The organism is Sphingomonas cavernae (genome assembly GCF_003590775.1).
Taxonomy (GTDB): Bacteria; Pseudomonadota; Alphaproteobacteria; order Sphingomonadales; family Sphingomonadaceae; genus Sphingobium_A; species Sphingobium_A cavernae.
This window is the reverse complement of record NZ_QYUM01000002.1, coordinates 1414001-1468975: the sequence shown is the minus strand read 5'-3', so window position 1 is coordinate 1468975 and position 54975 is coordinate 1414001. Positions and strand designations below refer to the sequence as shown.

The window sequence follows — 54975 nt, the reverse complement described above, 5'->3', positions numbered from 1 at the left end:
CGACAAGCCGATGCTCGCGGTGACGCGTCCCTATGACGGCAAGCCGGCGACGATCGGGAATGGCGGCATGGTCGCGCTGGTGGTCGACGAACGCGCCAAGGTCGATGCGCTCCATGCCAGGGCGCTCGAACTCGGCGGGACGTGCGAGGGCAAGCCGGGCCTGCGCGGCGAGGAAGGCCCGCAGGCGTTTTACGGCGCCTATTTCCGCGATCTCGACGGCAACAAGCTCTGCGCGTTTCGCGTCGGGCCAGCTTGAGGCCTTAACTGCCCTCTTCTCCGCGCCTCCGCGTCTCCGCGCGAACATCGCTTTTCTCGCGCGGAGACGCGAAGGCGCGAAGGAAGAAAGGGGTTTTGACTGCAGGGCTGGACGCGAGGGCGCTTGCGTATAATGTCTCCCAAAATCGTTTCGGGGAGATATGAATGCGCCTTCGTTATCTGCTGCTTGCCGCCGCCTGCCTTGCCGCGCCCGCCCACGCCCAGCCCGATTACGCGCCGGCGGTCGAGGCGGATTACAAGGCGTCACTGGGCGCGCTGTTCGACTATTTCCACCGCAATCCCGAACTTGGCTTCCTTGAGACCAAGACCGCGACACGCATGGCCGCCGAGCTCAGGAAGGCGGGCGTGACCGTCACCGAAGGCGTCGGCAGAACGGGCGTGGTCGGCGTGATGAAGAATGGCGACGGCCCCGTAGTGATGATCCGCGCCGATATGGACGGCCTGCCTGTCGAGGAGAAATCGGGCCTGCCCAACGCGTCGAAGGCGCGGCAGACCAATGCGGACGGGGAAGAGGTGCCCGTGATGCACGCCTGCGGCCATGACGTGCACATCACCTCGCTGGTCGGCACCGCCAAGCGCCTCGCCGCGATGAAGGACCGATGGAAGGGCACCGTGATCTTCGTCGCGCAGCCCGCCGAGGAGCCCGTGTCGGGCGCCAAGGCGATGCTCGCCGACGGCATCTACACGCGCTTTCCCAAGCCCGATTATGCGCTGGCCTTTCATGTCAGCTCGGGCCTTGCCACGGGCAAGGTGAGCGCGGCGGAGGGCCTCCAATATTCGTCCGCGGACGCGCTCGATATCATCGTCCATGGCGTAGGGGCGCACGGCGCCGCGCCACATACGGGCAAGGACCCCGTCTATATTGGATCGCAGATCGTGGTGGCGCTGCAATCGATCACCAGCCGCGAGGTGATGCCGCTTTCGCCCGCGGTCATCACGGTCGGTTCGTTCCATGCGGGCACGCGGCCCAACATCATTTCGGATCGCGCGAAGCTGCAGGTGACCGTCCGCGCCAATGACGAGGCGACGCGGGCGCAGTTGGTCAAGGCGGTCGAGCGCGTGGCCAAGGGCGTCGCGCGCACACATGGCATGCCCGAGGACAAGCTGCCCGAAGTGCGCCATGTCGAGGGCACGCCGACGACGATCAACGACGCCGCGCTCGCGGGCCGGCTCAACGCGGTGATGGTGCAGGCGCTGGGCGAGGACGCGGTCGAACCCTTTGTGCAGGAGTCGATGGGCGCCGAGGACTTCGCCTATTTCGTCGAGAAGCAGTACGGCATCCCCGGCTATTATTTCGCGGTCGGCGGAACCCCGCAGGCGGCGTTCGACGCGGAGAAGGCGGGCGGCGCGCCGGTGCCCTCGCACCATTCGCCGCTGTTCAAGATCGATCCCGAACCGTCGGTAACCACGGGCACCGTCGCGATGACCGCAGCGGTGCTCGACCTGTTGAAGCCGGGGACGGGTGTGGCGGCGGCGGGCAACTGAGGCCTCATTCTCGAACACCGCCGGCGCAGAACAGGCGAGGTTCGTGTTCATGGATGCTGAAACAAGTTCAGCATGACGGTGTGGATGGTTGGGCTTTGGCGCGAGCAATAGTCGAATCGGCGCGCGCCATTGCCCCTGCCTCCTCACACGCGCGCATCTCGGCTTCGATCTTTCGCCTCCATTTGGCGCGGAGCATCGTGGGCCGTTCCGGGTAGCGCTCGTCGAGGAACTCGGCGGCGGCGACGCGATCGGCGCGGAAGGTGCGGAAATCGTCGCGCAATTCGCACCAGCCGATGATCGTGCGCCCAGTATCGCGATAGCCGACCGTCACCGGCCAGATCACGCGGACGGTCGCGCGGCCCTCGACGTCGCGATAGTCGAGCGCGATCTTGCGCCCGCCATGGATCGCCGCGCGCACGGCGGCCATGTCGATCGTGTCGGTGGGCTCGCCCCAGATCGGGGGCACGCGCAGCGCGGGATCGTCGATGTGCGGGCGCAGCGTCTCGGGCACAATCGCCTCGATCTTCGCGATCAGGTCGCGCGCCGCACGCGCCAGCGCGGGATCGCCGCGATGCGCGACCCATTGCGCGCCAAGCACCGCGGCCTCGACCTCGTCCGATGTCAGCATCAGCGGCGGCAGGTCGAAGCCGCGTTCGAGGACATAGCCGATCCCCGCCTCGCCGCGCACAGGCACGCGCTGGCCAATCAGCGCGGCGATGTCGCGATAGACGCTGCGCTTCGAGGTCTCGAGTTCGCTGGCGATCGCATCGGCGGTTACGGGCCCGCGCGCACGGCGCAGGATCTGGACGATCTGGAAAAGGCGTTCGGCGCGTCTCATGCTTTCCTCCTACCGCCAGACTGCTGACACCATGTTGGCAGCATAGTGTCAGTATGAGTCTTTCTCAATCAGAGGGAGACGAGCGATGATCATCCTATATGGCAGCAAGCCAAGCTTTGGGCTTCCCGAGACAAGCCCTTACGTGACCAAGACCGAGGTCCAGCTTCTGATGGCAGGACTCCCCTATGAAAAGCGTGCGGCGATACCGCCCGACGCGCCCAAGGGCCAGATCCCCTTCATCGACGATGACGGCACGGTGGTCGCCGATTCGACTTTCATCCGCGAATGGCTTGAAACCAAATATGGCATCGATCTCGACGAAGGGCTGAACGTTGCCGAACGCGCCCAGGCGTGGGTGATCGAGCGCATGATAGAGAACCAGCTCGGTTGGGTGTCGGCGTGGGGCCGCTTCATGATCCCCGAGAATTTCGAGAAGGGGCCGGCGCGCTGGTTCGACTTCCTGCCCGACGATGAGGCGGCCGCCCGCCGTGAGCAGATGCACGCCGTGACTGCCGCAAATCTGCGTGCAGTGGGGATCGGCCGTCATGCACCCAACGAGATCACCTGGCTCGGCGCGCGCTCGATCGCGGCGCTTTCAACGTTGCTCGGAGGCAAACGCCATCTGATGGCGGATCACCCGACGGGGGTCGACGCAATCGCCTTTGCCGTGCTGGCCGGGATCCTGACGCCGTTCTTCGACACGCCGCTGCGCGATCTGACGCTGGGCTATCCCAATCTGGTCGCCTATGTCAGTCGGATGATGGCGCGTTACTATCCGCAGCACCCGTGGGAGATGCCGCTCAGCGTCGCGGCGTGAGCTTGAGCAGCCGTCCGCCGGCGCCGTCTTCGCCATCCTCGAGCAGCCAGACCGCGCCGTCGGGGCCCTGCGCCACGGCGCGGATGCGCTCGCCCATGTCGAAGCGTTCGGCCTCGCGCGCGCTCTCGCCATCGAAGGTGATACGGACAAGCGCTTTCGAGGACAGGCCGCCCGCGAGCGCGCTGCCCTTCCATGCGGGGAACTGGTCGCCCGAATAGAAAATCAGGCTCGAAGGCGAGATCACCGGCGTCCACCAGACCGCGGGCGCGGCGAATTCGGGACGCGTGTCGTGATCGGGGATTGGCTTGCCGTCATAATGATCGCCATTGGAGACGATGGGGTAGCCATAATTCGCGCCGCGCCTGACGAGATTGAGCTCGTCGCCACCCTTGGGCCCCATTTCGATGTCCCAGAGCTTGCCGCTGGCGTCGAAGGCGATGCCGAGGGGATTGCGGTGGCCCAATGACCAGATCTGCGCGGTGACGCCGCCTTCCTTCGCAAAGGGGTTATCCGCGGGCGCGCTGCCATCGTCGTTAAGCCGCAGCACCTTGCCCAGATTGGCCTTCATATCCTGTGCGGGATCGAATTTCTGCCGCTCGCCCGAGGCGATGAACATATGCCCGTCGGGTGCAAAGACGATGCGGTGACCGTAATGGCCCTCGCCGGTGACCTTGGGCTGTTGACGCCAGATCACCTGCAGGCCCTCGAGCCTGGCGCTGTCGTTCGGCGCAATCACGAGCTTCGCGCGCGCAACAGCGGCACCGCGCGTGTTGCCTTCGCCCGGCTCGGCGTAGCTCAGATAGACGAGGCCGTTCTGCGCAAATTGAGGGTGCAGCACGACATCGCCAAAGCCGCCCTGCCCGCCATAGGCGACGTTCGGTACGCCCGCGACGTCGACCGTCGATCCGCCGATCGTGAAGAGCTTGAGCTTGCCCGCCTTTTCCGTGACGAGCAGTTGCTTGCCGCCCGGCAGAAACGCCATCGCCCAGGGCTCGTTAAATTTCGCCACCTCGCTCGCCTCGAACGGGCGCGCACTGGCGGTCTGCGCACTCGGCTGCGCATTGGAACTGTTGCTTGCCGAGCAGGCGGCGAAGATGGCGAGAAAGGCAAGCGGGGCGGTGTTGCGGATCATGGGGAGGCTCCGGCTGAATTGCGTTGGCGATTCAATAGCGCAGTCGCCGATCAGTTCCAGCACGACGTGAATGCGCGAACCAGATTTCCGCTTTCAGCGGTGGGTTCAACGGGTGGTCGCAACACTTCAGTTTTTAACGAGATGGAGTGGAGCGATGAAGCAGCGACGGCGGATTTACTACTCGGCGGAACAGCGGGCCGAAATCTGGGATCGCTGGCGGCGCGGTGAGTCGATGAGTTCGATCGGACGGCGGTTCGAGCGGGAGTCTTCGTCGATCTTCTCGGTGCTGTCGCCATCCGGCGGCATCCGTCCACCGGAACGAAAACGCCCCAGCCAGGCGTTGCGACTGAGCGAGCGCGAGGAGATTTCCAGAGGGCTCGGAGTAGGCTTGTCGCTGCGGACCATTGCTATCCGGCTTGGTCGAGCGCCCTCGACCATCAGCCGGGAGGTCGGCCGCAACGGGGGCACGGAATGCTACCGGGCCGTGGCATCGGATCAGGCGGCATGGGATCGTGCGCGACGCCCGAAGCCATGCAAGCTGGCTTGCCATGCCTCCCTGCGCCGAACAGTATCAGCCAAACTGTGCCGCAAGTGGTCGCCAGAGCAGATCGCAGGCTGGCTCAAACGCAGGTTTCCGGACGAAGAGCAGCATCGGGTGTCACACGAAACGATCTACAAAAGCCTGTTCATTCAAGCCCGTGGTGTCCTGAAGAAGGAGCTTCTTGAGTATCTCAGGGCCAAACGCACGATCCGCCGTTCGCGCCATGCCAGTCTGAAACGGGACGGGCTTGGCCAGGTAAAGAACGCCATATCGATCAGTGACCGGCCGGCGTCGGTCGAAGATCGCGCCGTGCCCGGACATTGGGAAGGCGATCTGCTTGCTGGATCACGCAATAGCTACATCGCCACGCTCGTCGAGCGCCAGTCGCGCTATGTGATCCTGGTCAAGGTTGCGAATAAAGACACCGGCAGTGTCGTCTCGGCCTTGATCAAACAGGCACGCAAATTACCGCGCGAGCTATATCAATCATTGACCTGGGACCGTGGCAAGGAGCTTGCCGACCATCAGCGCTTCACCCTGGCCACCGACGTCGACGTGTATTTTTGCGATCCGAGAAGCCCATGGCAGCGCGGCACCAACGAAAACACCAACCGCCTGCTGCGTCAGTATCTGCCCAAGGGTACGGATCTATCCATCTTCAGCCAGGCCAAGCTGAGCGCCGTGGCGCGTCAGCTCAACGAAAGACCGAGAAAGACATTGCTCTTTAAGACGCCGGCTGAAAAGTTCGCAGAGTGTGTTGCGGCGACCCGTTGAACCCACCACCAATTGCGGACATTGGGGAGCACCCTCCACCCGCATTGCCCCCATGCTCGACACGTTTCCAAACGAGGTGTAACTGTTTGTGCCATCAAAATAGGGAGGCGGCGGATGGCTTCTACAGATGTAGCATTTTCCGGGAGCATTCCTGAAATCTACGATCGCCATCTGGCTGAGCTTCTCTTCGCTCCCTATGCCGAAGACATCGCAGGTCGTGTTGCTACGCTGCGACCGCAATCGGTGCTGGAGACGGCCGCAGGTACCGGCCTGGCGACGTTGCAGATAATCGAGGCAGTTCCAGACGCGCAGGTCCTGGCAACCGACCTTAACCAGGCAATGCTCGATATAGCTGCTCGGAGGATCAGCGCGCCGCGGGTGGAGTTCAGAGCAGCAGACGCGCAGTCACTGCCGTTCGCGAATGCCACCTTTGACGTGGTAGCTTGCCAATTCGGGATGATGTTCCTCCCCGACAGGCCGGCGGGCTACGCCGAAGCGCGAAGAGTGCTGAAGCCCGCGGGCACGTTCATCTTCAATGTCTGGAACCGGCTGAGCGACTCCCCGATTGCCCAAGTCGTTCACGACGCGATGGCAGCCTTGTTCCCAGACGATCCGCCGAGCTTCTTCACCCGAGTACCATGGGGTTATTTCGATACCGAGGAACTGAAGGAAGACGTGCGCCGGTCAGGTTTCTCGCAGGTTGTCATCGAGACAGTCGAGAAGCGCAGCCGGGCGGCCTCTCCCAGTACGGCAGCGATCGGGCTGTGCCAAGGGACACCGCTTCGTGCGGAAATCGAAGCGCGCGGGGATTTGAATGCGGCCACCGAGGCGGCGGCGGATGCCCTGGAGAAGAGATTTGGTTCAGGACCTTTGGATCAGCCCATGTCGGCGCACGTTGTCGTCGCGAGCCTGTGATCGTCCCAGCTTGGCGCTCGTCGGATGCCAATGCCTGCTTTCCACGCCAAAACGGACATAAAACGCGATCTGCGAAATCGCCGCCTATCCCCGCTGCGCGAACAGCCAGAGGCGGATCGCGCTCGCCAGATTGGGCGGATCGTCGGCGGCGATCCGTTCGACGTCTATCCGCGCGATCAGCGCGTTGACGGGCAGCTCGAGCCGCGCCGCCTCGGCGCGCAGCGCGTCCCAGAAGACGGGCTCGAGACTGATCGAGGTCTGATGCCCAGCGATCGTGACCGATCGCTTGACCGGGCCGGAGTAGAGATTTTCGACATTACTCCCCGGCATCCGACACCCTCTCCCAGCTTCGCCTAACCCCGGCTCACGCCGAGGCAAGGCTTCGCAACCCTCCCCCTCCAGGGGGAGGGGGATTGGATCAATACATATGCTGCCCGCCGTTGATCGACAGCGTCGATCCGGTGACGAAGCCCGCTTCGTCCGAGCACAGGAAAGCGACGCCGCGTGCGATTTCGTCGGCATGGCCGAGACGACCCACGGGGATCTTCGCGACGATCTTGCCGAGCACCTCGGCGGGAACCGCGGCGACCATGTCGGTATCGATATAGCCGGGTGCGATCGCGTTGACCGTGACGCCCACCTTCGCGCCTTCCTGTGCAAGCGCCTTGGTGAAGCCGTGGATGCCCGATTTGGCGGCGGCATAGTTGACCTGGCCGTACTGCCCCGCCTGACCGTTGATCGAGCCGATATTGACGATCCGCCCCCAGCCGCGGTCGCGCATGCCGGGGAAGGTCGCCTTGGCCATGTTGAAGCAGCCGCCCAGATTGGTGTCGATCACTTCCTTCCACGCCTCGAAGGTCATCTTGAGCAGCGTGCCATCGCGCGTGATCCCGGCATTGTTGACGACCACATCGACCGCGCCGAGATCGGCCTCCACCGCCTTGACCCCATCGAGGCATGCCTGATGATCGGCGACGTCCCATTTATAGGCGCGAATGCCCGTGCGATCGGTGAACTCACGCGCGCGATCGTCATTGCCCGCATAGGTGGCGGCGACGTTCATGCCCAGTTCCTTGAGCGCCAGGCTGATCGCCTCTCCGATACCGCGCGTTCCGCCGGTGACGATCGCTGTTCTGGTCATGGCACTCGCTCTCCCTGTTGGTGGGTCCTTTGGATTAAACCTATGCGGGCGCGACCCAGCCCGCAAGCTCACGCGCGAGCAAATGCCGCAGCATTGTTACGGATTCGGGACTGGCGTTGAGACAGGGCAGATAGGCGAAGTGCGTGCCACCCGCCGCCATAAAGGTTTCGCGGCCACGGATTGCAAGCTCTTCAAGGGTTTCGAGGCAATCGACGGAAAAGCCGGGCGCGACGATGGCGACCTTCTTCATATCCTTGCCGGGCAACGCGGCGAGCGTGGCATCGGTTGCGGGTTCGAGCCATTTGGCGCGGCCGAAGCGCGACTGGAAGGTGACTTCCAGCGGGCGCCCCAGTGCGTCGCCCAAGAGACGCGCGGTTTTCTGGCACTGGCAATGATAGGGATCGCCGAGATGGAGCGTCCGCTCGGGCATGCCGTGAAAGCTGGCGATGATGATATCGGGCGCAAAGTCGAGCGCCGCGAGGCTGGTTTCGACCGAGGCCTTGAGCGCGGCGATATAGGCGGGATTGTCATGATAGGGCGGCAGCGTACGGATCGCCGGTTGCCACCGCATCCGTGCCAGCGCGCCAAAGGCATGATCATTGGCGGTCGCGGTCGTGGCGGCGCAATATTGCGGATAGAGCGGCGCGATCAGGATACGCTCGCACCCCGCGGCCTTGAGCCTTTCCAGCCGATCGGCGATTGTGGGACTGCCGTAACGCATCGCCCAATCGACCATCACTTGCGCACCGAAGGCACCCTGCAGCGCCTCGCTCTGTGCACGCGTCAAGACAGCGAGCGGCGAGCCGTCCGCGCTCCAGACCTGCGCATAGGCGTGCGCCGACTTTTTGGGGCGTGTCGTGAGGATGAGCCCGCGCAATATGGGCTGCCAGACGAGTTGCGGAATCTCCACCACGCGCGGGTCGGAAAGGAATTCCTTCAGATAGCGACGAACCGCCGCGAGCTCGGGCGCATCGGGCGTGCCCAGATTGACGAGCAGCACGCCGATGTTTGAGGCGGCTATCGAGGGATGCTCGTCAGGCATCATGGACAATCCCGTTCGGGCTGAGCTTGTCGAAGCCCATTCCTGCCTTGAGCGAGAGGCCGAAAAAAAGGGGCTTCGACAAGCTCAGTGGAAATGAAAGCGCAAATGACCATCACACGGCGCCCGGCACGAGCGGCAGCGAGCGCAGGCGCTGGCCATTGGCGGCAGCGATCGCGTTGGCGACCGCGGGCGCGATCGGCGGCACCGCGATCTCGCTGACCCCGCCAGACGGCGCCTGACTTCGGACCAGCTCGATCCCGATCTGCGGCGAATTGGCAAGCACCGGAAATTCGAGCTGCGCGAAGTTGCGCGGCACGACCATGCCATCCTTGATGTCGATGGCCGCGCCCGTCGCCGCGGCTATGCCGAACAGGATGCCGCCCTCGATCTGCTGGCGCACGAGATCGGGATTGATGACGCGCCCGCAATCGACGACCGCAGTCACGCGGTCCACAACCACTTTCTGGCTGCCGTCAACATGGGCCTCGGCGACCAGCGCGACATGGCTGTCCGCCATCGAATGGCACGCAATGCCCTGACCGCTTCCCTGCACGCCGCCCTGCCAGCCGGCGAGCGCGGCGACGGTCGCGAGACAGTGCGCAAGGCGCGGATTGCTGCCCAGAAGCTGCATCCGGAACGACAGCGGCTCGATCCCCGACATCAGCGCAAGCTCATCGATGAAACATTCGGTGAAGAAGGCGGTGTAGCTATGCGCCCCCGAACGCCAATAGCCCGTCGGCACGCCGATCTCGGCGGGATGGTGGTCGACGGCGAAGGCCGGAATGCCATAGGGCGGCAGCGCGCCTGCGACCGCATGAGGATCCGCCGAAGCCGGATCGGGAAGGAATGTGCGCGCCGTGCCGTGCCCCGCGAACATCCGGCGCGCCTGCTCGACCGCGGTCGAGGGCGCAGCGATCTTGGCGAGCCAGCCCTCGATCAGCCCGGTCGGCCCGAACTTTGCGCTCATCCGCGCAAAGGCGGGCGGGCGGAAGCGATCGTGCGTCAGATCCTCCGCGCGCGACCAGGTGAGCTGGACGGGCCGGCTCATCCTGGCGGCAAGGATTGCAACCTGCCCCGCAATTTCGTTCTCAAGCCGATGCCCGAAAGCGCCGCCACCCAACACCGGATGGATGACGACGTCGTTCTCATCCATGCCCAGCGCTCGCGCAGCCTCTGCACGCGCCAGCGCGGGGGTCTGTGTCGCGATCCACAGTTCGAGCGCGCCGCGCTTGAGCCGCGCGGTCGCCGTCATCGTTTCCATCGGCGCGTGCGCCGCCAGTCCCACCGAATAATCGGCGGTGTGGATCGTCTGGCCGCGGTAGACCGCCGCCAGATCGCCCTGCTTCGTAATGCGGACGCCATCGCCGTCCATCGCTTTCTGCAACGTCTCGGTGATCCGCGCGGTCGAGGCGCGAGCGCCGCCGACCGCGAAGCGCGGCTTCATCTCGTCGAGCGCCCGGTTGGCGGCCCACCAGTTGGTCGCGATCGCGGCGACCCAGTGCGGGGTATCGACCACGCCGAGCACCCCGGGCTGGGCGTCGGCGGCCTTGCGATCATATCCGATCAGCCGCGCTTCGCCGAGCGGCCCCTGCCGGATCGCTGCATAGGCCATGTCGGGCAGGCGGACATCCGCCGCGAAGGTCGCAGTGCCGTCGATCTTGGCGGGCAGGTCGAGCCGCGGCAGCGATCGTGCGACCAGACGGTTCTCCCGTCCCGTGCGCAAGGGCACGGGGTCGGGAATTTTGAAGTCGAGCGCCTCCTGCGTGAGTTCGCCGAAGCGGAGCCGCTCCTCGCCACGCACGACGAAGCCCTCGGCGGTGTCACACGCGAGCCAGTCGGCGTCCCAACGCCGTGCGGCCGCCTTGCACAGCAGCACGCGCGCCGCAGCGCCCGCCTCGCGCAGCGGCTTTTCGAAGGCGCGGATCGAGCTCGAAAAGCCCGTCACCATCAGCGACTCGCGCGTCGCGAATTCCTGCACAGCCCAGCGCGAAATCCCCGAAAGCAGCCCCTCGGCCTGCCCCTCGACCGCATCGCCTGCGAGCAGGCGGTTGGCATAGACGGGGCTGATCGGCGCGGCCTCGACCGCGATCGTCCGCCAGTCTGCGCCAAGTTCATCGGCGAGGATCTGGGGGAGCGCGGTGTAGCTGCCCTGCCCGAATTCGCCCTGTGGCACCGCGACGGTGACGCGGCCATCGGCGGCGATCTTGAGAAAGGCGTTGAAGATCGTCTCGGCGGGATTGGCGACAAGGTTGGGCGCATAGGCGCGCGGCCACACCGCCCAGCCGACGACCAGCCCGATGCCGACGCCGCCACCCACCAGAATCTGCCTGCGACTGAGCCCCCCGCCGCGTGCCTTCAGCTCATCCCATAGCGCCATGTGTGCGTGATAGGTTGCGAGTGAAGCTTGGGGAAGGGGGCACGCGCATCATATCGAGCGGCGAGTACCCCGGCGAAGGCCGGGGTCCAGTAGCCCCGCACATTGCGGCCTGCCGCTCTGGACCCCGGCCTTCGCCGGGGTACGTGGCGGCTATTCCACCGCCTCGAACTGTGCGAGCGCGCGATATTTGGCGCGGAGCGACACCTTGTCGATCTTTTCGGTGCCGAGCCGAGGTAGTGGCTCGGCGACGAACCAGACGCGGCAGGGCAGCTTGAAGGCCGCGAGGCGTTCGCCGAGGAATTCGAGCAACTGCGCGATCTCGAGCGTCTCGCCCTTGTGGAGATGGACGACCGCACCGGGCACCTCGCCGAAACGATCGTCGGCAAGCCCGAACACCGCACTTTCGGCGACCGCCGGATGCTCGTAGATCGCGGCCTCGACCTCGACGCACGAGATATTCTCGCCGCCGCGGATGATGATGTCCTTTTTGCGGTCGACAATGAAGAGATAGCCGTCCGCGTCGAGATAGCCGATGTCGCCGGTGCGGAAATAGCCGTCGCTGGTCATCGCCGCGCGCGTCGCTTCCTCGTTGTTCCAGTAGCCGAGGAAGTTGCAGATCGTGCGGATCGAAACCTCGCCGCGCTCGCCTTGCGGCACCGGCCGGCCCGCGTCGTCGAGGATCGCGAGATCAACCAGCGGCTTCGACGCGGGGCCGGTGCTGTTGGGCTTGGCGAGGTAATTTTCGTTCAGATTACCGCAGCCCACCGCGTTGGTTTCGGTGAGGCCGTAGCCCAGGATCGGCTTGCCCCCGCCCATCTCGTCATTGAGGCGCTTCACATGTTCGGGCGGACGCGGCGCGCCGCCCGCCGCAAAATGCGCGACGGTCGAGAGATCATATTTGTGCCTGTTGGGATGGGTCATGATCTCGTAGCTCATCAGCGGCACGCCGACGAAATAGGTCGCCTTTTCACGTTCCATCAGCCGCATCGCTTCTTCGGCATCCCATTTGGGCATGAGCACGAGCTTGCGTCCCATCGCGAAGCTCTGGAGCATCACGGGGATTTCGGCGGTGACGTGAAACAGTGGCACGTTGAGCAAGGTGCAGGGCTGGACCGTCGGCGCGTTGCCGTCCTGCGTCGCGAGATCGAGCATCGCGAGCGTGTTGGCGAGATAGCTGAAAATGCCCTGCACGACGCCGCGGTGGTCCGAATAGGCGCCCTTGGACTGACCCGTCGAGCCCGAGGTGAAAAGGATCGTCGCGAGATCGTCTCCGGTGAGCTGGGGCAACGCGGTCTGGTCGCTGCCGCCCCTGGCGACGATCGGCGCGATGGCCTGTCCGATGGGCAGCCCGACGTCGAGTCCCACGACGGCGGCGCCATGTTCGGGATGCTCGGCCAGGCGCTGCACACGCGCGGCGTCGGCAATGACGAGCTGCGTGCCCGTGTCGCGAATGCCGTCGACCAGCTCATTGCCCTGCCACCAGCCGTTGAGCAGCGTCGCGACTCCACCCGCCATCAGCACGCCCATATAGGTGACGATCCAGGCAGGCGCATTGCGCATCGCGATGCTGACGCGATCGCCACGCTTGAGGCCATATCCGTCGATCAGCGCGGCGGCGACCTGCTTCGCGGCGGCGTAGGTCTGGGCGAAGCTCAGACGCTCGTCGCCCGAGACGAGGAAGGTCGCATCGCCGTGCTGCGCGCAGAAATGCGCGAAATAATAAGAGAGCGCGGGCGGCGCGGCGGCGATCATCGGAAGCTCGACGCCATAGCGTTCGATCATCGTCACGGGCAGCGGTCCGCCGGAACCCGTGACCTTCGCGATCGCCTCGTCGATACGCCGATCGAGTGCGCTCGGCATGAGATGCTCTCCTCTCTTGGTCTTGTCTGTTTCCGCCTATATGAAGGCCCAAATCATCAGGGGTAAAGAGCTTGTTTCTCACCTTTTCGGCTGCCGCTACGGCATACACGCATTTCGACAGCCTCGGGCTTTCGCCAATCGCGCTCGACCTCGGTTTCTTCAAGATCCGCTGGTATTCGCTGGCCTATATCACGGGAATCATTCTCGGCTGGTGGTATCTGCTCAAGCTGATCGCGCAGCCCGGCGCGCCGATGGCGCGGCGGCACGCAGACGACATGGTCTTCTACGCCACGCTGGGCATCATTCTTGGCGGCCGCATCGCCTATGTGCTCTTCTACCAGCCCGCGATCCTCAGCAATCCGCTCGACGTGCTCAAGCTGTGGGAAGGCGGCATGTCCTTCCATGGCGGCACCATCGGCGTATCGCTCGCGATCCTCTACCTGGCGCGCAAGAACGGGCTCAACTGGCTGAGGATCCACGACTATATCGCATGCTGCGTGCCCTTCGGGCTGCTTTTCGGCCGCCTCGCCAATTTCGTGAACGGCGAGCTTTGGGGGCGCACGACAGATGTGCCCTGGGCGATCATCTTTCCCGGTTCGGGCGATAATGAAGCACGGCATCCGAGCCAGCTCTACGAAGCGGGGCTCGAGGGCATCGTGCTGTTCGCGGTGCTGTGGTTCATGTTCTGGAAGACGCAGGCGCGCTACGAACCGGGCAAACTCGTCGGCACCTTCCTGCTCGGTTACGGCCTGTCGCGCTTTGTAGTGGAGTTCTTTCGCCAGCCCGACGCGCAACTGCTCGAATTCGCGGAGCGTACGGGGCTGAGCATGGGCCAATGGCTTACGGTTCCGATGATCGTCGGCGGCATCTACCTGATCGCCACCGCAAGGAAACGCCGCCAGCGCGTCGAGCCCGTTGCGGGAGGACAGAGCGTCGCCTGAGCAGCCCCTTCCCATCACTCCGTTCGTCCCGAGTAGCCATCGAGCTCGTCGAGATGGCATATCGAGGGATCAGTGCGGATGTCTCGATACGGGCTCTCGGCTTCGCTCGATCCCTACTCGACACGAACGGTTCTAGGATCGGCATATGACTCTCAATGCGCCCCTCGCCGCCAAACTGGCGCGCGCCATCGACCATGGCGGGCCGATGCCGGTCGCGCATTTCATGGCGCAGGCGAATGCGCATTATTACGCGGCGCGCGATCCGCTGGGCGCGGCGGGCGACTTCACCACCGCGCCCGAGATCAGCCAGATGTTCGGCGAGCTCGTCGGGCTGTGGCTTGCCGATCTGTGGCTGCGCGCGGGATCACCGCATACAGCGCATTATGTGGAGCTGGGGCCGGGGCGCGGGACGCTCGCCGCCGACGCGATGCGCGCGATGCGCGCGGTGCATCTCGAACCCCCGGTGCATTTCATCGAAACCAGCCCGGTCCTGCGCGCGGCGCAGGCGGAACGCGTCGCGCACGCGCGCTGGCACGATTCGATAGACACATTGCCCGACAGCGGCCCGCTGCTGATCGTCGCCAACGAGTTTTTCGACGCGCTGCCCGTGCGCCAGCTCGTCGCGACCGGCGAGGGCTGGCGCGAACGGGTCGTGGTGAACGAGGGCGAACATTTCGTCGCCGTGCCCGGGCCGCTTCCCATGGACGCAGCGGTGCCGGAAGCGCTGTGGGGCGCGCCCGAAGGGTCGATCTGCGAATCCTCGCCCGCATCGACCGCGATCGCCGCCGACCTCGCTGCGCGGATCGCGGATCAGGGGGGTGCCGCGATCCTGATCGACTATGGCTATTCAGGGCCTGCGATCGGCGAGACGCTGCAGGCGGTGAAAGCCCATGAATATGCCGACCCCTTCGCCGATCCGGGCGAGCGCGACCTGACCGCGCATGTAGATTTCGCCGCACTGGCCGAGGAGGGCCGGGGCGCGGGCCTGCGCGTCTTCGGCCCCGCGCCGCAGGGCGACTGGCTGCGCGGACTAGGGCTGGCGGCGCGCGCGGCGGCGCTCATAAAGGCAGCGCCCGAGCGCGCCGTTGAGATCGCGACCGCGCGCGACCGGCTGGCCAATCCCGCGCAAATGGGGCAATTGTTCAAAACACTGGCGTTCGTCGCGCCCGACTGGCCCGAACCCGAAGGATTCTGAAGTGACCGACGTCGAAGTGATCCGCGCCACCAGTCTTGGCGGCGTTCCGCACGGCTTTCTGGGCCGGCGCGGCGGTGTTTCGACGGGATTGCATGCCGGGCTCAATGTCGGGCTTGGCAGCACCGACGACCGCGAGGCGATCCTGGAGAACCGCTGCCGCGCCGCCGACGCGGTGCTTCCGCAGGCGACGCTCGTCACGGTCTTCCAGGTCCACAGCCCTGATGTGGAGACAGTCACGGCGCCCTTCGCCGAGGATCAGCGCCCGCAGGCCGACGCGCTGGTCACCGACCGGCCCGGGCTGCTGCTGGGCATATTGACCGCAGACTGCGTGCCCGTGCTTTTCGCCGATGCCGAAGCCGGCGTCGTGGGCGCGGCGCATGCCGGGTGGAAGGGCGCGATCAAGGGCGTCACTGACAATACGGTGGCGGCGATGGAGGCGCTGGGCGCCGATCGCGCGCGGATCACCGCCGCAATCGGGCCGTGCATCGCGCGCGCATCCTATGAGGTGAGCGACGATTTCTTCTGGACCTTCGCCGCGGTCGATCCCGAGAATGAGCGCTTCTTCAGCGCGAGCCGGCCTGGGCACCAGCAATTCGACATCGAGGCCTATGTCGCCGCGCGGCTGGCCGCAGCGGGGATCGGGCGCGTCGAGGCGCTGGGGCTCGACACCTATACGCAAGAGGAGCGTTTCTTCAGCTATCGGCGAGCGTGCCACCGTGACGAGCCCGGCTATGGCCGTCAGATCTCGCTGATCGGACTGGCGGGAGCGAGCGGGCAATGACGCCGCGCGAACTGATCGGCACGGCCAGGATCCCCGGCGGCGATGAGCTGCGCCTGTTTCGCCGCGGCAAGGATTTCATGATCGTCCTCGACCGCAACGAGCTGATGAGCACGCGGATGAGCGGGTCCGAAGAGGCGCTGGCGGTCATGACCTGCGAACGGCTGGAAGGACGCAAGGCGCCGCATTTGCTGATCGGCGGCTATGGCATGGGCTTCACCTTGCGCTCGGCATTGGCGGCGCTGCCCCGCGACGCGGAGATAATGGTCGCAGAACTGGTGCCCGAGATCATCGACTGGGCGCGCGGCCCGATGGCCGAGCTGGCGGCGGGGTGCCTCGACGATCCGCGCGTGCGGCTTTTCCAGGGCGATGTGGCGGCGGTGATCGGGAACGCGCGCCAGTCCTATGACGCGATCCTGCTCGACGTCGACAACGGACCCGATGGCCTGACGCGCGAGGGGAATGACGGGCTCTATTCGGTGCGCGGGCTTGCCGCATCAAGGCAGGCGCTCAAGCCCGGGGGGGTGCTGGCGATCTGGTCCGCGGCGCCGGACAATGCGTTTGCGCGCCGGCTGGGCGGAGCCGGGTTCGCGGTCGAGGAAGTCGCGGTGCGCGCACGCTCCAACGGCAAGGGCGCGCGGCACGTGATCTGGTTCGCGCGCAAGCCGGGCTGACAGCACAACCGACCATATGCGCGTTGTCATCGCGCAATTCGCATCTCTCGTCGTCGTGGCATGGATTGTCGGAGCGCGTCTCGATATGATGTAGTCATATTACACGTTTCGGAAAGTTTATTACATGCCCAACAAGCCCGATGAAGCCGACTTGACCGGCACGACTCCCCGCCGCCGGCCCAAGCCCGACGTGATCGAAATAAACGGCAAGAAGCTCAAGCCCTCGACGCTGATGATGGGTCACGGCTTTGACCCCGCGCTCTCCGAAGGCGCGCTGAAGCCGCCGATCTTCCTGACCTCTACCTTCGTCTTCGAGAATGCGGCCGCGGGCAAGCGCCACTTCGAAGGCGTCACGGGCAAGCGCCCCGGCGGTGCCGAGGGCCTCGTCTATTCGCGCTTCAACGGCCCCAATCAGGAGATCGTCGAGGACCGGCTGGGCGTTTGGGAGGATGCCGAGGAGGCGCTGACCTTCTCGTCGGGCATGTCCGCGATCGCGACTGTGCTGCTGACCTTCGTCAAGCCCGGCGACGTCATCGTCCATTCGGCCCCGCTCTATGCCGCGACCGAGACGCTGATCGGCCGCATCCTCGGCAAGTTCGGCGTGACCTGGCTCGATTTCCCCGCGGCCGCGACGAAGAAAGAGATCGAGGCCGTGGTCGAAAAGGCCAAGGCGCAGGGCAATGTCGCGATGATCTATCTCGAAAGCCCCGCCAATCCGACCAACGTCCTTGTCGACGTGCAGGCAGTGAGCGCGGTGCGCGACGCGATGTTCGAGGGTGAGAAGCCCCCGATCGTGATCGACAACACCTTTCTCGGCCCGCTCTGGCTGCATCCGCTCGAGCACGGCGCCGACATCGTCGTCTATTCGCTCACCAAATATGCGGGCGGGCACAGCGACCTCGTCGCGGGCGGCGCGCTGGGTTCGAAGGCGCACATGACGATGGTGCGCGCGATGCGCAACACGATCGGCACGATCCTTGACCCGCACAGCGCCTGGATGCTGCTCCGCAGCCTCGAAACGCTCGAGTTGCGCATGGAACGCGCCGGGCAAAATGCGGAGAAGATCTGCACCTGGCTCAAGGACCATCCGAAGGTGGAGAAGGTCGTCTATCTCGGTTTCCCCGAGACCGAGCGGCAGGCCGACATCTACAACCGTCACTGCAGCGGCGCGGGCTCGACCTTCTCGCTTTACCTCAAGGGCGGCGAAGCTGAGGCGTTCGCGTTCCTCGATGCGCTCAAGATCGCCAAGCTCGCGGTCAGCCTTGGCGGCACCGAGACGCTGGCGAGCCACCCCGCAGCGATGACACACCTGTCGGTGCCCGACGAGCGCAAGAAGGCGCTTGCGATCGGCGACAATATGGTCCGCATCTCGATCGGCGTGGAAGACGCCGACGATCTGATTGCCGATTTCGATCAGGCGTTGGCCGCGATCTGAACGCTTGGGCCCCGATCCGTTGAGGCGGAAGCCTCAACGGATCAGACCCTATTCAAATGGGCAAGACCGAAATCGGGACTATTTCGATTTCGGTGCGCAGCGCGAATGGTCTCCCGCTTTGCATGCAGCGACGTCGGCCTCCCATTTGCGACGCGCATCTTCCGCGGCGCGCACCTCGGCCTCGTGCTTGGCCTTGGCTGTCAGATAGGCCTGCTGCTGATTTTCATAAGCGCGCTGCTGCTCCTGATAGGCGCGCCGTTCGGCGTCGAATTTCTGCCGCTGCGCTTCGGCTGCCCGTAGCTGCTCCGAATTGAGCGCCTGGAGCTCCTCGCTGGCCGCCAGCTCGCTTGCTGCGCGGTCAATGGCGACGGTGCCCTCCACAAAGGCGTCCGGATAGCCCCCGGTAATTTTCAGCGTATAGGGACCCTTCCTGCCAGCGCTCACGCCGAGATAGTAGACGGCGTCCGCGGGCAGTGCGGCGTCAAGCACGGCCCCCTTGCCGCCCGTTGCCGACAGCATCTCGCTGCCTTCGGGAGTGTAGAGCGTGACGCTCGACGGGCCGACGACATCCAGCTTCAGCCGGATGCTCATGCCCTTCAATCCGGGCAGCCGGTAGATATCCGCGGCTTCGCGCAGATCGTGTCGTACGGTGTCTCCGATGTTGATCAGCCTTGCTTCCTGTGCGGTGACGGATGCATGGGCGAACGCGGCTCCAGCCGCGAGCAGGAGCGGAAGAACTCTCGTCATTGCCGGCTTCCCTGTTTACGCATCCACGCCCGCAGGCGCTCCATGGCCGCCTTTTCTTCATCGGCAGATTTTTGCGCGCGGGCGAGTGCCTGCACCTGTCTGCCGGCCTCCTCGCGACTGGCCTCGAGCAGCGCGGCTTGCTGCTTCGCTGTAGCACCGACCGGCGCCGACGGTTCGAGGACAATGGCAGGTTGAGGTGGCGCAGGCCGCCGCGGCGCGGGCGTCGCCTTGCTCGCCAGTGCATAACCGCCCGTCCAGCCAGTCTCGAGCCACTCGAGGTTCGGGCTGTTATATTTGGCGTAATCCAGCCGATCTTCCAAACGGCTCAAACTTGGTTCCTGATCGCAGCTTGAGCTCCAGTTCTCGTCGGCCGGGTCGTTTGCGCGGAGATATTTCTCAAAGGCTGCGTCAATGTCTCGACGCGCTTCCTTGTCCGACCCGATGTCGATGAAAGCAGTCACATAGCTTTTGTTTGAGCTGTGTTTCGTCGCGCTACAATAGAGAATGTCCGCCGACGCCTCCGCCGGGAGCATGGCAGCAAGAACCGCCGATGCAATGACCGCATATCTCAAATTTTCCTCCCCCCGGAGCTGATCCCCTCGATCAGGCGTCAAGCCTAGCCGCCCGGCAAATCCTTGGAAAGGGAGGATCGTTTCGTGGCGGTGAGACGGCGCGCAATGCTGCCCCGGAGTATCTGATAGCGGAGGGTCCCCTCCCCGGGGAATCTGGGGAGGGGGCCCCGCCGGGGCGTCTCAGCCCGGCTTCTTGAAGCGGTACATGATCCGATCGGTCTTGCCGCGGATCGCGGGATCGAAGACGCTCTTGCTGTGATCGTCGGCGGAAATGCGGAGCGCCTGGCTCTCGCCGTCGAAGACGAAACCGGCGCGCTTGAAATCGGCCTTCACCGTCTCGGGATCGATGCGGTGGAGCTTTTCGACAACCGCCCGCGTGTCGCCTGCAGGGCCGACATGGTCGACCACGACGACAGTGCCGCCGGGCTTCATTCCCTTGTAGAGCTCGGCGAGGATCTTCTCGGGGTCGACGCGGGGGAATTTATACTCGGCGCTTTCCCAATACATGTCGTGATAGACGAGATTGAGCAGCGCCACGTCATAGACGCCGGCGGGCTCGGCATATTGGTCGATCGGCGGCGCGGAGACCTTGATATTGCCATTGGCGGCGTGGAGCGCGCGCCAGATCGAGGCCGAGCGCGGATCCTCGTAGAAATTCTTGGGCTCAAAGGCGGTGACCTCTCCCCTGGGGCCGACCGCGCGCGCGAGGATCTGGGTGAAATATCCCTGCCCCGCAAAGAAATCGAGCGCCTTCTGTCCCGGCTTAACCCTCATGAAATCGAGGACCTCGGCGGGCTTGCGGCTTTCGTCGAGCGCCACCTGCTTTTCCGGGCGGCCATCCGGCGCAACGGCGGCGGCATAGTCGGCGGGCGCCATCGCGGCGAGCGGTGCGGCGAAGAAAAGCGGCAGGGCGAGGAGTGCGAGACGGACGCGCATGAGGATATTCCCCTATCTCTGGTCAGGTTGCGAGCCTGACACCTGCCAGCAAAGCGTCAACCGCCTTCGTCGACGCGATTCGCGCGTCGGTCGAACTCAGGCCCCGGCGTGTAGCGCGAAACGCGCGCGGACATGCTCGGGGATCGGCTGCGACCGCCCCGTTCCCAGGTCCACATGGACGTGGATCAGTTCGATCCGCGCACGCAGATCGTCCGCGCCCGCGCCGTGAAGCGCGATCTCGGTCGTCATGCTGCTGTTGCCGAAACGGCTGACGCGCGCGTGCGCATCAACCTCCTCGTCGGCGCGCAGCGGCTTCCTGAAGTCCACGGTGGCGCGCGCGACGTGGAAGTCCAGCGCCTCCTCCGCCGCGAAAGGCATTCCCACCGCGCGCCAGAACTCGGTGATCACCAGGTCGGCATATTCGAGATAGCGCGAATTGAAGACGACCGACTGCGGGTCGAGCTCGGCATAGCGCACGCGGAAACGGTGGGTGAAGGGGAATGCTGGCGCCGTCATGCGATGTTTCATGGCGGATCGGCGCGGGCTCATCAACCGCCACATCATATTAGCAATTCCTTCAACATATGGGCGCAGCCTCGCTTCGTGGGATATCGCCGGGGGGGGAGCCTGCATCAATGTCGAACTTGACCATATTACGCGCTCAGCATGACGAGCTGCTTCGCCAGGCTGGCATATTGAAAGGCTATATCGGGCTGGCTGCCGCGCCCGACACGGTAGAATTGTTCCGGGTCCGCCAATCCTTCGCCAACGCGCTGATCGCGCATCTCGCCGAGGAAGATTGGGTGCTTTATCCGCGCCTGCTCAAGAACAACGACCCCGTCATCGTCGACACGGCACAGGCCTTTGTCGATGAAATGGGCGGATTGCTCGATGCCTTCAGATCCTGGTCGACACGCTGGACCGCTGACTCGATCCGGCGTGAATGGAATGAATTCTGCGTCGAGACCGAAGGTCTTCTGAGCGCGCTCGCAATCCGCATCGAGCGCGAGAACACCCAGCTCTACCCGCTGGCAGATCGCGGTGACGCGATAGCGGCCTGACGCGACGCACCGTTCAGGCGGCGCGGCACGGGGTCCGCGCAATTGCGGACCCCGGTCAGTACGAAGCGGGTCGCTGCTTCAGCCCGTCTTTGCGGGCGTGTTGACCCCCATCGACTGAAGATATTTCTTCACGTTGCGCGCGGCCTGCCGGATGCGCTGCTCGTTCTCTACCATCGCGATGCGGACATAGCCCTCGCCATCCTCGCCATAGCCGACGCCCGGCGCCACCGCGACGCCCGCATGGGTGAGGAGCTGCTTGGAGAATTCGAGGCTGCCGAGATGCGCGAGCGCCGGCGGCAACGGCGCCCAGGCGAACATCGAGGCGCGCGGGGGCGGGATTTCCCAGCCCGCGCGGCCGAAGCTCTCGACCAGCACGTCGCGGCGATGCTTGTAGAGCTGGCGGTTCTTCTCGACGATGTCCTGCGGGCCGTTGATCGCGGCGCACGCCGCGGCCTGGATCGGGGTGAACGCGCCATAATCGAGATAGGATTTCACGCGGCTGAGCGCGGCGATCAACGTCTTGTTGCCGACCGCGAAGCCCATGCGCCAACCCGCCATCGAGTAGGTCTTCGACATCGAGGTGAACTCGATCGCAACGTCCTTGGCGCCGGGCACCTGAAGGATCGAGGGCGTCGGGCAATCGTCGAAATAGATTTCCGAATAAGCGAGGTCGCTGAGCACCCACAGCCCGTGCTCCTTGGCGAAGGCAACGACGCGCTCATAGAAAGCGAGATCGACAACTTCGGCGGTCGGGTTGGATGGATAGCCCATCACCAGCACCTTGGGCTGGGGCACGGTGAACTTCACCGCGCGCTCCAGCGCCTGGAAATAGCGCTCATCGGGGGTGGTGGGCACCGAGCGGATCGACGCGCCCGCGATGATGAAGCCGAAGGTGTGGATCGGATAGCTGGGATTGGGCGCGAGCACGACATCGCCCGGCGCAGTGATCGCCTGTGCGAGGTTGGCGAGGCCTTCCTTCGACCCCATCGTCACGACGACCTCACTCTCGGGATCGACGTCGACGCCGAAGCGGCGGCCATAATAGCCCGCCTGCGCGCGGCGCAGCCCGGGAATGCCCTTGGACTGCGAATAACCGTGCGCGTCGGGCTTCCTCGCCACTTCGCACAGCTTTTCGATCACATGGTCGGGCGGCGGCAGATCGGGGTTGCCCATGCCCAGATCGATGATGTCCTCCCCTGCCGCACGCGCCGCTGCCCGCATCGCATTGACTTCGGCGATGACATAGGGAGGCAGGCGTTTGATGCGGTAGAAGTCTTCAGTCATTGATCTTTCCTTTTGTGGGTGCACCTATGACGCCGACGTGGACATCGCTATGGTGCAAGGGCCGCTATATCCTTTGGGAAGCGGGCATGCCAGCGAAGAGAGGCGGGGCATGGCAGCTTGTGGCGATCGGGAGATATGCGGATGACCGACACGATCCGTGAACAGGCAGCGACGCCGCCGACGCTTGCCGAGATGCAGCACTGGACCTGGGTGCTCGGTCGCGCACAGCAGATGATGCTCGAATTCGGCATCGACATGGTGAAGCAGGCAGCGTCGCAGGCGCCCGCCGCGCCGATGCCCGGCTTTCCCGACATGGGTGGCTTCGCACGCACACAGGCCGATTTCTGGAGCGACAGCCTGAAGCTCTGGCAGCGGTTCATCGCGCCCGAAAGCGCTGAGCCCGTGATCGAAGACCCCCGCCATGCAAAGGACCGACGCTTTTCCGCACCCCAATGGCGCGACAATCCGATGTTCGATCTGGTACGCCAGAGCTATCTGCTGATTTCGGATCATCTGCTGAAGAGCGTCGATGCGATCGACGGAATCGACGCCAGGCAGAAGGAGCGTGTCCGCTTTGCGACGCGCGGTCTGCTCGATGCGATGAGCCCGAGCAACTTCGCGCTGACCAATCCGCTGGTGCTCGAAAAGACGATCGAGACGCAGGGGCAGAACCTGCTCAAGGGGCTCGAGCACATGCTGCGCGACATCGGCAAGGGGCAGGTTACGCATACCGACCCGCAAGCCTATGAACTGGGGCGCAATATCGCGACCACGCCGGGCAAGGTGGTCAAGGAAACCCCGCTTTATCAGCTCATCCAGTACGAGCCGACGACGAAGCATGTCCTCGCCGCCCCGCTCGTCATCTTTCCGCCCTGGATCAACCGCTTCTACATTCTCGATCTGAACCCCGAGAAAAGCTTCATTCGCTGGGCGGTGGAACAGGGCATCAGCGTGTTCGTCGTCTCTTGGAAATCCGCCGATGCGAGCATGAAGGACGTCGTCTGGGACGATTATGTCGTGCGCGGCCAGATCGATGCGATCGACACAGTGCGCGACCTGCTGGACGTCAAATCGGTCCATACCATCGGCTATTGCGTGGCGGGAACGACGCTTGCCGCAACGCTCGCCTATCTTTCGGCGCGCGGTGAGGCCGACAAGGTCAAGAGCGCGACCTTCTTCACCGCGCAGGTCGATTTTTCGCGTTCCGGCGAACTCAACCTGTTCGTGGACGATGAACAGCTTGCGCTGATCGAGAGCCTTTCGAGCGAGGGATTTCTCGACGGACGCTACATGGCCGCGACCTTCAACCTGCTGCGCGGCCGCGACCTGATCTGGAACTATGTCCAGAACAACTATCTGCTCGGGCAGGACTATGCGCCCTTCGATCTGCTCCACTGGAATGGCGACACCACCAACCTTCCCGCCAAGTGGCACAAAGCCTATCTGACCGAGCTCTACCGCGACAACAAGCTGGTCCAGCCCGGCGCAATCAGCATCGCGGGCACGCCGATCGAGCTGAAACGCATCGCGACGCCCGCCTATGTCCAGGCGGGGCGCGAGGATCACATCGCGCCGATGGAGAGCGTCTGGAAGATCACCGAGCATCTGACCGGACCAGTCCGCTTCGTGCTCGCAGGATCGGGGCATATTGCGGGCGTGGTGAACCCGCCGAGCGCGGGCAAATATCAGTATTGGACCAACGAATCGGCGGTCGAATCGCTCGCCGCCTTCGTGGACGGTGCAGCGGAGACCGCGGGAAGCTGGTGGCCCGACTGGCTCGGCTGGCTGACGGCCCAGAGCGCCGACACCGTGCCCGCCAAGGGTGGCCGGATGCCCGGCAAGGGCAAGCTTCCAGCCATCGAGGATGCGCCTGGAAGCTATGTGAAACGCCGCTAAACCGCGAATTTGCTCGGCTCGTCGCACAAGCATGGCACTTTTGTTGCACTGCACAAAAAGCGCTTGCAATTGATCGCTGGCGTCTGTATTTGTGCAGTGCAACATAGATGCATCGGATCTCTTGAGGGACGCCGCCAATGAGCGACACCAGGAAGAAGACTCCGCCGACAAAGGCGACGAAGCTTGTGCCGGCCAAAGACATAGCGCCGAGCATCAGCGCATCGCCGAGCGCGGCCCCGAAGTCCGCCCCGGTCGAGCGTGTGGAGACGAAAATCAGCGAACTGCCGGCCGAGCTTCCAAAGCCCGCCCCGGCCGAGAGCGTGGGGCCGAGTAGCAGCGTATCGCAGGCCGAGCTTCCGAAGCCGATCCCGGCGGAGGACATAGAGCCCAGCATAACCGTAATACAGGCGGAACCGGAATCGGCACCCGCCCCCGAGAAAGGAACGACCGAGACCATGACCGACACCGCGAAAGTCACCGAGAGCGTCAAGAAGGCCGCGACCGAAGCCACCAACCAGGCGCAGGCCGTGTTCGCCGACATCAACGAGCGCACCAAGGCCGCCGTCGAAAAGAGCCAGAAGCTCGCCGAGGAATTCGCCGACTTCCAGAAGGGCAATGTCGAGGCGCTCGTCGCTTCGGCCAAGGTTGCCGCCAAGGGCATCGAGACGCTGGGTCAGGACGCGGCCGAGCTCAGCCGCAAGAATTTCGAGGGTGCGCAGGCCGCGCTCAAGAACTTTGCCGCGGTGAAGTCGCCGACCGAGCTGTTCAAGCTCCAGAGCGATTATGCCAAGTCTTCGTTCGACACCTTTGTCGCCGAAGCCTCGAAGAATACCGAAGCCGCGCTCAAGCTCGCGGGCGATATCTTCCAGCCTTTGTCGAACCGCCTCGCCGTCGCCGCGGAGAAGTTCAAGACCGCAGCGTAGACCTTGATCGTTTCAGGCTGAATCAGCCTGAAACGTGAATCTAGGTCTCAGCCATTTGAATAGAGCCTGATTCACGCTTTCGGCGGAAGCGCACAGCGCTTCCTCCTCAAACGATCAGGCTCCAGGCCCGCCGATTTCAGTAAAGCGTACCGACGGCCGTCCCGCACAGGGGCGGCCGTCTTGCATTGGCCGCACCGAAATTCGTGGATAACGGCGTACCGTCTTCCGATTCACCCCTTGCCCTGCGCCAAGCGCTTGCCATATTCTCGGAACTGCAATGCGACATGATGACCTCCCTTTTCGCCGATTGACGGCTGCCCCCTTCGCAATGGCCGAGCGCAAGGACGGCGGGGACGAAGGCACCGGACTCGGCGTCGCGACGCGCACACGCGCCAAGACCAAGAAGCCCGCACTCTACAAGGTGCTGATGCTGAATGACGACTACACGCCGATGGAGTTCGTTGTGCTCTGCCTGCAGCGATTCTTCCGCATGGACGTCGAAGACGCGACGCGCGTGATGCTCCATGTGCACCAGAAGGGCGTCGGGGTCTGCGGCATCTTCACCTATGAGGTCGCAGAGACAAAAGTATCACAAGTCATTGATTTTGCACGGCAGAATCAGCACCCGCTCCAGTGCACGCTGGAAAAGGCCTGACCCCCTCTCACGCGCTCCAGTCGACGATCAGCCAGCCATGGCCCTTGGCGAGGCTGCGCAGCCTGGGACTTGGATTGACCGCAATCGGGACGTCGGCCCAGTCGAGCACGGGCGCGTCGGAGACATGGTCCGAATAGAAGCGCACGGTGCAATCGGGGCGGTGGAGCCCGCTGGTTTCCATCCACGCCTCGATCTTTCGCAATTTCGCGGGACCGTAGCAATTTTCGCCGTCGATGCGCGCATGGACGCGGCCATCGGGCAGGCAAAAGCTGTCGGTCGCGATCACGTCGTCTAAACCGAGCCTTTCGGCGATCGCGCTCACATAGATGCGGTTGGACGCCGTCGCCATGATCAGCTTGTGACCATTGGCCCGGTCCGCCTCCATCTGGCGGAGCGCGCCGGGATAGATATTGCCCGCGATCATGCGGTCGGCAAAGGAACGCGCCAGCGGCTCGATTTCCGATGACGGAATATGGCCCCCGATCATCAGCGTCTGGACCCATTGCTTCAACTGCGCGCGGCTGATGAGCCTGAGCGCATAGGCCAGCATGATGAGCGGCACGAGCGGCGCGAGAAGCAGCCGCCAGGGCGAGCGCGCCAGCGCGACGTGCAGCAGAAAGGGCGTGAAGGTGCCGGTCCGCGTGATCGTGCGGTCCATGTCGTAGATCGCGAGCATCGTCATTGTGCTCCACGCTTGCCGCGCACGCGATTATGCCGCAAGGAATAAGTGCATGGAGGCACAGGCGGATTTCATCGAGGAGCAGACGGGCTCCGGGCGTGCGCTTCGCTTCACGGGCAATCTCGCGATTGCGCGGCTGGGCGATCTTCCCAAGCGGCTCGAACAACTTAGCGGCCCGATCGAGGAAGTCCGCCTCGACGAGATCGAGCATATCGATACGATCGGCGCATGGATCGTCCATGACTTCGCGCACACGCATTCGGCGCGCATCACGGGCGCGGGCCCCGACGCCACGAAACTGCTCGACCAGTTGGCGCAGGCGGACGACACGATCCGCAGCCGGGTGCACGTCCCCTACACGCCCGCCTTTTTGCGCGTAATGGGCGAAGTCGGCGACGCCACGATGGTTGCGATGCGGACGCTGCTCGGGTTGCTTGGCTTTTTTGGCGCGACCTGCATCGCGATCTGGAGCGTGATACGCCAGCCCTCGCGATTTCGCGCCAACGCGGTGATCCAGCGCTTCGAAGTCGTCGGCGTTTCGGCGCTCGGTATCGTCGGACTGATGAGCTTCCTGATTGGAATCGTCATAGCGCAACAGGGCGCGGTCCAGCTTCGCCAGTTCGGCGCGGAGGTGTTCACGATCAACCTGATCGGGCGGATCACGCTGCGCGAATTGGGCGTGTTGATGACCGCGATCATGGTCGCGGGTCGTTCGGGCAGCGCCTTTGCCGCGCAACTGGGCACGATGAAGCTGACCGAGGAGATCGACGCGATGCGCATCATCGGCGTCTCGCCGATGGAGGCGCTTGTGCTGCCGCGGCTGCTCGCATCGGTGGTGATGATGCCGCTGCTGGGCTTTTATTCCTCGGTCGTCGCAATCATCGGCGGCGGGATCTGGTGCTGGATCGACCTCGGCATCCCTCCGATCACTTTCGTCCAGCGGCTGCGCGAGGTGGTGCCGATGACCGACCTGTGGGTCGGGATCGTCAAGGCGCCTGTCTTTGGTGCGATCATCGCGATGGCGGGCTGCTTTCAAGGTATGCAGGTCAAGGGCGATGCCGAGGAAGTCGGCATGCGCACAACCTCGGCGGTCGTGCAGGCGATCTTCCTCGTGATCGTGCTCGACGCCTTTTTCGCGGTCTTCTTCACGCAGGTCGGCTGGATATGAGCGAGGCGATCGAGGTCGAGCAAGAACTGCCCGAGATCGCAGTGGGCGAAACGCTCATCAGCGTGCGCGGCCTGAAGAACGCCTTTGGCGAGCAGGTAGTGCATGAAGGGCTCGACCTCGACCTTAAGAAGGGCGAAATTCTCGGCGTCGTCGGGGGATCGGGCACGGGCAAATCGGTGCTGATGCGCTCGATCATCGGGCTGCAGACCCCGGTCGAAGGCGAGATCACCGTGTTCGGCGAATCCATGATCGACCGCGACGAGGCTGATGCGGTGGCAGTCCGCAAGCGCTGGGGCGTGCTGTTCCAGGGCGGTGCGCTGTTTTCGACGCTGAGCGTCGCGGAGAACATCCAGGTCCCGCTTCGCGAATTCTACGGCGACACGCTCAATCAGGAGCTTCTGGACGATATCGCGGCGTTCAAGGTGCTGATCAGCGGCCTGTCGGTCGACGCCGGACCCAAATTTCCAGCCGAGCTTTCTGGCGGCATGAAGAAGCGCGCGGGGCTCGCACGCGCGCTCGCGCTCGATCCCGAGCTGCTGTTTCTCGATGAACCGACCGCAGGGCTGGATCCGATCGGTGCGGCCGCTTTCGATGAGCTTATCCATCAGCTTCGGTCGATCCTGGGGCTGACGGTTTTTCTGATAACGCACGATCTGGACACGCTTTATGCTATTTGCGACCGCGTGGCGGTGCTGGCGGACAAGAGGGTGATTGCGGTGGGTACGATCGACGAGTTGCTGGCGACCGACCATCCGTGGATCCAGGAATATTTCAACGGCCCGCGCGGCCGCGCTGCAGTGGCTTCGGCCAAGGCGAACGGCAAGAAGGTCTGATCGTCGATGGAAACGCGTTCCAATCATATTCTTGTCGGCGGTGTCGTGGTGGCACTACTCGCCGCGCTCGCCTTGTTCACCATCTGGCTCGCGCAATTGGGCGCGGGGGGCGAGAAACATTACGATATCTTCTTCAAGCAATCGGTCGAGGGCCTGTCCAAGGGATCCGCGGTCAGCTTTTCGGGCGTTCCCTCCGGGCAGGTAGACGAGATCGCGCTGTGGCCAAAAGATCCGGAGTTCGTCCGCGTGCGCATTCGCGTGAAGGATGAGACGCCGATTCTGCAGGGCACAACCGCGACGATTTCGGGCGTGGGCTTCACGGGCGTTTCGCAGATCAACCTCGATGGCGCGGTCAAGGGTGCACCGCCGATCACCGATATCGGCCCAGCGGGCAAACCGGTCATCCCGACCAAGCCCGGCGCGCTCGGCGAACTGCTTTCCAACGCGCCGCAACTGCTCGAGCGGCTGACGACGCTTTCGGAGCGGCTGACGGAGTTGCTGGGCGACAAGAACCAGGCGTCGATCGCCGGGATCCTCGACAATGTGAACCGGCTGTCGGACTCGCTTGCCGATCGCGGGCCGGAGATCGCGGCGACGCTCGCCGAAACGCGCGTGACGATCCAGAAGGCGGGCGTCGCGGTCGAGGAGATCGGCAAGCTCGCGGACACGACCAACCAGTTGCTTGACGGCGAGGGCCGACCGCTGATGGCCGATCTGCGCAAGACCGTGCAATCGGCCCAGAAGAGCATGGACGCGCTCGACGGCGCAATCACCGATGCGCGCCCCGGACTGCAGGCCTTTTCGAAGCAGACGATCCCCGAAGTCGGGCAGCTCGTCCGCGACCTGCGCGATATGTCCGAGGCGCTGACCGCGGTCGCGGGCCGGCTCGATCGCGGCGGCGCGGGCTCGCTCGTGGGGTCGCCCAAGCTTCCCGATTACGAACCGAAGGGCCGCCAATGAAGACCAGAACGCTCTCCGCGCTTGTCGCTGCCTTCGTGCTGGCCGGCTGCATCAGTTTCGGCGCTGAGCCGCCGCCTTCGTTGCTGAGCCTGACCCCCGAAGCGACCACCGCGGCGGGCACCAGTCGCACGATCGCGCCGGGTGAAGCCATTACCGTGCTGCCGCCGCGCGTGCCTGCCGCGCTCGCCACCAACCGCGTTCCCGTCCAGGCCGACGCCACCAACATCGCCTATGTCAAGGACGCGCAATGGGTGGACAATCCCAATCGACTGTTCCGCGCGCTCCTGTCCGAGACGATTGCTGCCAAGACCGGCCGCGTCGTGATGGACTTCCGGCAGTTCTCTTTCGATCCGGGTGTGCGGATCGGAGGCGAACTCCGGAATTTCGGCGTCGATGCCCAGGCGATGGAAGCAGTCGTGACCTATGACGCGACGCGCACCTTGCCCGGCAGCGACCGGATCGAGGAGCGCCGCTTCGAGGCGCGCGTGCCCGTGACCGAGGTCAGGGCCGGCCCTGTCGGCGTGGCGCTCAATAGCGCTGCGAACAAGGTCGCCGCCGACGTCGCCGCATGGATCGGGGGCTAGGCCCCGCCAATCGATGCGCTATTTCCTCGATACCGAGTTCAACGGTTTTGGCGGCGAGCTGATGAGCATCGCGCTGGTTCCGGAGTTCGGCGACAATGAATTCTACGCGGTGCTGCCGCTGCCCGACACGATCGAACCGTGGGTGGAGCGGCACGTCGTGCCCTATCTCCACATGGTGCCTCAGGGGCTCGACCTGCGGCTCGACGCGGTAAGCGCGGCGCACGAGATTGCCGCCTATCTTGGCACCGACCCCGATCCCGAGATCGTCGCCGACTGGCCCGACGACATTGCGCTGTTCTGCAAGCTGCTGATGGTGGGGCCGGGGGAGATCCCCGATGTTGGCAGCCTGCGCTTCGAGTTTCTGCGCAACCCGGGTTTCAGCACCGCGCGCAACAGTAAGGTGCCGCACAACGCGCTTCACGACGCACGCGCCTTTCGCGACTTCGTGATCGACGGCGAACGTCCCTAGACTCTGAACTTTCAGGCTGATTTGGCCGCCCGGCGGATCAAGAACTCGTCTGGGCGTGCTACCGGCTTGCGGGGCGGTGCGCCTCTGGGGCACAATGCGCATCATGTCTTTTCTACGAAACCGGAACTGTCACGCATGAGCGTCGCCTTTCGCCGCGATGTCGACGAGGAGCACCTCGAGCCGCGTCCCGAGCTGCCGGTGCCGCCCGGGCCCAATCTCGTCACGCCGCGCGGCATGACCTTGATCGAGGCACGCGTCGCCGAGTTCGAAACCGCGCTCACCGCCGCGGCGACCGAGGAAGAAACCAAGGCGATCGAGCGTGATCTTCGTTATTGGCGCGCGCGACGGGCAACCGCGCAGGTGATGCCGGCCTTTGTTGGCGACACGATCCGTTTCGGCGCGCGCGTTACCTATCAGGACGCCGCGGGCAAGACGCACCGCGTCGACCTTGTCGGCGCTGATGAAGCCGGTCCGGCGGAAGGGCGCATCGCCTTCACATCGCCGCTCGCACGCGCACTGATTGGCGCGGCTGAGGGTGATCTGATCGATTTTGGCGGCAAGACCGAAGCACTCGAAGTCGTCTCGATCGGCGCGATCAGCGACTGATCTACAGATCTCGGACGGAGCCTGTTTTCAGGCTCTAAACCTTGATCGTTTGAATAGAGCCTGATTCACGGCATCGGCGGAAGCGCGTAGCGTTTCCACCTCAACCGATCAGGCTCTAGGCGAGGCTCTTCGATGCCTGCTCGAACACGTCCCTGGAAAGCCCCGGCGTGTCGACGATCCGCTGGAGTTGTGCGCGCATCCTGGCAGCGCGGTCCTCGCCGAAGCGACGCCAGCGTCCGAGAGGCGGCACGAGCTTGGCGGCGGTCTGCGGATTGAGCTTGTCGAGCGCAATGATCGTGTCCGCCAGATAGGCGTAGCCGCGACCGTCGGCAGCATGGAAGGCCCGCTGATTGACGGTGAAAGCGCCCGCGAGCGCGCGAACGCGGTTGGGATTGGCCAGCGTGAAGTCGGCGTGCTTCGACAGCGCGATCACCTGATCCACGGTATCATCGCGCGTCGAGATCGCTTGTGTCGTGAACCACTTGTCGAGCACCAGCGCATTGTCGCGATAGCGTTCGTAAAAGGCTTCAAGCGCCTTGGCGCGGAGCGTCGATTCGCCGTTCGCCAGCGTGGTGAGTGCGCCCTGACGGTCGGTCATGTTGTCGGCGCCCTCGAACTGGGTGAAGGCGAGTTCAGAGGCATCGTCGGCGCCGCTGGCGGCGATATAGCCAAGCGCAACCGTGCGGAGGCGACGTGCGCCCTTGGCCTCGGGCGAATATTCGAATCGATTGGCCTGCGTCGCCGCATAGGCGGCGCGCCATTCGCGTTCGAGCATGAGGCCGAGATCATGGCGTAGCGCCTCGCGGGCGCGGTGGATCGCGTCGGGGTCGACCACGAGCATGTGATCGCCGACGAAGCTTTCGGACGGCAGCAGCACCGCCTCGGCGACGAACGCCTTGTCGAGCGCCGGGTCGGTCAGCGTGTTGCGCACCGCCTCGATCACCGGCCCATGATCTAGCTTGCCGCCCGCAACCGATGCGACGAGCGTGTCGACCATGAGCTGTTGCATCGCTTCGTATCGCGCGAAAGGATCGTCGTCATGCGCCGACAGGAAGGCGAGATCGGCGGCCGAGCGATCGGTCTCCACCACGACGGGTGTCGAGAAGCCGCGATTGATCGAGAGCACGGGGCGTTCGACGACATTCTCGAACGTGACCACCTGCTCGGCGGCGTCGAGCAGCACAAGGCGCTCGTCGCCCAGCGGTGCGGCGCTGTTTTCACCGAATAGCCGGACGCGCAGCGGCAGCACCATCGGCAGTTTGTCGGGCTGGCCGGGTGTGGGGGGCACGTTCTGCTCGAGATGGAGCTTCGCCGTCGTGCCGTTGTGGCTGAGTGTCGCCCGGACGCGCGGCGTGCCCGCCTGTTCGTACCAGCGGCGAAACTGCGCAAGATCGATTTCGCCGCCGTCCTCCATGGCCCTGACGAAATCCTCGCAGGTCGCGGCCTCGCCATCATGGCGCTCGAAATAGAGATCGCTGCCTTTGCGGAAACGCTCGCCGCCCAGCATGACCGCCATCATCCGGATGAGTTCGGCGCCCTTGTTGTAGACGGTGGCGGTATAGAAGTTGGATATCTCCATATAGGAATCGGGCCGCACGGGATGCGCGAGCGGACCCGCATCCTCGGGGAACTGCGCCGCGCGCAGCACACGAACATCCTCGATCCGCTTGACCGCGGCCGAGCCCTGATCGGCGGTGAAGCTCTGGTCGCGGAAGACGGTGAAGCCTTCCTTGAGGCTCAACTGGAACCAGTCGCGGCAGGTGACGCGGTTGCCCGACCAGTTGTGGAAATATTCGTGGGCGACGACCCCCGCGATCGCATCATAATCGGCATCGGTCGCGGTGTCTGGATCCGCGAGGATGTAGCGCGAATTGAAGATGTTGAGGCCCTTGTTCTCCATCGCGCCGAAATTGAAATCGGCGACCGCGACGATGTTGAACACGTCGAGATCGTATTCGCGGCCGTAGCTATTTTCGTCCCAGGCCATGGATAGCTTCAGCGCGGTCATGGCATGGTCGGTCTTGGGCAAATCCGCCTTGCGCACCCAGATGCCGAGATCGACCTTGCGCCCCGACATGGTGGTAAAGCTGTCGCGATTGGCGACCAGATCGCCCGCGACCAACGCGAACAGATAGCTCGGCTTGGGAAAGGGATCGTGCCATTCGGCCCACTGGCGGCCATCCGGAAGTTCACCCGCGCCGACCGGATCGCCATTGGCGAGCAACACCGGATAGCGCGTCTTGTCCGCTTCCATCCGCACCGAATAGCGGCTGAGCACATCGGGCCGATCGGGGAAGAAGGTGATGCGGCGGAAGCCTTCCGCCTCGCACTGGGTGCACAGCAGTCCACCCGACGCGTACAGCCCCATGAGCTGGGTGTTCATCTCCGGCGCGATGCGCACTTCGGTCTCGACGACATGCGATGCGCCGGGCAGTTCGATGATCAGATCGCCGTCTTCGAGCCGCCAGCCGCTGCTATCCAACAGCGTGCCGTCGACCATGACGGATTCGGGCGTCAGCCCGTCGCCATCGAGCCTGAGCGGACGATCATGATTGCCGTTGCGCCTGACCTCGAGCTTCGCCCTGACCGTCGTCTTGAGGCTGTCGAGCGAGAAATCGAGCGAAATCTCGGGGACGAACCAGTCGGGCGGACGATAGTCGAGGCGGCGGACAACCGTGGGTGCGGCGGGGGCGGTTTGAACATCGAGCATGGCCGGAAGCATTACGCGTCGCCGCTGGCGCGCGCAATGATCGCTGTTGCGCCGCGCCACGCCGAGCCTAGATAGGCCGATGGCATCGCTCTTCATCTTTGGCATGGGCTATTGCGCCACGCGCATCGCGCGGGCGCTTGTGGCGCAGGGCTGGACGGTCACGGGTACGCAACGCGACGCCGGGCCCGATACGGTCGCCTTTGGCGACGAGCCTCGCGTACTTGCCGCGCTGGGCCACGCCACGCACATCCTTTCGAGCGTACCGCCAGAAGGCGAATCGGATCCGGTGCTTGCACGCTATGGTGCCGCGATCGCGGCGAGCGGCGCTCGCTGGACCTGCTATCTGTCCTCGACCGGCGTCTATGGTGACAGCGGAGGTGCCTGGGTCGACGAAAGCGCGCCCGTTGGCGCCGGGCGACGTTCGGCCCGCGCTGCCGCCGATGCGGCATGGCTGGCGCTGCGGAGCGATGTCCGCGTCTTTCGCCTGCCGGGGATCTACGGCCCCGGACGCTCGGCGCTCGATCGTGTTGGCGCGGGCAAGGCGCACCGCATAGACCTGCCCTGTCAGGTGTTCAGTCGCATCCATGTCGACGACATCGTCGCCGGCGTCATCGCGGGTTTCGACGGCCCGGCGGGCGCCTACAACCTCGCGGACGATCTGCCCGCGCCGCAAAATGCGGTCATCGAGGAAGCCTGCGCGCTGCTCGGCCTGGCCTGCCCGCCGATGCTACCCCTCGAGAATGCCGGATTATCGGCAGCACAGCGCGCCTTTTATGGCGAGAACCGGCGTGTCGCCAATGGCAAGGCGAAGCGATTACTGGGCTGGAAGCCGCTCTATCCCGATTATCGCGCGGGCCTGCGCGCCCTGAGTGCGATCACCAGCCCGGCAAAGGCGAGCGCGCAACCGACAGCGGCGAGCAACGACCAGCGATAGCCCTCGAACAGCGTCGAGAGCAGCATAGCGATCACCGGGATAAGCACGCTCGAATAGGCGGCCTTCGCGGGGCCGATCACGCGGATGACGCCGAAATAGAGGGTGAACGCGACCGCCGATGCGAGCACGCCCAGATAGAGCAGCCCTGCGATATAGCCCCAGCGCAGGTCGATCACAGGCGGACCTGCCGTGCTCCACGCATAGATCGCATTGATCGCGCTACCCCCGAGCATCGCCCAGGCGAGCATCGATGCCATCGGATAGCGCCTCGAAACGTCGCTGGCCTGCATGACGTTGGCCGCCGAAGCGCACAGCACTGCGAGCAATGTCGTGCCGATGCCGATCAGCGTGCTTCCTGCCGCTGCGTCGTCGCGGCGCGCCTCGTGGATGAAGAGCAGCGCGAGGCCCGCAATCGCGATCGCCGATCCGAGCACGAACCGCGCCGACACCTTTTGGCCGAGGAAGATCCGCCCGAAGATCGCATTGGGCACGACGAGCAGCGCGAACACCACCGCGACAAGCCCCGAGGTAATGTAAAGCTCGGCGCGGTAGACGAAGTTGAAGTTGAGCACGAATTGCGACAGCGCCATCCCGAGCGCGAAGGCCACGCCGGCCCGATCAAGCTTCAGGCTGTCGCCGCGCACCACCGCGTAACAGAGCATTGTCAGCCCCGCGATCAGGAAGCGATAGCAGACCGACCAGCTTGGCGGGACGACGCCCAACTGGTCCCGGATCACCAGCCAGGTCGATCCCCAGATCAGCGTGACGATGGCGAAGGGGATGAGGACGCGCGCCTGCATCGCCTGGACGGGTGGCGCGTGGTTCACAGCGCGGCGATGGCGTCGGCGAGCGGGCGGATATGCTCGACATCCTGATTCCAGCTCGTGACCAGCCGGACTTCGCCGGGCGCCCAGTCGTAGAAATCGAAGCCGAGCGCGCGCAGCGACGTTGCCTCTTGGGGCGTGGCGCGCAGGAAGACCTCATTCGCCTGAACGGGATGGACCAACCTGTCCCCGGCTGCCCCAGCGAGCAACCGTGCCCCGGCATTGGCGGCGCGCGCATTGGCGAGCCAGACGTCGTCGTCGAGCATCGCCAGGATCTGCGCCGCGAGATAACGCCCCTTGGAGAGCAGATGGCCCGCCCGCTTGCGGCGATAGTGCGTGGCCTCGGCCAGTTCGGCCTTGAAGAAGACCAGCGCCTCCGCGCCCATGCCACCATTCTTGGTGAAGCCGAAACTCAGCGCATCGACGCCCGCGCGCCAGGTGAGGGCGGCGGGACTGCAGCCGAGATGCGCCACCGCATTGGCAAAACGCGCGCCGTCCATATGAAAGCCCAGGCTGCGCTCGCGGCAGATCGCGCCGAGCGCAGCGACCTGTTCGGGCGTATAGACCTCGCCATATTCGGTGGCATTGGTGATCGAGAGCGCGTGCGGCTGGACCCAGTGCACGCCCGGATTCACGGCATCAAGTGCCGCGGTCACTTGTGCCGGCGAGAGTTTCGCCCCCGCACCTTCGACCAGCATCAGCTTTGCGCCATGCGTGTAGAATTCGGGTGCGCCGCATTCGTCATTCTGGATGTGCGCCTGGGCGTGACAGACCACGCCACCATGTGGCGGGCAGAGCGCGGCAAGCGCAAGCGAATTGGCGGCCGTCCCGGTTGCGACCCACAACACGCGCACCTCGGTCTCGAACAGCGCCGCAAAGCGTGCGTCGAGCGACTGGCTCCAGGCGTCGCCGTCATAGGCGGTGTCGAGCTGGTTCGCGGCGACCAGCGCATCGAGCACGCTTTGGCAGGCGGGTGCGGCATTGTCTGAAAAGAAGCGCATTTCAAAGCAATGCGCATGACGTCCGGTATCCGTCAACGGTCAAGCGGCCGGCAACCGCAGTCGCTTTGACAGGCCGGATCGTCAGATGTGCATGGAACTTGATCGAGGTTATCGCGTCCGGGAAACTTCGGTCATAGCAACCATTGTTAAGCGGCGTCCGGTGGCGTCGTTAAGGTGAATAAAGTGGAAATTCTGAATCTTGCTGCTTGAATACCCTGTATGGGGTAGTATTTCGACGGGACACAGATTGTGAAATGGAGGTCGCCCATGGATCAGTCGCCCGGCCAGGATCACGAAGATCCGGAGGCCATCGGGGGACAAGTCCGCGAACCGCGTACGAGCCGCCTTTTCGTCGGCCAGCTCGCGCTGGAAGACGGCAGCGTCGTCAAGGTTCGCATCCGCAACCTTTCCGAAGGCGGCTTCGGAGGGCGGAGCGACACGTTGCTGCGCGCGGGGCAGCGTGGCCATATCCTGCTCGCGGGCGTCGGCCTCGTGACGGGCTGCGTCGCGTGGACCAACGAAAATCTGTTCGGGCTGCAGTTCGATACAAAGATCGATCCGGCTCTGGCCCGGCTTGCGCCGCCCGCGACCTCTTCCCAGAGTGAATTTGTCGTGCCGCCGCAATTCCGCCCGACCACCGACCATAAGCGGCCGGGCTTTCGCGTGCGTTAAACCTTGCGCTCGAGCATCCTGATGATGCCCGAGAAATCCAGCCCGCCCTGCCCCGCATCGGCGAATTGCTGATAGAGTTCGGCCGCCTTCGCGCCCATCGGCACGTCGGCCGAAACGCCACTCGCCGCCTCCATCGCGAGACGCAGATCCTTGAGCATCAGCGCGGTCGCGAAGCCACCCTGATAGTCCCGGTCCGCGGGCGTGACGGGCCCCACGCCGGGCACGGGACAGTAGCTCGTCATCGACCAGCATTGGCCCGATGCCTTGGAGGCAATATCGAAAAAGGTCTGCGCGTCTAACCCGAGCTTCTGTGCAAGCAGGAAGGTCTCGCAGGTTGCGACCATCGAGGCGCCGAGGAGCATGTTGTTGCAGATCTTGGCCGCCTGCCCCGCGCCATTGGCGCCGGCATGGATCACGGCCTTGCCCATCGCCGCAAGGATCGGCTCGGCACGCGAATAGGCTTCGTTGCTGCCGCCGACCATGAAGGTAAGCGTACCCTCATTCGCCGCCGCAATCCCGCCCGAAACGGGCGCATCAACCGCGACGAGTCCCTTGGCGGCGGCGGCTTCGGCGACGCGCTTTGCAGTCGCGACGTCGATCGTCGAGCAGTCGAGCAGCAACGCGCTCCCCGGCGCGTTGCCGAAGAGCGATTCGGCATAGACCTGTTCGACATGCTTGCCCGCGGGAAGCATCGTCACGATCGCCTCGGCGCCATCAGCCGCCGCCGCCGCGCTGTCGACGGGCAGGCAGCCCGCCTGCTTCGCGCGCGCCAGCGCCTCCCCCGACAGATCGAACGCATGGACGTCATGGCCTGCCTTCGCGAGATTGGCGGCCATCCCGCCGCCCATATTGCCGAGCCCGATGAATCCGATGCGTGCCATGTTCTACTTCCCCGTCCACTTGCCCGGGCGCTTCTCCACGAAGGCCGCCATGCCTTCCTTCTGGTCCTCGGTGCCGAACAGGCCATGGAACAGCCGGCGCTCGAACTGGATGCCCATCTGGAGGTTGGTCTCGTACGCGGCGTTGACCATTTCCTTGTTCGCCTTGACCGCGAGCGGCGCCATCCCGGCGATCGTCGAGGCGGTCCTGACCGCATCCTCGACCAGTTCCGCCGCCGGCACGACCCGCGCGACGAGGCCCGAACGCTCGGCCTCCTCCGCGTCCATCAATCGACCGGTCAGGCACATCTCCATCGCCTTGGCCTTGCCCACCGCGCGCGGCAGGCGCTGCGAGCCGCCCATGCCGGGCGTCACCGCAAGCTTGATCTCGGGTTGGCCGAATTTCGCATTGTCGCCGGCGAGAATGAAGTCGCACATCATCGCAAGCTCGCAGCCGCCGCCCAGCGCATAGCCCGCGACCGCTGCGATGACGGGCTTGCGTGTCGCGGCGACGCGGTCATAGCCCGCGAAGAAGTTGCTGCCATACATGTCGGCGAAGCCCTGTCCCGACATTTCCTTGATGTCGGCGCCCGCGGCGAATGCCTTTTCACTGCCGGTGATCACGGCGCATCCCTGCGCGTCGTCCTTGTCGAAGGCTTCGAGCGCCGCGATCAGCTCGGCAAGCACCTGCGAGTTGAGCGCATTCAATGCCTGGGGGCGGTTGAGTGTGATCAGCGTGACGGGTCCGCGGTTTTCGACGAGCAGCGTTTCGTAGGCGGTCATTCAATATTCCTTCTTTTTCGTCATTCCAGCGAAAGCTGGAATCCATGAACACGACTCTTCCGGAAAATTCCGTGTTCATGGATCCCGGATCAAGTCCGGGATGACGGCTGTGTTCTCAAGCCGGCGTCCACGTCTCATCTTCGGGCAGCGGCGCGAAGATCGTGTCGAGCATATGATCGGTCACATCCTCGGGAGTTGCGGGATTCCACCGCGGCGCATTGTCCTTGTCGACGATCACCGCACGGACGCCCTCGAGGAAATCATGGCGCTGCACGACATGCGCGCCCACCGCATATTCCTGACGCATCTCGTCGGCGAAATTCTGCATCAGCGCGCCTTCGCGGAGCAGGCGGAGCGAGACCTTCATCGTCTGCGGCGATTTCGTCCTGAGCGTCGCGAGCTCCTTCAGCGCCCAGTCGCCGCCATCGGCTTCGAGCGCGGCATAGATGTTCTCGAGACGGTCCGCCGCGAACAGCCGGTCGATTACCGCGCGGTTCTCCTCGATCCTCGCAGCCGGCGGTGTTGCCGAAAGCTGACCCAATATGCCTTCGACGCGCGAGGGATCGGCGGCAATCCGTTCCTTGGCCTCATCGAGCGCCTCGGCGGGCAGATAGTGCGTGGCAAGTCCCAATGACAGGCATTCGGCGCCGTCGATGCGTGCGCCGGTCAGCGCGAGAAACTGCCCGACGCGTCCGGGCAGGCGCGACAGATGCCAGCCACCGCCGACATCGGGGAAGAGTCCGATCCCCGTTTCGGGCATGGCGAAGCGCGTATTCTCGGTCGCGACGCGGTATTTGCACGGCAGCGCGATGCCGACCCCGCCGCCCATGGTGATCCCGTCCATGAGCGCCAGCGTGGGCTTCACATAGCTGAAGAGCCGGTGGTTCATGCGATATTCGGCGTGGAAGAAGGCGCGCGCCTCGACGCCGTCCCTGGCGCCGCTCTCGGCGAGCATGCGGATATCGCCGCCCGCGCAGAAGCCACGTCCTTCGGCATGGTCGAACAGCACGATCTCGACCTCCTCGTCGTCCCGCCACAGTTCGAGCGCGTCGAGAATGCCATTGCACATCTCGGTGGTCAGCGCGTGGATTGCTTTGGGGCGGTTGAGGCTGATTCGGCCTGCCTTGCCCGTCGTACGGATGATGAGTTGGTCGGTCATGCTTCCCCGTTACCTAAAAACGCGCACCATGCCAGCAAGCGATGCGCGCGAAATGCGTCACTGGCGGGTCAGCTCGCGCCCGACGATCATCCGCATGATCTGGTTGGTGCCTTCAAGGATCGAGTGGACGCGCAGGTCGCGCCAGAAGCGCTCGATCGGATAGTCCTGCAGAAAGCCATAGCCGCCATGGAGCTGGAGCGCGTCGTTGACGACCTTTGAGCCCGTGTCGGTCGCAAGGCGCTTGGCCATCGCGGCGAATTTGGTCTTGTCGGGATCATTGGCGGTCACCTTGCACGCCGCGGCATAGAGCAGCGTGCGCGCGGCCTGAAGGTCGGTTTCCATATCGGCCAGCATGAACTGGGTGTTCTGGAAGTCGGCTATAGCCTTGCCGAACTGCTTACGTTCCTTCGTGTATTTCACCGCCTCGTCAAGACAGCGCTGCCCGCCGCCGAGCGAGCAGGCGCCGATGTTGAGCCGACCGCCGTCGAGACCCATCATCGCGATGCGGAAGCCCTCGCCTTCCGCGCCGACGAGATTCTCGACGGGCACGCGAACGCCGTCGAAATTGACCTGCGCGGTCGGTTGCGAATGCCAGCCGAGCTTCTTCTCGTCGGCACCGAAGCTGACGCCGTCCATGTCCTTTTCGATGACGAGGCACGATATGCCCTTGGGGCCATCCTCGCCGGTGCGGACCATCGTCACATAGATTTCGTTCTGGCCGCCGCCCGAAATGAAGGCCTTGGAACCGGTAACGACATAATGATCGCCGTCGCGAACCGCCCTGGTCTTGAGCGCCCCCGCGTCCGAACCCGAACCGGGCTCGGTCAGGCAATAGGATGCGATATTGTCCATGGTGACGAGCCGCGGGAGATATTTCTGCTTTACCGCGGCCGAGCCGAAGCGGTCTATCATCCAGACCGCCATATTGTGGATCGAGATGAAGGCGCTGGTCGAGGGACAGCCATAGGCCATCGCCTCCATGATCAGCGCCGCCTCGAGCCGACCGAGGCCGATGCCGCCCATCTCCTCCGAAACATAGATTGCGCCGAAGCCGAGCTCGGCCGCCTGCTTGATCGTGTCGCGCGGGAAGATGTGTTTTTCGTCCCACTCGGCGGCGTGGGGCGTGATGGCGTCTGCAGTGAACTTGCGCGCAAGCTCCTGGATCGCGCGCTGGTCGTCAGTGAGGTCGAACTGGTTGATCATGGCGAAGCTCTAACTGGGCTGGGGGTCAATGTCAGCGTGATTCAGCGGGGCCGGGCGTCACATGAAGATGCTCAACGCGACGACAGGAGTCACCGACTCCGGCACGGGCCCATTGGCAGGGATGTATCGCACGCCGAAAATCACCCCGTGTTTTGCGGTCCAGCTATATTCGACGGCAGGCGCCACGATGAACGTGTCCGCCGGCTTCGTGGCAAACCGGACCGGCTCCGCGCCGTCGGTGCCGGCAACGCGCGTCCGATTGTCATGGCGATAGCCGAGATCGACCGCGAGTACCCAACTGCGTGACAGGCTGTATTCCCAGCTATTGACGAAAAAGAACGACGCACCCGGCTTCGCGCGGCCGCGAAAGCCCTCTGGCGTACCGTAGACACTGACATCCTCGACCCTGGCATCGCTGGAAAAGGAGCGCTGGAGGTTGATCCGGCCGCGCAGGATGCGGCCATTGGGCATCCAGAACCAGGCCTGCCCGAAGAAGCCGATCGTCGTCGTATAGGCGCCCGAGCCCAGTCCGTCGGCAGGGCGGCTCCCCAAACGATCATATTTGCCGGTTGGGAGTGACTGCTGGATCGAAAGCGCTGTCGTCGGCACCCAGTTGCCCGGCTCATATTTGGAGAGACGCCAGGTTGCCATCAACGTCGTATCGCCGATCCCGACGCCCGAACTGTCGAGGGCGTTGTCGACACGATTGAACCCTGCCGTCGGTATGATGCCCAGCGTCAGCCCTTCGGCGACGCCATATTGCATGAAGGTCAGCGAGTTGAAGCTGTCCCTTTCCTTCGTCTTCACATCGAACAGATAGGATTCGATATAGCCATGGCCCGGTGGCAGCGTGACCGGCGAGTTGGCGATGATCGGGCCCGTCCACCACGCGTCGTCAAGGCTTTGGCGCAAGACTCCGTCCGAGGCCGTGGGCGCCGTGTCCATTGCCACGAGCTCGGCGCCTGCGGGCGCCTGCTGTGCCGAGGCCCGGCCCGCAATCATGCCGCCCGCGGCCAGCAGGCATAGCGTGATGGAGATGCGACCATGCATGGGCGCGTCTTTACTCCCACATATTTCTGATTTTCGTCAGCATCGCAGTTGAGTCCTCCACTCAATCGATCGTCGCAATGATGAAGGCGTCGTTGCAATTGGGCGAGCACCGGCCCGTGAGATCAATCTGATCTGTCACGCCGCTGCCACGACCTCGATTTCAACGAGCCAATCGCTCTCAAGCGTTTGCACAACGATCGCGGTCGTCGGGACACGGCGTTCGCCGAGCGCCCCGCAACGCGCGCGCGCATTTGCCTCGGCATAGCTCGCGTCACGCAGATAGCTCGTCAGCCGTACGATGTTGTCGGTGGTCATCTGCGCGCTGCCGAGGATCGTGCGGATATTGCTCCAGATCAGCTCAAGCTGCGCCTCGAGCGTTGCGCCGGGAACTCCTGCCGGGTCGAGCCCCATGGTGCCGCTGACGAAGAGCAGGCGCTCGGCGCCGCGAACCTCCATCGCATGCACCCAGTCCGGCCCGGTCGGATACACATTCTCGACCGGGTTTCGTACGATCATTTCCATGGCGCTCAGCCCATCGTTGGAATGACGAAGGCGTTGCTACCATCGGGGGAGCCGTCGGGCCAGCGCTGGGTGATCGTCTTGGTCTTGGTCCAGAAGCGGACGCCCTCCATGCCGTGCTGGTTGATGTCGCCGAAGGCCGAGCGCTTCCAGCCGCCGAAGCTATGATAGGCGACGGGCACGGGGATCGGCACGTTGATGCCGACCATGCCGACATTGACGCGCCCGGCGAACTCGCGCGCGGCGTGGCCGTTGCGCGTGAAGATCGCGACGCCATTGCCGTACTGATGCTCGGAAGGAAGCCTGAGCGCCTCTTCGAAGTCGTTCGCGCGGACGATCTGGAGGACGGGGCCGAAAATCTCTTCCTTGTAGCTCTCCATCGTCGGCTTGACATAGTCGAACAGCGACGGGCCGATGAAGAAGCCTTCCTCATGCCCCTGCAGCTTGAAGCCGCGGCCATCGACGACGAGTTCGGCGCCTTCGTCGATGCCGGTCTGGATCCAGTTTTCGACGCGCTGCTTGTGCGCGGCGTTGACCACCGGGCCGTAATGCGCGTCATTGTCGGTCGAGACGCCGACGCGCAGCGCTGCGATCGCGGGGATCAGCTTTTCGCGGAGCGCATTGGCGGTCTTGTCACCCACCGGCACGACCACGGGAAGCGCCATGCAGCGCTCGCCCGCCGAACCGAAGGCCGCGCCCGACAGGTCGTTGACCACCTGATCGAGATCGGCGTCGGGCATGACGATACCGTGATTCTTGGCGCCGCCCATCGCCTGGACGCGCTTGCCCGCCGCGACGCCGCGCGAATAGACATAATGCGCGATATCCGACGAGCCGACAAAGCTCACCGCCGAGATTGCGGGATGATCGAGAATCGCGTCGACCATCTCCTTGTCGCCATGCACGACCTGAAGGATGCCCTCGGGACCACCGGCTTCCTGGAACAGCTCCGCCAGGCGGACGGGCACCGAGGGATCGCGCTCGGAAGGCTTGAGGATGAAGGCGTTGCCGACTGCGACCGCGACGCCGAACATCCACATCGGGATCATCGCGGGGAAGTTGAAGGGCGTGATGCCCGCGCCGATGCCGAGCGGCTGGCGCATCGAATAGACGTCGATACCGGGGCCCGCGCCCTGCGTATATTCGCCCTTGAGCGCGTGCGGGATGCCGCAGCAGAATTCGATGACGTCAAGCCCGCGCTGGATATCGCCCCTGGCGTCGGCGATCACCTTGCCATGCTCTGAGGAGAGCAGGTGCGCGAGTTCGTCCATGTTCTTTTCGACGAGCGCCTTGAAGTTGAACATGACGCGCGCGCGGCGCTGCGGATTGGTCGCTGCCCAGCCGGGCTGGGCGGCCTGCGCGGCGGCGACCGCGGCGTCGAGAACTGCCTGGTCGCCGAGCGCAACCCGCGCCTGAATCTGGCCGCTATTGGGATCGAAGACATCACCGAAGCGCGTCCCCTCAACGCTAAGCGACGTGGCGAGCTTGTGCGCGATCTGACGCATGGGGGCATCCTCTCGATATTATGGAATGAGCATATTCCAGACTCTCATCGGCCATTGTGAATTTGCATTCAAGGCGACATAATTGCAGTTTGTTCATGCAATTTTGCAGCACAGGATTGAGCCGTGTTCGACTGGGACGATCTGCGCGTTTTCCTGGCGGTGGCGCGCGCGCGCCGCATCGCTCCCGCGGCGCGTGCGCTGGGCGTCGATCCGACGACGATCGGACGACGCATGGCGCGACTCTCCGAACAGCTCGGCGCCCAATTGTTCGAGAGCGCGGGCGGCGAGCGGTTGCTGACCGAACGCGGTCAGGCCTTGTTCGCGCGCGCCGAGGCGATCGAGAGCGCCGCGCTTTCGGCGATGGGCGAGGTGACGGGCGATTCGCGGAGCCTTTCGGGGCAGGTGCGCCTGAGCGTGGCCGAGGGTTTCGCGACCTGGGTGCTTGTCCCGGCGCTGCCCGAATTTCACCGCACGCATCCCGATATCCAGCTCGACATCATCACCGCTTCGGGATTTCTCAACCCCTCCAAGCGCGAGGCCGATATCGCGGTCATGCTCGCGCGACCGCGCAGCGGACGGCTCGTCGCAGCCAAGCTCAGCGATTATCGGCTGCGGCTCTACGCGTCGCGGGCCTATCTCGAGGCACACGGCACGCCAACACGCGTCGAGCAACTGAGCCGCCACGCGCTGATCAGCTATATTCCCGAATTCATCTATTCGCCCGAACTCGATTATCTCGGAGAAATTGGTGCGGGGCTCGAACCGGCGCTCAGGAGCACGAGCATCAACATCCAGCACCGGCTGATCGCGGGCGGCACCGGGATCGGCGTGCTGCCCGCCTTTATCGGCGACCGTGACGCGCAACTCGCGCCGATCATGGCGGAGGAGCGCGAGATCAGGCGCAGCTTCTGGCTCGTCACCCATGCCGACACGCGCGGGCTTGCGCGGATCGAGGCGGTGGCGGCGCTGCTGAGGGCATGCACCGCCGGCCTGCCCTGATCAGGGTGCGGCGCGGCGCGTGAAGGTCATGTAGATAAGTTTTTTGAACAGGCCGGTCTTCGCATCCATCACGTCGATCTGGAAGGTGCGGACATCGCCCTTGAACTGCTGCACGATCCGCATCCGCGTCGTCACCCCGTCGGGCTGCATCGTATCGGCTTCCCAGCGGAAGATCCGGCTTTGCAGATCGTAATAGCCGATATCATGGCGCACGAGATGCGTGTCGCTGTCGATCCACACCCCGGTGTAGCGATTGGTGTACGCGTCCCAGCCCCACATGCCCGTGCCTTCATAGGAACCGTCATCATAACGGAACGCGTTGAGCATCGCGTTTCCCTTCGAGGCGAGGCGATTGGTCTGCACACCCTTTTTGCGGATCGGCTGCTTTGCGATATCGCCTACATAGAGCTCGACATCGGCATCCCAAACGCCCTCCTCGGCCTTTAACGGTTCCAGAACCTCGTCGGGGACGTTGACCGGAAAGATCGACTGATATTTGCGCTGGCCCGCGCTCAGCTTGGGTGGCGCCTGGACGGTTGGGCCCGCCTCGGTCTTCGCCGGCTCCTGAGCCCCGCCCGCAGATGCCAATCCCAAGGCAATCAGCACAGCCGCCGCAGATCCATAGCGCATGTCGTCCCTCCCCAATCGGTCGCCACGCGACATAGTGGCTTGCATGCCGTGCGCGCAATCGGTGCGACAAATGGCGACCGCTGCGCGACCAACGCGTGACGACACGCCCCATTCCCAACACCCGATCGGGCTGGCATAGCGGCCGGCCCGACGAGACGGGCGGTTGGCGAGAAAGGCATGCGGGTGCAGGGCGAAGAAAGGCATCGGGGCGCATGGCGGCACGAAGCGGGCGCGATGCTCCGCCTCGCGCTGCCGCTGATCCTCGGCAACCTCGCCTGGTCGGCAATCCACGCCACCGACCTGATCCTTGTCGGCCGGATGGGCGCGGACTCGCTCGCCGCTGCGGCGCTTGGCGTCAATCTCTACAATGCCTTCCTGATCTTCGGCATGGGGCTGGTCATGGCGGCATCGCCGATGATCGCGAGCGAGCGCGGGCGCAGGCTTCATTCGGTGCGCGACATTCGCCGTACCGTCCGCCAAACGATGTGGGCGGCAGCCACGATCTGCGTGCCGATCTGGGTGGTGCTCTGGCACGGCGAGGCGATCCTGCTCGCCATGGGGCAGGATCCCGCGCTCTCCGCGGACGCGGGCAGGTTTCTGCGCGCGCTGCAATGGGCGCTGTTTCCGTTCCTGCTCCACCTGACGCTGAGAAACTATATCTCGGCGCTCGAGAAGCCGATCTGGGGCGTGGTCGTCGTGGTCTCGACCGTGGCGTTCAATCTGCTGGCCTGCTGGATCCTGATTTTCGGCAAGTTCGGTGCGCCCGCATTGGGGCTGGTGGGCGCAGGGATCGGCAGCACGCTTTCGGGCTTCTTCATGTTCTTCGGGATGCTCGCGGTCGTCTATGGCGATCGGCGCTTCCGCCGCTATCACCTGTTCGGCCGCTTCTGGGTACCCGACTGGCCGCGCTACCGTGACGTCTGGAAGCTGGGGCTGCCGATCGCGATCACGCTCGGCCTCGAGGTTACGGTGTTCAACGCAGCGGTGTTCCTGATGGGGCTGATCGACAAGCCGTCATTGGCGGCGCACGCGATTGCGATCCAGATCGCCGCACTGTCCTTCATGGTGCCAATGGGGCTGGCGCAGGCGGGAACGGTGCGCGTCGGCATCGGCCACGGGCGGCGTGACCCCGCCATGATCGCGCGCGCGGGTTGGACGGCGCTGGCGATGGGCGTCGGCTTCATGTGCGCGACCGCGATCCTGTTGATCGCCGCGCCGCGATTGCTGATCGGCATATTCCTCGACCTGGGCGACCCCGCCAATGCGCAGGTTGCCGCGCTCGCGGTTTCGTTCCTTGCGGTCGCTGCGTTGTTCCAGATCGTCGATGGCGCGCAGGTGGTAGGCGCGGGCGTGCTGCGCGGCCTGCAGGACACAAGGGTGCCAATGCTGTTCGCGGCGGTCGGTTATTGGGTAATCGGCATCGGCGTCGGGACGATCATGGCCTTTACGCTGGGCTTTCGCGGGGTCGGGATCTGGCTGGGACTGGCCAGCGGGCTGGCGGCGGTTGCCGTGCTGATGGTGGCGCGCTGGACGCAGCGCGAGCGGCTGGGACTCGTGCCGCACCGCATACCCCCGGGCGCGGCGATGCCATGATTTCTGCAAAATTCGCGACACTGTGCACGTTAGGCTCTGGACAGGCCCCGTTTCCGAAAATATCGGGCGCGCCATGGGTATCAGAAAGTATCTTTGCGGCGTCCTGGGGCACATGCGGTCGCGCGAACGTGCCTTTTCCGACCAGCGCGGTCGCTGGATCAGCGAATGCGTGCACTGCACGACGCGGCTCCATCGCTGCCATGACCGCAAATGGCGGCCGCTCTCCGAAACCGAATAGTCCATAAGCCGCCAGCCATGGGGGTCGACGCCTTGCTGCCCCCGGGGCGGGGCATTTCTATATCGGGAAAATGGTGCTGCCGGTGAGGATTGAACTCACGACCTCAGCCTTACCAAGGATGCGCTCTACCACTGAGCTACGGCAGCACTTTCCGCGGAACCGCGAACAGGAGCGGGCCTATGGCGAATGCGTGGGCGTTCGTCAAGGCGTGCTTGCGGGCATCGCCACGATCTGCTTGGAAATGACCCATGGGCAAGGCGGATGACGAACGCGCGCGGCGATTGGCCGAGGCGCTGAGGCAGAATCTGAGACGCAGAAAGGCGCAGGCGCGCGGCGCGGCCGAAGCGCCCGCGCACGTACGGGCGGCCGAAGACGCAAAGGACAGCGACGACACCGAATAGCGCGTGTCGCCAAGCGCGCAGCGCTGCACTATATGCGCGCCCAACACCCATATTGTCCGAAAGAGCCTTCCCTTGGCACTCACTCATGATTCCGAAACCGCAGCGAACGCCGCTGCACTCTTCGCCGAAATGGGCATCGCGTTTCCCGTTGCGGCGGGCGAGACGATTGTCACCGCCTCTCCGATCGACGGCGACGAACTCGCACGGTTGAGTCGGCACAGCCTGGCCGACGGTCGCGCCGCGATTGCGCGCGCGCAGACGGCCTTTCGTGCATGGCGCGAAGTTCCTGCGCCGCAACGCGGCCAGCTCGTGCGGATCTATGGCGATCTCCTGCGCACGCACAAGGAGCCGCTGGCGCGCATCGTCAGCATGGAGTGCGGCAAGATCCTGACCGAGGCGCGCGGCGAGGTGCAGGAGGTGATCGACATCTGCGAGTTCGCCACCGGCCTGTCGCGCCAGCTCCACGGGCTTGTCATCGCCACCGAGCGCCCGGGGCACAAGCTGCTTGAAAGCTGGCACCCGATGGGCGTGTTCGGCCAGATCACCGCATTCAACTTTCCCGCCGCGGTCTGGGCTTGGGGCACGATGGTGGCGCTGGTCTGCGGCAATGCCGCGATCTGGAAACCGTCTGAAAAGACGCCACTTACCGCGATGGCCTGCACTTTGCTGTTCGAGAAGGCGGTTGCCCAGTTCGGGGCCGCGCCAGACAATCTCGTGCAGACGCTGATTGGCGGCGCCGAACTGGGGGTGCTGCTCGCCGAGAATCCGGGCGTGCCCGTGCTGAGCGCGACGGGGAGCACGCGCATGGGCCGCGACGTCGCGGTGCGCGTCGCGGGCCGCTTCGGTCGGGCGATCCTCGAGCTCGGCGGCAACAACGCCGCGATCGTCGCGCCCTCGGCCGATCTCGACCTGGCTCTCAGGGGTATCGTCTTCGCGGCTGCAGGCACCGCGGGGCAGCGCTGCACCTCGCTTCGACGATTGATCGTGCACGAATCGCTCAAGGATACGCTCGTCACCCAGCTCAAGTCGGCGTTCGGATCGCTGACCATCGGCAGTCCGCTCGACGAAGCCAGCCATGTCGGGCCGCTGATCGATCAACTGGCCTTCACCGCGATGCAGGCTGCGCTCGGCGCGGCACGCGCGCAAGGTGGCACGGTCTGGGGTGGCGAACGCGTCGAGGCGCCGGGCGAAGGATTCTATGTCCGCCCCGCACTGGTCGAGATGCCCGCGCAGAGCGATATCGTCCGCGAAGAGACCTTTGCACCGATCCTCTATGTGCTCAGCTATCGTGAGTTCGAAGAGGCGATCGCGCTTCAGAACGGCGTGCCGCAAGGGCTGTCCTCGGCGATCTTCACGCGCGACGTGCGCGAGGCCGAACTGTTCCAGTCCGCCTGCGGCAGCGACTGCGGGATCGCCAATGTCAATATCGGGACGAGCGGCGCCGAGATCGGCGGCGCGTTCGGCGGCGAGAAGGCCACGGGCGGCGGCCGTGCGGCGGGTTCCGATACCTGGAAAAACTATATGCGCCGCGCGACCAACACCATCAACTATTCGAACGACCTGCCACTTGCGCAGGGGGTGAAGTTCGACATCGGTTGATTGCCGGGGCATGGTGAGCGCTGTTGCTAACAAGCCGCTTATAAAGATGAATCGCGCGTGACACGTGCATTCAGCCACGGCTCAGCGCAGCGGGCCGATAGCTTGCCTTGTCTGCGGTACAAGTCGCGACACGGCAAGGGGATACGGGTCATGCTCAGGAAGATTTCACTTTTCGGTGCGGCGATGGCGATGGCGGTGCCCGCCACGATGGTCGTTCCGATGACCCCGGCGCTTGCCGATGATGATCGCTGGGAAGACGATGATGACGATAATCGTCGCTACCACCGCGGTCGCGACTATCGCGGCGATCGCTATTATGGCCGCGACCGCGGCTATCGCTGCCGCCGCAGCGGCACGACGGGCACGATCGTCGGCGCGGCTGCGGGCGCGCTGCTCGGACGCGAGGTGGTCGGCTATCGCGGCGACCGGACCGCGGGCGCGATCGTAGGCGCGGGCGTCGGCGCGCTCGCGGGCCGCGCGATCGACAAGTCGAGCGGGCGCTGCCGCTGAACCCGGTCTAAGCCGACGCCATGCGCGGTGGCGTCAGCGCGAGCCCCGAATAACGCGGCGCCGGGGCGGGCTGGAGCACGCCTCCCGCCTCGACGAAGGTGGCGCGGGCCGCATTGTGCGGATGCGCCACCGCTTCGTCGAAATCGAGCACGGGGGCGAAGCAGATATCGGTACCCTCCATCAGCGCGCGCCATTCGTCACGCGTGCGCGTCAGGAACAGCGCGGAGAGCTTCGCCTTGAGCGCGGGCCATTGCCGCGGATCGAGCTGCGCGTCGAAATCGGCATCCTCAGCCAGCCCAGCCTTTTCGCGCAGCAGCGCATAGAATTGCGGCTCGATCGACCCGATCGAGATGAATTTTCGGTCCGAGGTCTCGTAGGTGTCGTAGAAATGCGCGCCGGTATCGAGCAGGTTCTCGCCGCGTCCTCCACCCCACATGCCCTGCGCACGAAAGCCCCAGATCATGGCCATCAGCAGCGCAGAGCCGTCGGTCATCGCGCAGTCGACGACCTGCCCTTCGCCTCCGCGCTGGACGTGCAGGAGCGCCGCCAGCATGCCGAAGACGAGCATCATCGCGCCCCCGCCGAAATCGCCGACCATGTTGACCGGGGGCGTCGGCTTGGCACCGCTGCGGCCAAAGGCGTGAAGCGCGCCCGACAGCGCGATATAGTTGATGTCGTGCCCGGCGGCGTGCGCGAGCGGACCCGTCTGACCCCAGCCGGTCATGCGGCCGTAGACAAGCTTCGGATTGTCACGCATCAAAACCTCCGGGCCAAGCCCCAGCCGCTCCATCACGCCGGGTCGAAAACCCTCGATCAGTCCATCCGCAGACCGCACATGTTCGCGCAGTTCGGCGATCCCCTCGGGAGATTTGAGATCGAGCGCGACGATTGTGCGCGAGCGCAGCAGCGGATCACGCGCCGCGCGCGGATCCTTCGCGCCCGCGCGCTCGATACGGATCACCTCGGCGCCATGATCGGCCAGCATCATGCCCGCAAAGGGCCCCGGGCCAATGCCCGCCATCTCGACAATGCGAATTCCGGTAAGCGGTCCCGGCATCGTCTCTCTCCCTTGCGCAATGGGTTTGCTTGCTCTCAGTTGGGCAGAGACTAAGTCGACTGACGCTAACGTCAACGGAAAGAGGGGCGCATGAGGAGTATTTTCGTAGCAGCTATCGTCGTCACGCTCATGATGTCGACGGCGTCAGCCGCCATCGCCGGGACCGTCTATGTCCGCGCGGGCCGACTGGTCGACGTCGAGCACGGCCGCGTGCTCGCCGACCAGCGCATCCGCGTCGACGACGAACGCATCGTCGCGGTCGAACCCTGGTCGCAGCCTCCCGAGGGTGCGAAGATCGTGGACTGGTCGCAAAAGACTGTGCTGCCCGGACTGATCGACATGCACACGCATCTGGCCGACTGGGGGCAGACCGACAATGTCGCCGAGCCGCTGCTCCACTCGGCGCAGGAAGTAGCGCTGGTCGGCGCGGAGAATGCGCGCAAGACGCTGCGGGCGGGCTTTACCACGGTGCATGACGTCGGTTGCTTTCGGGCCTTCACCGATGTCGCGTTGCGCGACGCAATCAATGCCGGGCGTGTCGTCGGACCGCGGATGAATGTCGTGGGCGCCTATATCACGGTGCCGGGTGGTGGCGGCGAAGTGACGGGCTTCGCACCCGATGTCAGCGTGCCCGCGGACATGCGCGTCGGCGTGTATAGCGACGCCAACGATGCCAGGCTCAAGACGCGCTATCTGTTCCAGCACGGCGTCGACAGCATCAAGATGATCGCGACCGGTGCGGTGCTGGCCGAGGGGACCGAGCCCGGCCAGCTCGAAATGACCGCGGACGAGATCCGCGCGGTGACGCAACAGGCAGCGATTCACAAAAGCTATGCCACCGCGCACGCGCACGGTGCCGAGGGCATCAGGACCGCGATCCTGAATGGGGTGCGCTCGATCGAACACGCCTCGCTGATCGATGATGAGGGAATCAAGCTGGCGAAGGCGCGTGGCACATGGCTCGTCATGGATGTCTATAATGGCGACTATATCGACGAGATCGGCCGCAAGGAGGGCTGGCCCGAGGGGCATCTGCGCAAGAATCTGGAAACCACCGAGGCGCAGCGCCAGGGCTTCGCCAAGGCGGTGAAGGCGGGGGTCAAGATTGCCTATGGCACCGATGCCGGGGTTTATCCGCACGGGCTCAACGCGCGTCAGTTCGCCTATATGGTGCGCTTCGGCATGACGCCGATGCAGGCGATCCAGTCCGCCACCAGCGTCGCCGCCGACCTGCTCGGCTGGCAGAAGGACGTCGGTGCGGTTGCCCCCGGGCGCTATGCCGACATGATCGCGGTCGACGGCGATCCGATCGCGAATATCGCGGTGCTCGAAAAACCGCCCCTTGTGATGAAGGGCGGCGTGATCGTCGATTAAGTCGTCGGCGCCGCGGGCGTAGCGGGCACCGGCTGCGGCGCGGGCAACGCCTCGGGCGCAGGAGCCGTCGGCGCCGCGGGCGCGGGCTCTGGCGTGCGGAGGGTACGCGGAGAGAGAATGGCGGCGGTTTCGATCGCGTCGAGCGCACGGCGCGCCTCGATATAACGGCGCGCAGCCGCCATCCAGTTCTCTGCCCTGGCGCGGCCCGGCATGCGCGCGACTTCGGCCAGCGCAGCGTCGACCTGCCCGCCGGCCAGGCGCCGCTTGGCGCGGCTCAGCCGCTCGGTCGGCGCCGGCGAGGGCGTTCCCGCCTTGCGGATGACGAAAAGCTCACTCATCTCGCGACGAAAACCATCCCACCAGCTCGCATCGGCGCCACCGCCTGCAAGTTCGGGGCCGAGTTCGTTGAGGCTGATCTGCAACTCCTCGAGCGTGATTGGCTGGCGCGCGGCCGCGATCACCGTCGCCACTTCGCGCGGCTGGCTGTTGCCGAAGCGATCGCGCAACTGTCCCTCGATATAGCCGAGCGCTACACCGCGATCGAGCGCGCGGCGCGCAGCGAAGGCGACAAGCAGCCCCTCGGCGCGCGCGGCGTTGCCCGACGCCGCTTCGGCACTGACGCTGATCCGCGCCATGCGCTGTTCCAGGTCGCGCACGCGTGCGGTCAGTTCATCAGCCGCCTGCGGATCGACCACCGCCCGCACGGGCGGGCTGGCGACCATCCCCTGCGCATCAATCTTGCGATCGAGTTCGGCGACGGCGTCGGTCTTGGCAGCGGGCGCCTGCCGCCCGAGATAGCCCGCACCGCCATTCCAGCTCTTCAGAAACCACCCCATCGCGACCAGCCCCGCGAGAAAGGCGATGACGACTGCGATGATGACGTTCCGAAAGGCCCGCGCCGGCTTCGCCTCGCCCTCGATCGGCACATAATCCCTGCTCATTGCGGCCCGTCCCTCGAATTGTCGTACTCTTGTTTGCACATGCGCGCGGCAATCGCCAGCAAAGCCTGATCGGTGGGAGCGTCAGCAATGGCAACCGCCCGCCAGCCGATGCCGGACGCCACAGCGGCATTGGCGCTGATCGCGGCGAGCGCGATCTGGCTCCGGTCGGACACGAGCGCCGAGAGGCGCGCCGCGGCGCGTGGCGAATGCGCCATTGCCACGGGCTGGCGTGCAACGGCTTCGGCAAGCCCTGCAGGTTCAGCGATGGCGCGCGCCGCATAGACAGCGACGCGCTCTATCTCGACGCCCTGCGGATCGGGCTCGCGGCGATCCTCGCCGCACAGGTGCAGCACGCGCGAGACACCGTCGCGGACCAGCAGTTCGATCAGCCCGATCGCGTCCCCCGGCCCGACGCGGATATCGCTGAATCCGGCCGCCGCGAGCGTTTCGCCGGTCGCCGCGCTCACCGCATAGACGGGAAGTGCGGCATAGTGTTTCAGCGCTTCACCGCCATGGCGCACTGCATTGGCGCTGGTCACCATCAGCGCGTCGAAATGCGCGGAACCGGGGGCCTGCCATTCAATCGGCACGATCTCGAACAACGGCACCGTGATCGCCTCGAGCCCGAGCGCGTTGGCGCGTGCGATGGTCGCGGCGTTTCCCGGCTCGGGACGCAGCACGAGCAGCGGTCGGCTCATCCCGTGAACAGCGCACGCAGCGCGGGGGGCGAACGATCGAGCAACGACGCCGCGAGTTCCGCCACCGCCGCATCGTCGCCAATCGCGAAATGCGCCTCTCCGG

57 protein-coding genes and 1 tRNA gene (2 of these 58 only partly in view) are annotated in these 54975 nt (G+C 64.8%); 29 read left to right on the top strand and 29 right to left on the bottom strand.

The features are described from left to right. Positions 1-256, top strand: the 3' portion of a protein-coding gene (locus D3876_RS07245) for a VOC family protein (RefSeq protein ID WP_119760704.1). 137 nt of this gene lie to the left of the window's left edge; 256 of the gene's 393 nt are visible here — the last part of the coding sequence; its start codon lies off the left edge, out of view; it ends in the stop codon at positions 254-256. A 164-nt stretch (positions 257-420) separates the two neighbouring features. Next, positions 421-1761: an amidohydrolase gene (locus tag D3876_RS07240; RefSeq protein ID WP_119760702.1), complete on the top strand. Its 1341-nt coding sequence runs from the start codon at positions 421-423 to the stop codon at positions 1759-1761. Positions 1762-1828: 67 nt separating this feature from the next. Here the strand turns inward: D3876_RS07240 and D3876_RS07235 are convergent, their stop codons facing one another. After that, positions 1829-2599 carry a helix-turn-helix transcriptional regulator gene (locus D3876_RS07235; protein WP_119760700.1) on the bottom strand — a complete coding sequence of 257 codons (771 nt, stop codon included), beginning with the start codon at positions 2597-2599 and terminating at the stop codon, positions 1829-1831. 85 nt (positions 2600-2684) lie between these two features. Between D3876_RS07235 and D3876_RS07230 the strand changes: the two genes are divergently transcribed. Continuing rightward, the gene (locus D3876_RS07230) at positions 2685-3416 is read left to right on the top strand and encodes a glutathione S-transferase family protein (RefSeq protein ID WP_119760698.1); all 732 of its coding nucleotides are present in this window, start codon (positions 2685-2687) and stop codon (positions 3414-3416) included. Here the strand turns inward: D3876_RS07230 and D3876_RS07225 are convergent. Then, positions 3400-4548 carry a PQQ-dependent sugar dehydrogenase gene (locus tag D3876_RS07225; RefSeq protein ID WP_119761148.1) on the bottom strand — a complete coding sequence of 383 codons (1149 nt, stop codon included), beginning with the start codon at positions 4546-4548 and terminating at the stop codon, positions 3400-3402. The genes D3876_RS07230 and D3876_RS07225 overlap by 17 nt on opposite strands. 154 nt (positions 4549-4702) lie before the next feature. Between D3876_RS07225 and D3876_RS07220 the strand changes: the two genes are divergently transcribed. Together D3876_RS07220 and D3876_RS07215 are read left to right on the top strand one after the other, a co-directional pair. Continuing rightward, positions 4703-5863: an IS30 family transposase gene (locus D3876_RS07220; protein WP_119760697.1), complete on the top strand. Its 1161-nt coding sequence runs from the start codon at positions 4703-4705 to the stop codon at positions 5861-5863. A 114-nt stretch (positions 5864-5977) separates the two neighbouring features. Continuing rightward, positions 5978-6778 (top strand): class I SAM-dependent methyltransferase, encoded by an 801-nt coding sequence (locus D3876_RS07215; protein ID WP_119760695.1) that lies wholly within the window; start codon positions 5978-5980, stop codon positions 6776-6778. An 84-nt stretch (positions 6779-6862) separates the two neighbouring features. On the opposite strand, the gene D3876_RS07210 is transcribed toward D3876_RS07215, so the two are convergent. The 5 genes from D3876_RS07210 to D3876_RS07190 all read right to left on the bottom strand — a co-directional run bounded on the left by D3876_RS07210 (position 6863) and on the right by D3876_RS07190 (position 13198). Further along, positions 6863-7108 (bottom strand): ribbon-helix-helix domain-containing protein, encoded by a 246-nt coding sequence (locus D3876_RS07210; protein WP_119760693.1) that lies wholly within the window; start codon positions 7106-7108, stop codon positions 6863-6865. 88 nt (positions 7109-7196) lie between these two features. Continuing rightward, positions 7197-7919, bottom strand: a complete 723-nt coding sequence (gene phbB, locus D3876_RS07205) for an acetoacetyl-CoA reductase (protein ID WP_119760691.1) — start codon at positions 7917-7919, stop codon at positions 7197-7199. A 40-nt stretch (positions 7920-7959) separates the two neighbouring features. Next, on the bottom strand, positions 7960-8964 hold the full coding sequence (gene hemH, locus D3876_RS07200) for a ferrochelatase (protein ID WP_119760689.1): 1005 nt from the start codon (positions 8962-8964) through the stop codon (positions 7960-7962). A 109-nt stretch (positions 8965-9073) separates the two neighbouring features. After that, positions 9074-11338, bottom strand: a complete 2265-nt coding sequence (locus D3876_RS07195; RefSeq protein ID WP_119760687.1) for a molybdopterin cofactor-binding domain-containing protein — start codon at positions 11336-11338, stop codon at positions 9074-9076. A 150-nt stretch (positions 11339-11488) separates the two neighbouring features. Then, positions 11489-13198, bottom strand: a complete 1710-nt coding sequence (locus D3876_RS07190) for a class I adenylate-forming enzyme family protein (protein WP_119760685.1) — start codon at positions 13196-13198, stop codon at positions 11489-11491. A gap of 71 nt (positions 13199-13269) precedes the next feature. On the opposite strand from D3876_RS07190, the gene lgt reads away from it, so the two are divergent. The 5 genes from lgt (at position 13270) to D3876_RS07165 (ending at position 18221) form a co-directional block, all read left to right on the top strand. Then, the gene (gene lgt, locus D3876_RS07185) at positions 13270-14139 is read left to right on the top strand and encodes a prolipoprotein diacylglyceryl transferase (protein WP_119760683.1); all 870 of its coding nucleotides are present in this window, start codon (positions 13270-13272) and stop codon (positions 14137-14139) included. Between the two features lie 145 nt (positions 14140-14284). Beyond that, positions 14285-15334 (top strand): class I SAM-dependent methyltransferase, encoded by a 1050-nt coding sequence (locus D3876_RS07180; protein WP_119760681.1) that lies wholly within the window; start codon positions 14285-14287, stop codon positions 15332-15334. A 1-nt stretch (position 15335) separates the two neighbouring features. Next, positions 15336-16115 carry a peptidoglycan editing factor PgeF gene (gene pgeF / locus D3876_RS07175; RefSeq protein ID WP_119760679.1) on the top strand — a complete coding sequence of 260 codons (780 nt, stop codon included), beginning with the start codon at positions 15336-15338 and terminating at the stop codon, positions 16113-16115. After that, positions 16112-16786, top strand: coding sequence for a spermidine synthase (locus D3876_RS07170; RefSeq protein ID WP_119760677.1), 675 nt, complete (start codon positions 16112-16114; stop codon positions 16784-16786). Before pgeF ends, D3876_RS07170 begins: the two co-directional genes overlap by 4 nt. 124 nt (positions 16787-16910) lie before the next feature. After that, entirely contained in the window at positions 16911-18221 is a 1311-nt protein-coding gene (locus D3876_RS07165) for a cystathionine gamma-synthase family protein (protein ID WP_119760675.1), read from the top strand. Positions 18222-18299: 78 nt separating this feature from the next. On the opposite strand, the gene D3876_RS07160 is transcribed toward D3876_RS07165, so the two are convergent. The 4 genes from D3876_RS07160 to D3876_RS07145 form a co-directional block, all read right to left on the bottom strand. After that, positions 18300-18968 (bottom strand): hypothetical protein, encoded by a 669-nt coding sequence (locus D3876_RS07160; protein WP_119760673.1) that lies wholly within the window; start codon positions 18966-18968, stop codon positions 18300-18302. Then, positions 18965-19540, bottom strand: a complete 576-nt coding sequence (locus tag D3876_RS07155) for a hypothetical protein (protein ID WP_147417602.1) — start codon at positions 19538-19540, stop codon at positions 18965-18967. The genes D3876_RS07160 and D3876_RS07155 overlap by 4 nt, the downstream gene beginning before the upstream one ends. A gap of 180 nt (positions 19541-19720) precedes the next feature. Beyond that, complete coding sequence (locus tag D3876_RS07150; protein ID WP_119760670.1) at positions 19721-20476, bottom strand: class I SAM-dependent methyltransferase; 756 nt, start codon at positions 20474-20476, stop codon at positions 19721-19723. A 96-nt stretch (positions 20477-20572) separates the two neighbouring features. Next, complete coding sequence (locus D3876_RS07145; RefSeq protein ID WP_119761147.1) at positions 20573-20992, bottom strand: acyl-CoA thioesterase; 420 nt, start codon at positions 20990-20992, stop codon at positions 20573-20575. 119 nt (positions 20993-21111) lie between these two features. Between D3876_RS07145 and D3876_RS07140 the strand changes: the two genes are divergently transcribed. Further along, a complete protein-coding gene (locus D3876_RS07140; RefSeq protein WP_182911907.1) occupies positions 21112-21537 on the top strand; it encodes a hemerythrin domain-containing protein in 426 nt (141 codons plus the stop codon). Between the two features lie 78 nt (positions 21538-21615). Here the strand turns inward: D3876_RS07140 and D3876_RS07135 are convergent, their stop codons facing one another. Beyond that, positions 21616-22821 carry an LL-diaminopimelate aminotransferase gene (locus tag D3876_RS07135; RefSeq protein WP_119760666.1) on the bottom strand — a complete coding sequence of 402 codons (1206 nt, stop codon included), beginning with the start codon at positions 22819-22821 and terminating at the stop codon, positions 21616-21618. 141 nt (positions 22822-22962) lie between these two features. On the opposite strand from D3876_RS07135, the gene D3876_RS07130 reads away from it, so the two are divergent. The 3 genes from D3876_RS07130 (at position 22963) to clpS (ending at position 26295) form a co-directional block, all read left to right on the top strand. Beyond that, positions 22963-24717, top strand: a complete 1755-nt coding sequence (locus D3876_RS07130; RefSeq protein ID WP_119760664.1) for a PHA/PHB synthase family protein — start codon at positions 22963-22965, stop codon at positions 24715-24717. A 137-nt stretch (positions 24718-24854) separates the two neighbouring features. Beyond that, on the top strand, positions 24855-25640 hold the full coding sequence (locus tag D3876_RS07125) for a phasin family protein (protein ID WP_119760662.1): 786 nt from the start codon (positions 24855-24857) through the stop codon (positions 25638-25640). A gap of 328 nt (positions 25641-25968) precedes the next feature. Further along, positions 25969-26295, top strand: a complete 327-nt coding sequence (clpS, locus tag D3876_RS07120) for an ATP-dependent Clp protease adapter ClpS (protein WP_119760660.1) — start codon at positions 25969-25971, stop codon at positions 26293-26295. Positions 26296-26302: 7 nt separating this feature from the next. Here clpS and D3876_RS07115 read toward each other — a convergent pair whose 3' ends face one another. Then, entirely contained in the window at positions 26303-26977 is a 675-nt protein-coding gene (locus D3876_RS07115) for an HAD family hydrolase (RefSeq protein WP_119760658.1), read from the bottom strand. Positions 26978-27026: 49 nt separating this feature from the next. On the opposite strand from D3876_RS07115, the gene D3876_RS07110 reads away from it, so the two are divergent. The 6 genes from D3876_RS07110 (at position 27027) to D3876_RS07085 (ending at position 31594) form a co-directional block, all read left to right on the top strand. Beyond that, positions 27027-28142 (top strand): MlaE family ABC transporter permease, encoded by a 1116-nt coding sequence (locus tag D3876_RS07110; protein ID WP_119760656.1) that lies wholly within the window; start codon positions 27027-27029, stop codon positions 28140-28142. Further along, a complete protein-coding gene (locus D3876_RS07105; RefSeq protein WP_119760654.1) occupies positions 28139-28975 on the top strand; it encodes an ABC transporter ATP-binding protein in 837 nt (278 codons plus the stop codon). The genes D3876_RS07110 and D3876_RS07105 overlap by 4 nt, the downstream gene beginning before the upstream one ends. A gap of 6 nt (positions 28976-28981) precedes the next feature. After that, positions 28982-29935 carry an MlaD family protein gene (locus tag D3876_RS07100; protein WP_119760652.1) on the top strand — a complete coding sequence of 318 codons (954 nt, stop codon included), beginning with the start codon at positions 28982-28984 and terminating at the stop codon, positions 29933-29935. After that, positions 29932-30519 (top strand): ABC-type transport auxiliary lipoprotein family protein, encoded by a 588-nt coding sequence (locus tag D3876_RS07095; protein ID WP_119760650.1) that lies wholly within the window; start codon positions 29932-29934, stop codon positions 30517-30519. The genes D3876_RS07100 and D3876_RS07095 overlap by 4 nt, the downstream gene beginning before the upstream one ends. Positions 30520-30532: 13 nt before the next feature. Then, positions 30533-30988, top strand: coding sequence for a 3'-5' exonuclease family protein (locus D3876_RS07090; RefSeq protein WP_119760648.1), 456 nt, complete (start codon positions 30533-30535; stop codon positions 30986-30988). Positions 30989-31123: 135 nt separating this feature from the next. After that, positions 31124-31594, top strand: a complete 471-nt coding sequence (locus D3876_RS07085) for a GreA/GreB family elongation factor (RefSeq protein ID WP_119760647.1) — start codon at positions 31124-31126, stop codon at positions 31592-31594. A gap of 115 nt (positions 31595-31709) precedes the next feature. Here D3876_RS07085 and pepN read toward each other — a convergent pair whose 3' ends face one another. Further along, positions 31710-34304, bottom strand: coding sequence for an aminopeptidase N (gene pepN, locus D3876_RS07080; RefSeq protein WP_119761145.1), 2595 nt, complete (start codon positions 34302-34304; stop codon positions 31710-31712). A gap of 79 nt (positions 34305-34383) precedes the next feature. Between pepN and D3876_RS07075 the strand changes: the two genes are divergently transcribed. Then, positions 34384-35238: a Rossmann-fold NAD(P)-binding domain-containing protein gene (locus D3876_RS07075; RefSeq protein WP_119760646.1), complete on the top strand. Its 855-nt coding sequence runs from the start codon at positions 34384-34386 to the stop codon at positions 35236-35238. On the opposite strand, the gene D3876_RS07070 is transcribed toward D3876_RS07075, so the two are convergent. Then, on the bottom strand, positions 35148-36065 hold the full coding sequence (locus D3876_RS07070; RefSeq protein ID WP_420801941.1) for a DMT family transporter: 918 nt from the start codon (positions 36063-36065) through the stop codon (positions 35148-35150). The two genes, D3876_RS07075 and D3876_RS07070, sit on opposite strands and share 91 nt — an antisense overlap. Continuing rightward, positions 36062-37063, bottom strand: a complete 1002-nt coding sequence (locus D3876_RS07065) for a threonine aldolase family protein (RefSeq protein ID WP_119760644.1) — start codon at positions 37061-37063, stop codon at positions 36062-36064. The genes D3876_RS07070 and D3876_RS07065 overlap by 4 nt, the downstream gene beginning before the upstream one ends. A gap of 267 nt (positions 37064-37330) precedes the next feature. Here D3876_RS07065 and D3876_RS07060 point away from each other — a divergent pair, with 267 nt between their 5' ends. After that, complete coding sequence (locus tag D3876_RS07060; RefSeq protein WP_119760642.1) at positions 37331-37735, top strand: PilZ domain-containing protein; 405 nt, start codon at positions 37331-37333, stop codon at positions 37733-37735. Here D3876_RS07060 and mmsB read toward each other — a convergent pair. The 7 genes from mmsB to D3876_RS07025 all read right to left on the bottom strand — a co-directional run bounded on the left by mmsB (position 37732) and on the right by D3876_RS07025 (position 44832). Further along, complete coding sequence (gene mmsB / locus D3876_RS07055; protein WP_119760640.1) at positions 37732-38616, bottom strand: 3-hydroxyisobutyrate dehydrogenase; 885 nt, start codon at positions 38614-38616, stop codon at positions 37732-37734. The genes D3876_RS07060 and mmsB overlap by 4 nt on opposite strands. Positions 38617-38619: 3 nt before the next feature. Then, positions 38620-39396 (bottom strand): enoyl-CoA hydratase, encoded by a 777-nt coding sequence (locus D3876_RS07050; protein ID WP_119760639.1) that lies wholly within the window; start codon positions 39394-39396, stop codon positions 38620-38622. A gap of 115 nt (positions 39397-39511) precedes the next feature. Then, positions 39512-40555 carry an enoyl-CoA hydratase/isomerase family protein gene (locus tag D3876_RS07045; RefSeq protein WP_119760637.1) on the bottom strand — a complete coding sequence of 348 codons (1044 nt, stop codon included), beginning with the start codon at positions 40553-40555 and terminating at the stop codon, positions 39512-39514. Between the two features lie 57 nt (positions 40556-40612). Further along, a complete protein-coding gene (locus D3876_RS07040) occupies positions 40613-41755 on the bottom strand; it encodes an acyl-CoA dehydrogenase family protein (protein ID WP_119761141.1) in 1143 nt (380 codons plus the stop codon). 60 nt (positions 41756-41815) lie between these two features. Beyond that, positions 41816-42808 (bottom strand): transporter, encoded by a 993-nt coding sequence (locus tag D3876_RS07035; RefSeq protein ID WP_119760635.1) that lies wholly within the window; start codon positions 42806-42808, stop codon positions 41816-41818. Positions 42809-42943: 135 nt separating this feature from the next. Further along, entirely contained in the window at positions 42944-43330 is a 387-nt protein-coding gene (locus D3876_RS07030; protein ID WP_119760633.1) for a RidA family protein, read from the bottom strand. A gap of 5 nt (positions 43331-43335) precedes the next feature. Next, a complete protein-coding gene (locus tag D3876_RS07025) occupies positions 43336-44832 on the bottom strand; it encodes a CoA-acylating methylmalonate-semialdehyde dehydrogenase (protein ID WP_119760631.1) in 1497 nt (498 codons plus the stop codon). Between the two features lie 123 nt (positions 44833-44955). Between D3876_RS07025 and D3876_RS07020 the strand changes: the two genes are divergently transcribed. Beyond that, on the top strand, positions 44956-45831 hold the full coding sequence (locus D3876_RS07020; RefSeq protein WP_119760629.1) for a LysR family transcriptional regulator: 876 nt from the start codon (positions 44956-44958) through the stop codon (positions 45829-45831). On the opposite strand, the gene D3876_RS07015 is transcribed toward D3876_RS07020, so the two are convergent. Continuing rightward, positions 45832-46461 (bottom strand): DUF1579 family protein, encoded by a 630-nt coding sequence (locus D3876_RS07015; protein ID WP_182911905.1) that lies wholly within the window; start codon positions 46459-46461, stop codon positions 45832-45834. A 177-nt stretch (positions 46462-46638) separates the two neighbouring features. On the opposite strand from D3876_RS07015, the gene D3876_RS07010 reads away from it, so the two are divergent. Together D3876_RS07010 and D3876_RS20410 are read left to right on the top strand one after the other, a co-directional pair. Next, positions 46639-48054 carry an MATE family efflux transporter gene (locus D3876_RS07010; RefSeq protein ID WP_119760625.1) on the top strand — a complete coding sequence of 472 codons (1416 nt, stop codon included), beginning with the start codon at positions 46639-46641 and terminating at the stop codon, positions 48052-48054. A 73-nt stretch (positions 48055-48127) separates the two neighbouring features. Next, entirely contained in the window at positions 48128-48292 is a 165-nt protein-coding gene (locus tag D3876_RS20410) for a hypothetical protein (RefSeq protein WP_182911904.1), read from the top strand. Positions 48293-48363: 71 nt separating this feature from the next. Here D3876_RS20410 and D3876_RS07005 read toward each other — a convergent pair. Further along, positions 48364-48438, bottom strand: a tRNA-Thr gene (locus tag D3876_RS07005). A gap of 102 nt (positions 48439-48540) precedes the next feature. Between D3876_RS07005 and D3876_RS20405 the strand changes: the two genes are divergently transcribed. The 3 genes from D3876_RS20405 (at position 48541) to D3876_RS06995 (ending at position 50802) form a co-directional block, all read left to right on the top strand. Then, on the top strand, positions 48541-48693 hold the full coding sequence (locus tag D3876_RS20405; protein WP_182911903.1) for a hypothetical protein: 153 nt from the start codon (positions 48541-48543) through the stop codon (positions 48691-48693). A gap of 72 nt (positions 48694-48765) precedes the next feature. After that, complete coding sequence (amaB, locus tag D3876_RS07000; protein WP_338014315.1) at positions 48766-50292, top strand: L-piperidine-6-carboxylate dehydrogenase; 1527 nt, start codon at positions 48766-48768, stop codon at positions 50290-50292. Between the two features lie 150 nt (positions 50293-50442). Next, positions 50443-50802, top strand: coding sequence for a glycine zipper 2TM domain-containing protein (locus D3876_RS06995; protein WP_119760623.1), 360 nt, complete (start codon positions 50443-50445; stop codon positions 50800-50802). A gap of 7 nt (positions 50803-50809) precedes the next feature. On the opposite strand, the gene D3876_RS06990 is transcribed toward D3876_RS06995, so the two are convergent. After that, positions 50810-51859, bottom strand: a complete 1050-nt coding sequence (locus D3876_RS06990) for a CaiB/BaiF CoA transferase family protein (RefSeq protein WP_119760621.1) — start codon at positions 51857-51859, stop codon at positions 50810-50812. 90 nt (positions 51860-51949) lie between these two features. Here D3876_RS06990 and D3876_RS06985 point away from each other — a divergent pair, with 90 nt between their 5' ends. Further along, positions 51950-53233, top strand: coding sequence for a Xaa-Pro dipeptidase (locus tag D3876_RS06985; protein WP_119760619.1), 1284 nt, complete (start codon positions 51950-51952; stop codon positions 53231-53233). On the opposite strand, the gene D3876_RS06980 is transcribed toward D3876_RS06985, so the two are convergent. The 3 genes in view from D3876_RS06980 to hemC are tightly spaced (each overlapping or abutting the next) and all read right to left on the bottom strand, a layout consistent with a single transcriptional unit that may run on beyond the window. Then, a complete protein-coding gene (locus D3876_RS06980; protein WP_182911902.1) occupies positions 53230-54174 on the bottom strand; it encodes an MICOS complex subunit MIC60 in 945 nt (314 codons plus the stop codon). The genes D3876_RS06985 and D3876_RS06980 overlap by 4 nt on opposite strands. Next, on the bottom strand, positions 54171-54872 hold the full coding sequence (locus tag D3876_RS06975; RefSeq protein WP_119760617.1) for a uroporphyrinogen-III synthase: 702 nt from the start codon (positions 54870-54872) through the stop codon (positions 54171-54173). The genes D3876_RS06980 and D3876_RS06975 overlap by 4 nt, the downstream gene beginning before the upstream one ends. Then, on the bottom strand, positions 54869-54975 hold the final stretch of the coding sequence (gene hemC / locus D3876_RS06970) for a hydroxymethylbilane synthase (protein WP_119760616.1). It continues 820 nt past the right edge of the window; 107 of the gene's 927 nt are visible here — the last part of the coding sequence; its start codon lies off the right edge, out of view; its stop codon occupies positions 54869-54871. The genes D3876_RS06975 and hemC overlap by 4 nt, the downstream gene beginning before the upstream one ends.

What these genes read in the sequence shown, in the direction of transcription:
- D3876_RS07240 (WP_119760702.1), top strand. Translation starts at nt 421, where the DNA reads ATGCGCCTTCGTTATCTGCTGCTTGCCGCCGCCTGCCTTGCCGCGCCC.
- D3876_RS07235 (WP_119760700.1), bottom strand. Translation starts at nt 2,599, where the DNA reads ATGAGACGCGCCGAACGCCTTTTCCAGATCGTCCAGATCCTGCGCCGT.
- D3876_RS07230 (WP_119760698.1), top strand. Translation starts at nt 2,685, where the DNA reads ATGATCATCCTATATGGCAGCAAGCCAAGCTTTGGGCTTCCCGAGACA.
- D3876_RS07225 (WP_119761148.1), bottom strand. Translation starts at nt 4,548, where the DNA reads ATGATCCGCAACACCGCCCCGCTTGCCTTTCTCGCCATCTTCGCCGCC.
- D3876_RS07220 (WP_119760697.1), top strand. Translation starts at nt 4,703, where the DNA reads ATGAAGCAGCGACGGCGGATTTACTACTCGGCGGAACAGCGGGCCGAA.
- D3876_RS07215 (WP_119760695.1), top strand. Translation starts at nt 5,978, where the DNA reads ATGGCTTCTACAGATGTAGCATTTTCCGGGAGCATTCCTGAAATCTAC.
- D3876_RS07210 (WP_119760693.1), bottom strand. Translation starts at nt 7,108, where the DNA reads ATGCCGGGGAGTAATGTCGAAAATCTCTACTCCGGCCCGGTCAAGCGA.
- phbB (WP_119760691.1), bottom strand. Translation starts at nt 7,919, where the DNA reads ATGACCAGAACAGCGATCGTCACCGGCGGAACGCGCGGTATCGGAGAG.
- hemH (WP_119760689.1), bottom strand. Translation starts at nt 8,964, where the DNA reads ATGATGCCTGACGAGCATCCCTCGATAGCCGCCTCAAACATCGGCGTG.
- D3876_RS07195 (WP_119760687.1), bottom strand. Translation starts at nt 11,338, where the DNA reads ATGGCGCTATGGGATGAGCTGAAGGCACGCGGCGGGGGGCTCAGTCGC.
- D3876_RS07190 (WP_119760685.1), bottom strand. Translation starts at nt 13,198, where the DNA reads ATGCCGAGCGCACTCGATCGGCGTATCGACGAGGCGATCGCGAAGGTC.
- D3876_RS07180 (WP_119760681.1), top strand. Translation starts at nt 14,285, where the DNA reads ATGACTCTCAATGCGCCCCTCGCCGCCAAACTGGCGCGCGCCATCGAC.
- D3876_RS07170 (WP_119760677.1), top strand. Translation starts at nt 16,112, where the DNA reads ATGACGCCGCGCGAACTGATCGGCACGGCCAGGATCCCCGGCGGCGAT.
- D3876_RS07165 (WP_119760675.1), top strand. Translation starts at nt 16,911, where the DNA reads ATGCCCAACAAGCCCGATGAAGCCGACTTGACCGGCACGACTCCCCGC.
- D3876_RS07160 (WP_119760673.1), bottom strand. Translation starts at nt 18,968, where the DNA reads ATGACGAGAGTTCTTCCGCTCCTGCTCGCGGCTGGAGCCGCGTTCGCC.
- D3876_RS07150 (WP_119760670.1), bottom strand. Translation starts at nt 20,476, where the DNA reads ATGCGCGTCCGTCTCGCACTCCTCGCCCTGCCGCTTTTCTTCGCCGCA.
- D3876_RS07145 (WP_119761147.1), bottom strand. Translation starts at nt 20,992, where the DNA reads ATGACGGCGCCAGCATTCCCCTTCACCCACCGTTTCCGCGTGCGCTAT.
- D3876_RS07140 (WP_182911907.1), top strand. Translation starts at nt 21,112, where the DNA reads ATGTCGAACTTGACCATATTACGCGCTCAGCATGACGAGCTGCTTCGC.
- D3876_RS07135 (WP_119760666.1), bottom strand. Translation starts at nt 22,821, where the DNA reads ATGACTGAAGACTTCTACCGCATCAAACGCCTGCCTCCCTATGTCATC.
- D3876_RS07130 (WP_119760664.1), top strand. Translation starts at nt 22,963, where the DNA reads ATGACCGACACGATCCGTGAACAGGCAGCGACGCCGCCGACGCTTGCC.
- D3876_RS07125 (WP_119760662.1), top strand. Translation starts at nt 24,855, where the DNA reads ATGAGCGACACCAGGAAGAAGACTCCGCCGACAAAGGCGACGAAGCTT.
- clpS (WP_119760660.1), top strand. Translation starts at nt 25,969, where the DNA reads ATGGCCGAGCGCAAGGACGGCGGGGACGAAGGCACCGGACTCGGCGTC.
- D3876_RS07115 (WP_119760658.1), bottom strand. Translation starts at nt 26,977, where the DNA reads ATGACGATGCTCGCGATCTACGACATGGACCGCACGATCACGCGGACC.
- D3876_RS07110 (WP_119760656.1), top strand. Translation starts at nt 27,027, where the DNA reads ATGGAGGCACAGGCGGATTTCATCGAGGAGCAGACGGGCTCCGGGCGT.
- D3876_RS07105 (WP_119760654.1), top strand. Translation starts at nt 28,139, where the DNA reads ATGAGCGAGGCGATCGAGGTCGAGCAAGAACTGCCCGAGATCGCAGTG.
- D3876_RS07100 (WP_119760652.1), top strand. Translation starts at nt 28,982, where the DNA reads ATGGAAACGCGTTCCAATCATATTCTTGTCGGCGGTGTCGTGGTGGCA.
- D3876_RS07095 (WP_119760650.1), top strand. Translation starts at nt 29,932, where the DNA reads ATGAAGACCAGAACGCTCTCCGCGCTTGTCGCTGCCTTCGTGCTGGCC.
- D3876_RS07090 (WP_119760648.1), top strand. Translation starts at nt 30,533, where the DNA reads ATGCGCTATTTCCTCGATACCGAGTTCAACGGTTTTGGCGGCGAGCTG.
- D3876_RS07085 (WP_119760647.1), top strand. Translation starts at nt 31,124, where the DNA reads ATGAGCGTCGCCTTTCGCCGCGATGTCGACGAGGAGCACCTCGAGCCG.
- pepN (WP_119761145.1), bottom strand. Translation starts at nt 34,304, where the DNA reads ATGCTCGATGTTCAAACCGCCCCCGCCGCACCCACGGTTGTCCGCCGC.
- D3876_RS07075 (WP_119760646.1), top strand. Translation starts at nt 34,384, where the DNA reads ATGGCATCGCTCTTCATCTTTGGCATGGGCTATTGCGCCACGCGCATC.
- D3876_RS07065 (WP_119760644.1), bottom strand. Translation starts at nt 37,063, where the DNA reads ATGCGCTTCTTTTCAGACAATGCCGCACCCGCCTGCCAAAGCGTGCTC.
- D3876_RS07060 (WP_119760642.1), top strand. Translation starts at nt 37,331, where the DNA reads ATGGATCAGTCGCCCGGCCAGGATCACGAAGATCCGGAGGCCATCGGG.
- mmsB (WP_119760640.1), bottom strand. Translation starts at nt 38,616, where the DNA reads ATGGCACGCATCGGATTCATCGGGCTCGGCAATATGGGCGGCGGGATG.
- D3876_RS07050 (WP_119760639.1), bottom strand. Translation starts at nt 39,396, where the DNA reads ATGACCGCCTACGAAACGCTGCTCGTCGAAAACCGCGGACCCGTCACG.
- D3876_RS07045 (WP_119760637.1), bottom strand. Translation starts at nt 40,555, where the DNA reads ATGACCGACCAACTCATCATCCGTACGACGGGCAAGGCAGGCCGAATC.
- D3876_RS07035 (WP_119760635.1), bottom strand. Translation starts at nt 42,808, where the DNA reads ATGCATGGTCGCATCTCCATCACGCTATGCCTGCTGGCCGCGGGCGGC.
- D3876_RS07030 (WP_119760633.1), bottom strand. Translation starts at nt 43,330, where the DNA reads ATGGAAATGATCGTACGAAACCCGGTCGAGAATGTGTATCCGACCGGG.
- D3876_RS07025 (WP_119760631.1), bottom strand. Translation starts at nt 44,832, where the DNA reads ATGCGTCAGATCGCGCACAAGCTCGCCACGTCGCTTAGCGTTGAGGGG.
- D3876_RS07015 (WP_182911905.1), bottom strand. Translation starts at nt 46,461, where the DNA reads ATGCGCTATGGATCTGCGGCGGCTGTGCTGATTGCCTTGGGATTGGCA.
- D3876_RS07010 (WP_119760625.1), top strand. Translation starts at nt 46,639, where the DNA reads ATGCGGGTGCAGGGCGAAGAAAGGCATCGGGGCGCATGGCGGCACGAA.
- D3876_RS20410 (WP_182911904.1), top strand. Translation starts at nt 48,128, where the DNA reads ATGGGTATCAGAAAGTATCTTTGCGGCGTCCTGGGGCACATGCGGTCG.
- D3876_RS20405 (WP_182911903.1), top strand. Translation starts at nt 48,541, where the DNA reads ATGGGCAAGGCGGATGACGAACGCGCGCGGCGATTGGCCGAGGCGCTG.
- D3876_RS06995 (WP_119760623.1), top strand. Translation starts at nt 50,443, where the DNA reads ATGCTCAGGAAGATTTCACTTTTCGGTGCGGCGATGGCGATGGCGGTG.
- D3876_RS06990 (WP_119760621.1), bottom strand. Translation starts at nt 51,859, where the DNA reads ATGCCGGGACCGCTTACCGGAATTCGCATTGTCGAGATGGCGGGCATT.
- D3876_RS06985 (WP_119760619.1), top strand. Translation starts at nt 51,950, where the DNA reads ATGAGGAGTATTTTCGTAGCAGCTATCGTCGTCACGCTCATGATGTCG.
- D3876_RS06980 (WP_182911902.1), bottom strand. Translation starts at nt 54,174, where the DNA reads ATGAGCAGGGATTATGTGCCGATCGAGGGCGAGGCGAAGCCGGCGCGG.
- D3876_RS06975 (WP_119760617.1), bottom strand. Translation starts at nt 54,872, where the DNA reads ATGAGCCGACCGCTGCTCGTGCTGCGTCCCGAGCCGGGAAACGCCGCG.